Annotated in this window: 54 protein-coding genes (2 of these 54 running past the window's edge); 27 read left to right on the top strand and 27 right to left on the bottom strand. The window is 62.8% G+C overall.

Annotation, left to right across the window (positions count from 1 at the left end):
• From GCT13_RS01635 to mprF, 3 genes are all read right to left on the bottom strand, one after another.
• Positions 1-939: the 5' portion of a xanthine dehydrogenase family protein molybdopterin-binding subunit gene (locus GCT13_RS01635; RefSeq protein WP_152755014.1), read on the bottom strand. 1368 nt of this gene lie to the left of the window's left edge; the window shows 939 of its 2307 coding nt (coding positions 1-939); the start codon lies at positions 937-939; its stop codon lies beyond the left edge, outside the window.
• Between the two features lie 676 nt (positions 940-1615).
• Positions 1616-2893, bottom strand: coding sequence for a virulence factor family protein (locus GCT13_RS01630; RefSeq protein ID WP_152755013.1), 1278 nt, complete (start codon positions 2891-2893; stop codon positions 1616-1618).
• The gene (gene mprF, locus GCT13_RS01625; protein WP_152755012.1) at positions 2890-5481 is read right to left on the bottom strand and encodes a bifunctional lysylphosphatidylglycerol flippase/synthetase MprF; all 2592 of its coding nucleotides are present in this window, start codon (positions 5479-5481) and stop codon (positions 2890-2892) included. The genes GCT13_RS01630 and mprF overlap by 4 nt, the downstream gene beginning before the upstream one ends.
• A gap of 211 nt (positions 5482-5692) precedes the next feature.
• Between mprF and GCT13_RS01620 the strand changes: the two genes are divergently transcribed.
• Positions 5693-5998 carry a hypothetical protein gene (locus GCT13_RS01620; RefSeq protein WP_152755011.1) on the top strand — a complete coding sequence of 102 codons (306 nt, stop codon included), beginning with the start codon at positions 5693-5695 and terminating at the stop codon, positions 5996-5998.
• 170 nt (positions 5999-6168) lie between these two features.
• Complete coding sequence (locus tag GCT13_RS01615) at positions 6169-7833, top strand: tetratricopeptide repeat protein (protein ID WP_152755010.1); 1665 nt, start codon at positions 6169-6171, stop codon at positions 7831-7833.
• Positions 7834-7945: 112 nt separating this feature from the next.
• Here the strand turns inward: GCT13_RS01615 and GCT13_RS01610 are convergent, their stop codons facing one another.
• The 6 genes from GCT13_RS01610 to norR all read right to left on the bottom strand — a co-directional run bounded on the left by GCT13_RS01610 (position 7946) and on the right by norR (position 15203).
• On the bottom strand, positions 7946-9505 hold the full coding sequence (locus GCT13_RS01610) for a DHA2 family efflux MFS transporter permease subunit (RefSeq protein WP_152755009.1): 1560 nt from the start codon (positions 9503-9505) through the stop codon (positions 7946-7948).
• Positions 9506-9610: 105 nt separating this feature from the next.
• Entirely contained in the window at positions 9611-10936 is a 1326-nt protein-coding gene (locus GCT13_RS01605; RefSeq protein WP_152755008.1) for an HlyD family secretion protein, read from the bottom strand.
• Positions 10937-10970: 34 nt separating this feature from the next.
• On the bottom strand, positions 10971-12458 hold the full coding sequence (locus GCT13_RS01600) for an efflux transporter outer membrane subunit (RefSeq protein ID WP_152755007.1): 1488 nt from the start codon (positions 12456-12458) through the stop codon (positions 10971-10973).
• 36 nt (positions 12459-12494) lie between these two features.
• Positions 12495-12932, bottom strand: coding sequence for a MarR family winged helix-turn-helix transcriptional regulator (locus GCT13_RS01595; RefSeq protein ID WP_152755006.1), 438 nt, complete (start codon positions 12930-12932; stop codon positions 12495-12497).
• Positions 12933-13084: 152 nt separating this feature from the next.
• Entirely contained in the window at positions 13085-13522 is a 438-nt protein-coding gene (locus tag GCT13_RS01590) for a MarR family winged helix-turn-helix transcriptional regulator (protein WP_321574139.1), read from the bottom strand.
• An 82-nt stretch (positions 13523-13604) separates the two neighbouring features.
• Positions 13605-15203 carry a nitric oxide reductase transcriptional regulator NorR gene (gene norR, locus GCT13_RS01585; RefSeq protein ID WP_152755004.1) on the bottom strand — a complete coding sequence of 533 codons (1599 nt, stop codon included), beginning with the start codon at positions 15201-15203 and terminating at the stop codon, positions 13605-13607.
• Positions 15204-15334: 131 nt separating this feature from the next.
• On the opposite strand from norR, the gene hmpA reads away from it, so the two are divergent.
• On the top strand, positions 15335-16516 hold the full coding sequence (gene hmpA, locus GCT13_RS01580) for an NO-inducible flavohemoprotein (RefSeq protein WP_152755003.1): 1182 nt from the start codon (positions 15335-15337) through the stop codon (positions 16514-16516).
• Between the two features lie 127 nt (positions 16517-16643).
• Here the strand turns inward: hmpA and catC are convergent, their stop codons facing one another.
• The 3 genes from catC to GCT13_RS01565 all read right to left on the bottom strand — a co-directional run bounded on the left by catC (position 16644) and on the right by GCT13_RS01565 (position 19134).
• The gene (gene catC / locus GCT13_RS01575; protein WP_152755002.1) at positions 16644-16934 is read right to left on the bottom strand and encodes a muconolactone Delta-isomerase; all 291 of its coding nucleotides are present in this window, start codon (positions 16932-16934) and stop codon (positions 16644-16646) included.
• Between the two features lie 79 nt (positions 16935-17013).
• Positions 17014-17916 (bottom strand): catechol 1,2-dioxygenase, encoded by a 903-nt coding sequence (gene catA, locus GCT13_RS01570; RefSeq protein ID WP_152755001.1) that lies wholly within the window; start codon positions 17914-17916, stop codon positions 17014-17016.
• A 60-nt stretch (positions 17917-17976) separates the two neighbouring features.
• A complete protein-coding gene (locus tag GCT13_RS01565; RefSeq protein WP_152755000.1) occupies positions 17977-19134 on the bottom strand; it encodes a muconate/chloromuconate family cycloisomerase in 1158 nt (385 codons plus the stop codon).
• Between the two features lie 90 nt (positions 19135-19224).
• On the opposite strand from GCT13_RS01565, the gene GCT13_RS01560 reads away from it, so the two are divergent.
• Positions 19225-20118 carry a LysR family transcriptional regulator gene (locus tag GCT13_RS01560; protein ID WP_152754999.1) on the top strand — a complete coding sequence of 298 codons (894 nt, stop codon included), beginning with the start codon at positions 19225-19227 and terminating at the stop codon, positions 20116-20118.
• Between the two features lie 5 nt (positions 20119-20123).
• Here GCT13_RS01560 and GCT13_RS01555 read toward each other — a convergent pair whose 3' ends face one another.
• Both GCT13_RS01555 and GCT13_RS01550 read right to left on the bottom strand, forming a co-directional pair.
• Positions 20124-20618: a hypothetical protein gene (locus GCT13_RS01555; protein WP_321574138.1), complete on the bottom strand. Its 495-nt coding sequence runs from the start codon at positions 20616-20618 to the stop codon at positions 20124-20126.
• A gap of 179 nt (positions 20619-20797) precedes the next feature.
• Positions 20798-22027, bottom strand: a complete 1230-nt coding sequence (locus tag GCT13_RS01550) for a YbfB/YjiJ family MFS transporter (protein ID WP_152754998.1) — start codon at positions 22025-22027, stop codon at positions 20798-20800.
• A 387-nt stretch (positions 22028-22414) separates the two neighbouring features.
• On the opposite strand from GCT13_RS01550, the gene GCT13_RS01545 reads away from it, so the two are divergent.
• The 3 genes from GCT13_RS01545 to GCT13_RS01535 all read left to right on the top strand — a co-directional run bounded on the left by GCT13_RS01545 (position 22415) and on the right by GCT13_RS01535 (position 24838).
• A complete protein-coding gene (locus GCT13_RS01545) occupies positions 22415-22846 on the top strand; it encodes a cupin domain-containing protein (protein WP_152754997.1) in 432 nt (143 codons plus the stop codon).
• Positions 22847-23259: 413 nt separating this feature from the next.
• Entirely contained in the window at positions 23260-23745 is a 486-nt protein-coding gene (locus tag GCT13_RS01540) for a DUF3331 domain-containing protein (protein WP_321574137.1), read from the top strand.
• Positions 23746-24166: 421 nt separating this feature from the next.
• Positions 24167-24838, top strand: a complete 672-nt coding sequence (locus GCT13_RS01535; protein ID WP_152754996.1) for an FMN-dependent NADH-azoreductase — start codon at positions 24167-24169, stop codon at positions 24836-24838.
• A gap of 106 nt (positions 24839-24944) precedes the next feature.
• Here GCT13_RS01535 and GCT13_RS01530 read toward each other — a convergent pair whose 3' ends face one another.
• From GCT13_RS01530 to GCT13_RS01520, 3 genes are all read right to left on the bottom strand, one after another.
• Positions 24945-25502 (bottom strand): RrF2 family transcriptional regulator, encoded by a 558-nt coding sequence (locus tag GCT13_RS01530; RefSeq protein ID WP_152754995.1) that lies wholly within the window; start codon positions 25500-25502, stop codon positions 24945-24947.
• A 115-nt stretch (positions 25503-25617) separates the two neighbouring features.
• Positions 25618-26544, bottom strand: coding sequence for a LysR family transcriptional regulator (locus GCT13_RS01525; protein ID WP_152754994.1), 927 nt, complete (start codon positions 26542-26544; stop codon positions 25618-25620).
• 253 nt (positions 26545-26797) lie between these two features.
• On the bottom strand, positions 26798-28267 hold the full coding sequence (locus GCT13_RS01520; RefSeq protein ID WP_152754993.1) for an NCS1 family nucleobase:cation symporter-1: 1470 nt from the start codon (positions 28265-28267) through the stop codon (positions 26798-26800).
• A gap of 496 nt (positions 28268-28763) precedes the next feature.
• On the opposite strand from GCT13_RS01520, the gene GCT13_RS01515 reads away from it, so the two are divergent.
• Positions 28764-29237: an Lrp/AsnC family transcriptional regulator gene (locus GCT13_RS01515; protein WP_152754992.1), complete on the top strand. Its 474-nt coding sequence runs from the start codon at positions 28764-28766 to the stop codon at positions 29235-29237.
• Between the two features lie 4 nt (positions 29238-29241).
• On the opposite strand, the gene GCT13_RS01510 is transcribed toward GCT13_RS01515, so the two are convergent.
• From GCT13_RS01510 to GCT13_RS01495, 4 genes are all read right to left on the bottom strand, one after another.
• Entirely contained in the window at positions 29242-30585 is a 1344-nt protein-coding gene (locus GCT13_RS01510) for an MFS transporter (RefSeq protein WP_152755072.1), read from the bottom strand.
• A gap of 152 nt (positions 30586-30737) precedes the next feature.
• The gene (locus GCT13_RS01505; protein ID WP_321574136.1) at positions 30738-30989 is read right to left on the bottom strand and encodes a DUF2783 domain-containing protein; all 252 of its coding nucleotides are present in this window, start codon (positions 30987-30989) and stop codon (positions 30738-30740) included.
• Positions 30990-31019: 30 nt separating this feature from the next.
• On the bottom strand, positions 31020-32726 hold the full coding sequence (locus tag GCT13_RS01500) for an FAD-dependent oxidoreductase (RefSeq protein WP_152754990.1): 1707 nt from the start codon (positions 32724-32726) through the stop codon (positions 31020-31022).
• A gap of 61 nt (positions 32727-32787) precedes the next feature.
• Positions 32788-33747: an MBL fold metallo-hydrolase gene (locus GCT13_RS01495; RefSeq protein ID WP_152754989.1), complete on the bottom strand. Its 960-nt coding sequence runs from the start codon at positions 33745-33747 to the stop codon at positions 32788-32790.
• Between the two features lie 263 nt (positions 33748-34010).
• Between GCT13_RS01495 and GCT13_RS01490 the strand changes: the two genes are divergently transcribed.
• Positions 34011-34859 carry an IclR family transcriptional regulator gene (locus tag GCT13_RS01490; protein ID WP_152754988.1) on the top strand — a complete coding sequence of 283 codons (849 nt, stop codon included), beginning with the start codon at positions 34011-34013 and terminating at the stop codon, positions 34857-34859.
• A gap of 2 nt (positions 34860-34861) precedes the next feature.
• Positions 34862-35704, top strand: a complete 843-nt coding sequence (locus tag GCT13_RS01485) for an IclR family transcriptional regulator (protein WP_152754987.1) — start codon at positions 34862-34864, stop codon at positions 35702-35704.
• 21 nt (positions 35705-35725) lie between these two features.
• Here GCT13_RS01485 and GCT13_RS01480 read toward each other — a convergent pair whose 3' ends face one another.
• The 3 genes from GCT13_RS01480 to GCT13_RS01470 all read right to left on the bottom strand — a co-directional run bounded on the left by GCT13_RS01480 (position 35726) and on the right by GCT13_RS01470 (position 38633).
• Positions 35726-36598 carry a MurR/RpiR family transcriptional regulator gene (locus tag GCT13_RS01480; RefSeq protein ID WP_321574135.1) on the bottom strand — a complete coding sequence of 291 codons (873 nt, stop codon included), beginning with the start codon at positions 36596-36598 and terminating at the stop codon, positions 35726-35728.
• A gap of 63 nt (positions 36599-36661) precedes the next feature.
• Positions 36662-37771, bottom strand: coding sequence for an ABC transporter ATP-binding protein (locus tag GCT13_RS01475; RefSeq protein WP_152754986.1), 1110 nt, complete (start codon positions 37769-37771; stop codon positions 36662-36664).
• 88 nt (positions 37772-37859) lie between these two features.
• Positions 37860-38633 (bottom strand): SDR family oxidoreductase, encoded by a 774-nt coding sequence (locus GCT13_RS01470; protein ID WP_152754985.1) that lies wholly within the window; start codon positions 38631-38633, stop codon positions 37860-37862.
• 297 nt (positions 38634-38930) lie between these two features.
• Between GCT13_RS01470 and GCT13_RS01465 the strand changes: the two genes are divergently transcribed.
• From GCT13_RS01465 to GCT13_RS01455, 3 genes are all read left to right on the top strand, one after another.
• A complete protein-coding gene (locus GCT13_RS01465) occupies positions 38931-40163 on the top strand; it encodes an ABC transporter substrate-binding protein (RefSeq protein WP_152754984.1) in 1233 nt (410 codons plus the stop codon).
• A gap of 199 nt (positions 40164-40362) precedes the next feature.
• Positions 40363-41253 carry a carbohydrate ABC transporter permease gene (locus GCT13_RS01460; protein WP_152754983.1) on the top strand — a complete coding sequence of 297 codons (891 nt, stop codon included), beginning with the start codon at positions 40363-40365 and terminating at the stop codon, positions 41251-41253.
• Positions 41250-42095, top strand: a complete 846-nt coding sequence (locus tag GCT13_RS01455) for a carbohydrate ABC transporter permease (protein WP_087732933.1) — start codon at positions 41250-41252, stop codon at positions 42093-42095. The genes GCT13_RS01460 and GCT13_RS01455 overlap by 4 nt, the downstream gene beginning before the upstream one ends.
• A gap of 139 nt (positions 42096-42234) precedes the next feature.
• Here the strand turns inward: GCT13_RS01455 and GCT13_RS01450 are convergent, their stop codons facing one another.
• On the bottom strand, positions 42235-43290 hold the full coding sequence (locus GCT13_RS01450; RefSeq protein WP_227746691.1) for an NHL repeat-containing protein: 1056 nt from the start codon (positions 43288-43290) through the stop codon (positions 42235-42237).
• A 591-nt stretch (positions 43291-43881) separates the two neighbouring features.
• On the opposite strand from GCT13_RS01450, the gene GCT13_RS01445 reads away from it, so the two are divergent.
• The 4 genes from GCT13_RS01445 to GCT13_RS01430 all read left to right on the top strand — a co-directional run bounded on the left by GCT13_RS01445 (position 43882) and on the right by GCT13_RS01430 (position 46251).
• Positions 43882-44202 (top strand): hypothetical protein, encoded by a 321-nt coding sequence (locus GCT13_RS01445; RefSeq protein WP_152754982.1) that lies wholly within the window; start codon positions 43882-43884, stop codon positions 44200-44202.
• A gap of 314 nt (positions 44203-44516) precedes the next feature.
• A complete protein-coding gene (locus GCT13_RS01440) occupies positions 44517-44801 on the top strand; it encodes a hypothetical protein (protein WP_152754981.1) in 285 nt (94 codons plus the stop codon).
• 164 nt (positions 44802-44965) lie between these two features.
• A complete protein-coding gene (locus GCT13_RS01435; RefSeq protein WP_152754980.1) occupies positions 44966-45403 on the top strand; it encodes a carboxymuconolactone decarboxylase family protein in 438 nt (145 codons plus the stop codon).
• Between the two features lie 137 nt (positions 45404-45540).
• On the top strand, positions 45541-46251 hold the full coding sequence (locus GCT13_RS01430) for a dienelactone hydrolase family protein (RefSeq protein WP_152754979.1): 711 nt from the start codon (positions 45541-45543) through the stop codon (positions 46249-46251).
• A gap of 132 nt (positions 46252-46383) precedes the next feature.
• On the opposite strand, the gene GCT13_RS01425 is transcribed toward GCT13_RS01430, so the two are convergent.
• On the bottom strand, positions 46384-46815 hold the full coding sequence (locus GCT13_RS01425) for a hypothetical protein (RefSeq protein WP_152754978.1): 432 nt from the start codon (positions 46813-46815) through the stop codon (positions 46384-46386).
• Between the two features lie 384 nt (positions 46816-47199).
• On the opposite strand from GCT13_RS01425, the gene GCT13_RS01420 reads away from it, so the two are divergent.
• Positions 47200-47895 (top strand): NADPH-dependent F420 reductase, encoded by a 696-nt coding sequence (locus GCT13_RS01420; protein WP_152754977.1) that lies wholly within the window; start codon positions 47200-47202, stop codon positions 47893-47895.
• A 95-nt stretch (positions 47896-47990) separates the two neighbouring features.
• Here GCT13_RS01420 and GCT13_RS01415 read toward each other — a convergent pair whose 3' ends face one another.
• Entirely contained in the window at positions 47991-48722 is a 732-nt protein-coding gene (locus GCT13_RS01415) for a FadR/GntR family transcriptional regulator (protein WP_152754976.1), read from the bottom strand.
• Here GCT13_RS01415 and GCT13_RS48115 point away from each other — a divergent pair.
• From GCT13_RS48115 to GCT13_RS01375, 9 genes are all read left to right on the top strand, one after another.
• Positions 48721-48870, top strand: coding sequence for a hypothetical protein (locus tag GCT13_RS48115; RefSeq protein ID WP_193727555.1), 150 nt, complete (start codon positions 48721-48723; stop codon positions 48868-48870). The two genes, GCT13_RS01415 and GCT13_RS48115, sit on opposite strands and share 2 nt — an antisense overlap.
• A complete protein-coding gene (locus GCT13_RS01410) occupies positions 48857-50386 on the top strand; it encodes a UxaA family hydrolase (protein ID WP_152754975.1) in 1530 nt (509 codons plus the stop codon). Before GCT13_RS48115 ends, GCT13_RS01410 begins: the two co-directional genes overlap by 14 nt.
• Positions 50387-50544: 158 nt before the next feature.
• Positions 50545-52917 carry a bifunctional salicylyl-CoA 5-hydroxylase/oxidoreductase gene (locus GCT13_RS01405; protein ID WP_152754974.1) on the top strand — a complete coding sequence of 791 codons (2373 nt, stop codon included), beginning with the start codon at positions 50545-50547 and terminating at the stop codon, positions 52915-52917.
• Positions 52917-53696: an SDR family NAD(P)-dependent oxidoreductase gene (locus tag GCT13_RS01400; RefSeq protein ID WP_152754973.1), complete on the top strand. Its 780-nt coding sequence runs from the start codon at positions 52917-52919 to the stop codon at positions 53694-53696. Before GCT13_RS01405 ends, GCT13_RS01400 begins: the two co-directional genes overlap by 1 nt.
• Positions 53693-54250, top strand: a complete 558-nt coding sequence (locus tag GCT13_RS01395) for a MarR family winged helix-turn-helix transcriptional regulator (RefSeq protein WP_152754972.1) — start codon at positions 53693-53695, stop codon at positions 54248-54250. The genes GCT13_RS01400 and GCT13_RS01395 overlap by 4 nt, the downstream gene beginning before the upstream one ends.
• Positions 54251-54289: 39 nt before the next feature.
• A complete protein-coding gene (locus GCT13_RS01390) occupies positions 54290-55141 on the top strand; it encodes an enoyl-CoA hydratase family protein (RefSeq protein WP_152754971.1) in 852 nt (283 codons plus the stop codon).
• Positions 55142-55143: 2 nt separating this feature from the next.
• Complete coding sequence (locus GCT13_RS01385) at positions 55144-56343, top strand: acyl-CoA dehydrogenase family protein (RefSeq protein ID WP_152754970.1); 1200 nt, start codon at positions 55144-55146, stop codon at positions 56341-56343.
• Positions 56340-56783: an acyl-CoA thioesterase gene (locus GCT13_RS01380; RefSeq protein WP_152754969.1), complete on the top strand. Its 444-nt coding sequence runs from the start codon at positions 56340-56342 to the stop codon at positions 56781-56783. The genes GCT13_RS01385 and GCT13_RS01380 overlap by 4 nt, the downstream gene beginning before the upstream one ends.
• A protein-coding gene (locus GCT13_RS01375) for a RidA family protein (protein ID WP_152754968.1) crosses the window boundary here: on the top strand, positions 56780-56988 show its 5' portion. It continues 190 nt past the right edge of the window; only the first 209 of its 399 coding nucleotides appear in the window; the start codon lies at positions 56780-56782; its stop codon lies off the right edge, out of view. Before GCT13_RS01380 ends, GCT13_RS01375 begins: the two co-directional genes overlap by 4 nt.

Below are 56988 nucleotides of genomic sequence, written 5' to 3'. Positions count from 1 at the left end.
CACGTCGAGCGCATTCATCGCGACAAACATGTTGTCCGCGATCACCGCGACGCCGCCCGTGCCACCGTTGTACGCATCGACGGCGAATACGCGCTGCACGCCCGGCAGTGCCGCCGCCACCGAGCCGTCGAACTTGCGCACCGTTCCGCCGGGTGTCGGGCACATCGCAATGCTCGCGTACAGCAGGCCATCCGGCAGGACATCGATGCCAAAGCGCGCGGTGCCGTCCATCTTCGAAGGCGCTTCGATGCGCGTGAGCGGCTTGCCGATCAGCTTGAAGGTATCCGGGTCTTTCAGCACGGGCTTGCGCGGCAGCGGCTGGCGCGCGGCTTCGGCGGCGAGTTGCCCGAACGATGCGCTGCGCCCCGAGCCGTGCAAAACCTTGCCCCTTTCGACGCGGCATTCCGACGCCTTCACGCTCCAGATTTCGGCGGCCGCGCCAATCAGCATCGCACGCGCGCACGCGCCCGCCTCGCGCATCGGTTGCCAGAGATCGTTGATGGTCGACGAGCCGCCCGTCATCGACGTGCCGAAATCGCGCGTGAGCTTGCGCGCGAGCCACACCGTGAGTTCCTTGATGACGCCGTCTTCGTCGGGGCGAAACGGCAGATCGCCGACGACGCTTTCGACGTTGTTATAGATCCCGTCGACGGGCGCATGGGCCACGCGGATGTCCCGCCAGTCCGCATCGAGTTCCTCGGCCACCAGCATCGCGAGCCCCGTGTGCACGCCCTGTCCCATCTCGGCCCGGCACATCATCACGGTGACGGTGTCGTCGTTGGCGATCTTCACGTAGCCGTTGAGCGCCGATTCGCCCGGCCGCACAGGCAAGGGCGCCGATGCGACGATCCGCTGACGCGGCGGCAGCGCCGACCATCCGACGATCAGCGCGCCAACTGCGCCCGCACCGCCCAGCAGGAAGGTTCGACGCTTCAGCATGGTATCTCTCAGAGGAATACAGCACGGACACCAGTAAAACGCACCAGTCGCGGCTCAACTGAAAGCCTCGGATTCACCTGCCGACGATGCGCCGCTGCATACTTCTATTTCCTGTTCGAAAAGCGCCAATTCAAATCCGGTCAAAGTTCATATTAGTGCGCATTCGCCGAATTGCGGCGCACTCGATGAAAAAGCCGATAGAGCCTGAAAAGATTGCGACAGTGCGGAAAAACCCGCATTGCCCGACCGTGCAAGGCGAACGCAATGCGCAAAACGCACGCGTGCGTGATCGCCGTGAATAAGCGCTTAAATCAAGCCGCATCAGGGCTTTAGCATAGACACGGCACCATGCTGCAACGCAATCCAATCCAGTGGCATATCGCTTGCGTCGATCTCTGCCAGGCGCTGTGTCACGACGACCGCCAGGTCTCGGCAGTCGCACAGGGAGAAACGAGATGCCTTATCTGATCGGTTGGTTGCTAGGTGTGCCGCTTATCGTCCTCGTGATTCTGTATTTGATTTTTCACTAAAGACGCACAGCTGATGCGGCCATTGCAGCCGCAACAATAATCGAAGATGCGGGAGACACCCGCGCGTTCCATCGCAAGCGCGGCGACTGTCGTTCATCCACTGTCGCCGCGCTGCATCCGCTATAAAGGCCGAAACAAGCGCGATTTCAAACGCCGCCAGCCTGCTTTTTCAGCGCGCCGAGAATACGTTTTTCGAGCACCGCGTAGTCATGCCCGAAGTGATGATCGCCCGATGTGCGGATCACTTCGATACCCGTCTTCGTGAGCGTCGGGCACAGCGTATCTTCTTCGTGCTCGCCGTAGAAGCACTGCACGATCCGCGGCGGCAAACGCTCGAGCTCGGGCTTCACTTTCAGCGCCTTGTCGCTGGCGGGCATGCCGAGCCAGCCCGTCACGCGAATCTGGAAGTCCGCAGCGGGCGCGAAGCCGAGCAGCGAAATCAGCGCCACTTTCGCGCGCATCGCATCGGGCAAGCGGTTGTACGCGAACGGCATCACGTCTGCGCCGAACGAATAGCCGATCAGCGCGACGTGGTCCGCGTGCCAGCGCGTCGTGTAGGTTTGCAGCACGCGCGCGAGGTCGTGGCTCGTCTGTTGCGGCGAGTGCTCGGACCAGAAGTAACGCAGGCTGTCCCAGCCGATCACGGATACGCCATCTTTCTGCAGCTCTTCGGCAATCGTCTTGTCGAGATCGCGCCAGCCGCCGTCGCCTGAAATCACGATCGCCATCAGGCCGTTCGGATGCGCGGCAGGCAGTTCGATCAACGGCAGATCGGAGACGTCCTCTTCCTTCATCGGCGCGACGCGCAGATGCGGCGTCGTCAGCTCGACGATCCGCTGCGTACCGGCGGAAGCATTAGCGTCCGTTTCGACGAAGCCGGGCAAGCCGGGGCCGTGCGTGATGGTCGGGTCCGGCGGGCAGGGGTTGAAACGCTTGTCGAGACTACTCTGCGGCGCGACCGATACGGCGCCCGCCACCGTGTTCTCCGCCGCCTGCTTCAGCACCGCCATCGCGAGCGTCGCGCCCTGGCCCGAGCCCGCGAGGATCGGCATGAAATAGCGGTTCGACTGCACCTGGCGTTCGAGCTGGTGACTAACGGCTTCCGCATCGCCGACGATCTGATGGCAGGTCTCTTTCTTCGCAGCGAGATTCGCCGCGTACTTTTTCGTATCGACGCCGACCACCATTGCACCGTCCTTCGCGAGCGCGTCGGCGGCCTGCTGATCCGCAGCACTCCAGCCGCTTTCGCGCGAGAACAGCACGACGAAGCCGTGTACTTCGCCTGCGGGCTTCGTCACCGTGACCTGACCATAAAGGCCGCCGGATACGGTTTCATATGCGTGCGCCGACGGTACGATGCCCGCGAGCGAGCACAGCGAAACGCTCGCCAATGCGGCGAGCCGGTAAAACTTTTGCTTGATCATGAACGCCGGCCCCCTGCCAGCAATGACAGATCCGCGAGCGTGAAGAACACGCCGACAGACCCCGATGCAGCGAGATAGCGCGGCTCCCATTGAGGCTGGAATTTGCTCTTGAAAGCGCGCAGTCCGCGGAAGTTATAGAAGCGGCCGCCGAAGCGCCACACGATGCCCGCGAGCCGGTGCCAGCGCGACGCGAGCGGCGTCGGCGACATGCCGGAGAACGGCGCCATGCCGAGGCTCAGCGAACGGAAGCCCGCGTGCTTAAGATGCAGCGCGAGCTGGGTGAACAGGTACTCCATTGCGTACGGCGACGCTTGCGGCACGTGGCGCATCACGCCGACGGTCGCTTCCGTGTTCAGGTCCGTCGTCATGAACGTGACGAACGCGACGGGCTCGCCGTTCTGACGTACGAGCATCACCGATTGCGCAGCCAGATAGTCCTCCGTGAATGCAGCAACGGAGAAGCTCTTTTCGCGCGCATCGCGGCTGTCGAGCCAGACGTCGGAAATCGCGCGCAGCGTCTCGATCGATTCGGGCACACGCGCCGGCTCGATTACTTCGACCGTAAAGCCGTCGCGCTCGCCGCGCTTCAACGCATAGCGAAGATGCGCGCGATGCGAGCCCTTCAGGTCGAATTCGTCGAGCACGACATGCGCTTCCTCGCCGAGCTTCATCAGCGTGAGACCCGCGTCGAGATAGAGCGGCAGCGCGTTCGCGCGCACCTGATAGAACGCCGCGCGCCCGCCATGCGCATGCGCGAGCGCGACGAACTCGCCGATCAGCTCGGCCCACTCGTCGCGCGGGCCGACGGGATCGTGCAGCGCAGCCCACGTGCGACCGTACTTCGCGTACATCAGAAAGGCTTGGCGCGACTCGGAGAACAGGAAGCTCTTGTCGCCCATCAGCGCGAGACCGGCGTCGCTTCGTTCCTGAGCGCGAAAGATGCGGGCCGCGTCCTCGAGATCCTGCTTCGCCGGCTTCACGAAGCGGCCCGCTGCAGGACGCAGCAATTGCCAGAACGAGAACGTCGCGGCGAACAGGCTGGCCGCGAGCGTCGCGCGCAGCGCGCGCGGCGCGCGATCGTCGAAAGCGAATTGCCACCACAGGTCGCGCGTATAAGGCACGTCTCGGAACGCGAACAGCATCACCCACACCGCGAGCATCAGCACCATCATCACCGACACGAGCCAGGCCGCCGTGAACGGCTCGGCAAACAGCGACGAGCGGCGGTTGAAACGCGAGCGCGTCGCGAGCAGCAAGACAATCAGCGTGGACAGCACGCCCGCTTCGACGAACGCGAGACCCTTCGTCAGCGACAGCGCGAGACTCAGGACAACGAGGCCGAGCGTGAGCCACCAAGCCGCATCGAGACGCCGCGACAGACCGCGCGCGACGAACAGCAACGCCACGCCGACGAGGCTGCACAGCAACTGCGAGCCTTCGAGCACCCACAGCGGAAGAAAGTCGCGCAGGATCGCGATGCGATGCCAGAACGCGGGCGTCGCGCTTGAGATCACCAGCATGCCGCCGACAACGAATGTCACGAGGCTCAGAAACAGCGGCGCAAGCTGCGATACGGCGGCCGCGTGATGCAGCGGCAGATGCTTCTTCAGCGCGCGTCCTTCGAAGCCGGCCAGCAGTCCCGCCGACACGATCAGCGGCAAGCCGAAATAGATCGCGCGATAGGCGAGCAGCGCGGCAACCATATAGTGCGTCTGCACGCTGCTGCCGAGCGCGAACACCATCGCCGCCTCGAACACGCCGACGCCGCCCGGCGTATGGCCGATCAGGCCGAGCAGCATCGCGGCCGCGTAGATCGTGATGAACGACACGAAGCTCACGTCCGTGTCCGGCAACAGCGCCCACAACGCGAGACCGGCAGCGACCACGTCGAGTGCGGCGAGCAGGACCTGCGCGACGAAGTCGCGGCGCGACGGCACATCGAACGCGAGCCAGCGCCAGCGCGTGCGGATTTGCCGCGTGTTCTTGCCGCACGCGAGCGTGACGAGCCCGAGCAGCGTCAGCAGCGCCGCGCCGCCCCACGCGAGCGCGCCCGTCGGGCTGTGGAGCATCGGCGCGAGCGTCGATGCGTCGCACAGCATGCCGAGCGCCGTCATCAGGACGAGCGCGAGCGCAAGCGAAACGCTCGTGAAGACCGTCATGTGGCCGATCTGTGCGGGCGTCACGTCGGCGACGGCGTAGACGCGCGCGCGCACCGCGCCGCCCGTCAGCGCGCCGAAGCCGGTCACGTTGCCGAGCGCCGAGCCCGCCGTCGCGCCGATCCAGAGCGCCGCGCGCGGCACCGTCTTGCCGACGTAGCGCAGCCCGACGGCATCGCGGCCCGCGAGAGCGATATAGCTGAGCACGGTCGCGCCGAGCGCGGCCGACCACTCGCCCGCCGTCAGATGACGCAGGTGGCGGATCACCGAGCGATAGTCGACGGCCTGCGACAGATGCTGGAACACGATCAGGAGCAGCACGCAGACGCCCAGCGACAGTACGGGCGACAGCAGCCGCCGGCTGCCGGACGCAGCGCATGCTCGTTGAAGCAGCGCGGCCGCGCGGCTCGAAAAACGGGGTTGGTCAGACATGGATGAATTCGGGTGTTGCCTGGATGCGCAGCAATGGTCTCGTTGCGTCCGCATCGAATAAGGTTGGATTTCGGAGCGAGCCGGGGGCTATGGCCGACCTGACTTCGCCTTTTTCAACTCTTTACAAACGGACAACGGCAATTTGCCCAAAAGGTTGACACCGGGACGAACCCGGAGACGATTTTTTGCGGTTTTCGCTTAAGAAACCCTGATGTGGCCGGCAATCGGCCTGACATTGAGGCGGATCTTCCCGACGTCAATTTGTCCCGGCCGGGCGCAGCTCATGACGCGCGCGGCCGCACGCCGACCCGCATGGCGGCTTGCTCTCCGGCCAGCGCGAGAGCACCGGATGTACCGGCTGGAACAAATTCCGGCGATGGCGGTTTTCGTGTTCAGGCTGATCGAGCCCGCGCGCACGATACCAGATTTGTCCTTACGTTTACCCTTATTCGACATTGCACGCGCTTTCATCGTCATACGAATGTCGAAAGAAACCGGGGCGGCAACCGTCAAATGAATGCCGTGTGATGCCTGCGATCCGACTTCCGCCCGAGGTCCGTTGCCCGCCTCCCAACACTCCTGCGCCTTAGCTCCCGGCTGGCCCTGTTTCTTCCAGCGTCAGACGAATTGGCATGTTCAATGCCTTGTGACAGGTGCGCCAATCGCAGCGCAATGCAAGGAGACCCCATGAAATCTCTCGACAATCCGCTCGCCGCGTTGATCTGGGCGATACGGTTTCTGTGCCGCCACGTGCTGTATCTCGGCATCGTGATTCCGCTCGTCCTCGTCGCGGCGTTCTACCTCGGACCGCGGATCATCGCGCTGTGCGGCGTATGGTTCGATCCGATGACACTCGTCGAGCCGATCGCGGTCTCCGACGATTTCAAGCGCCGGGGCTACACCGATCAGACCTTGCAGCATGTGCTCGTCGATACGCTCAGCGATCTGCGCAAGGAAGCCGAATCCGTCACGCCCGCAAACGATACCGAGCACGTGCTGTCCGAGTTCAAGCTGCCCGACATCACGGTGCCCGGCACCGATCTGTCGATCCGGCCGCTGATCGAATTCGCGCGCACGCTGCTCAAGCGTGACTCGTCGGTGTACGGCACGGTCGTCGGAACGCCGTCGTCGTTCGCGATGATGCTCACGCTGCGCGATCCCGACGGACGCACCGTCGCGCTCGGCAACGGCGTGTCGTCGGGAGCAGCCGCGCACGCCGATGCATCGAGCGAATCGCAGGCGCTCACGCATGCGCTGCGGCAAGCCGCGATGACGATCCTTCAGCATCAAAGCCCGCTGCTGTACGCGTCGTATCTGACGCAGATGGAGCAGAAGCGCTGCTTGAACGGCAACGCGGGTGGCGCGGGCGACGCGCCCTGCCAGTTCGACGACATGCGCGAGCGCTTCGAACAGCTTGCGGCGGGCTCGGGACGCGATGCGTCGGGCGCGTCGAAAGAGGATGCCGCGTGGGCGCTGCTCGCGCTGTCGAAGCTCGACGCCTACGCGCGCGACTACGAAGGCTCGGTCCGGCACGCGCGCCGCATCGTCGACATGAGCGGCGAGCTGCATGCGTGGAAGAAGGTGCGTCCGTGGGCGTACTACAACTGGGGCGTCGCGCTCGCCGACATGGGCTGCTACCAGCACGCCGCCGAGGTGCTCAGGCGCGCCGTGCAACTGCACAAGGACTACGCCCCCGCGCACAACGCACTCGCGCGCGCGTGGCTCGGGCTCGCGCAGATGCCGGCGCTCGCGGGCGTCTCGATGCAGCCGGGCACCGACTATCGCGCCGCCGCCGTCAACGAACTGCGAGTCGCGATTGCAAAGAATCCCGGCTATCAGGAAGCGTATGTGAATCTCGGCGACGCGCTGCGTCTGCCGTCGATGAAGACCGGCCTCGTCTCGCCCGCCGCGATGGACGAAGCGCGCGACGCGTATCGCACGGCCGTCGCGCTGAACATCGACGACGCCGGGCGCGCGTACGAGCGGCTCGAAGCGCTGCACGACAGCGCGTTCATGAAGGTCGCGGCGCGTATCACGCGCAGCCGCGCGCAATGCTCGACGGGAATGGCGCGCTCGCTGCTCGAATCGTGGGGATGCAGCGATGCACAGATCGCAGCGGGCGCGGGCAACGACTCGGCGGACATGCAGCCCGTCGCGATGCGACCCGAAGCGCGCGCGAGAGCGTGCAACAAACCCGAGCTAATGCTGCCGACGGACGCGCCGACGAACAGCGTCAACACACGCGGCACCGGCATCATCGAAGTGAAGAACATCGACGCGACACCGACGCCGCATGACGCAACGCCCGCTGTCGATCCCGTTCGCAAGGCCGTCGCGCAGCAGCGAGGCTGAGCGCTTCACCGTCGCTTCCGCCGACGCGCTCAGCGCTCCAGCGAAAAGCCCCGCTCCATTGACGGGACCGTGCTTCACACGCGCGCTCGCGATCGGCTCAATCGGTTCACGCTCAATGCGCGCCTGCCGCCGCCGCGCCGCCAGCGCCGCCCTTGGCAGGCCGCGTCAGCCAGATCAGCGGAATGATCACGATGAAGATCATCGACGACAACCAGAAGATGTCGTTCAGCCCGAGCATCGCGGCCTGCGCATTCATCGACTGCTCGAAGAACGCGACAGCCTGATTCATGCTGCCGCCGAGCGTCGAGTGCACGTTCGCGATCGCGTTCGTGTACGCGGGGTTGTTCACGCTCGACTGCTCCGCGAGTTGTGCATGGTGCAGGATGGTCCGGTTGTTCCAGCCCGTCGTGATCAGCGACGTGCCCACGCCGCCCGCGAACACGCGCACAAAGTTCGACAGACCGGCTGCGGCCGGAATCTTGTCGGCGGGCAGGCCCGACAGGATGATCGCCGTCAGCGGCACGAAGAAGAGCGCCATCGGAATGCCTTGCAGCAGAGTCGGCAGGATCAGCGTCCACGGGTCGACGCCCGTCGTGTACTGCGAACGCATGAAGAACACGCCTGCGAAGCCGATGAAAGCGAGCGTTGCGAGCACGCGCGCATCGGACTTCGGCATGATCTTCGCCATCACGGGCGCGAGCAGCACGGCGAAGATGCCGAGCGGCGCGGTCACGAGACCGGCATCCACGGAACGATAGCCGAGATAGCCCTGAATCCATTGCGGCAGGATCACGAGGTTCGAGAAGAACACCGCATACGCGACCGAGATCGCAATCGTGCCGCCGCGGAAATTGCGCACGGCGAACAGGCGAATATCGACGATCGGGTTCTTCTCCGTGAACTCCCAGATCAGGAAGAACAGGAAGCTGACGGCCGCAATAACTGCGAGCGTGCAGATCACGGGCGAGTTGAACCAGTCGAGGTCTTTGCCCTTGTCGAGCATGATCTGCAGCGACGCGACCCAGGCGATCAGCGACAACAAGCCGACTTTGTCGATGGGCAGCTTGCGTGCCGGCGATTCGCGGTCGCGATAGATGATCCACGTTACGGCGGCAGCGAACAGGCCCACGGGAATGTTGATATAGAAGATCCACGACCAGCTGTAGCTGTCGGTGATCCATCCGCCGAGCGCCGGACCTGCAATCGGGCCGACGGTCGCCGTCATTGCCCACAGCGACAGCGCCGTCGAGCTTCTTTCTTTCGGATATGAGCCGAGCAGAATCGCCTGCGATAGCGGAATCAACGGACCAGCGACCGCGCCCTGCAACACGCGCGCGGCGAGCAGCACGATCAGGTTCGGCGCGACGCCGCACAGCCACGACGAGAACACGAACAGCAGGATCGCGGCGACGAACAGCTTGATCTGGCCGACGCGCTGCGTGAGCCAGCCCGTCAGCGGAATCGCGACGGCATTGGCCGCCGAGAACAGCGTGATGACCCACGTGCCTTCGTCGACGGACACGCCGAGATTGCCGGAGATGGTTGGAATCGCGACGTTCGCAATCGACGAGTCGAGCACGTTCATGAACGTCGCAAGCGCGACGGCGATCGTCGCGAGGACCAGCTTTCCGCCTGTGAGCGGTGGCGGTGAAAGTTGCGTCGAGGGATTCATGTCAGTTCAAGTTCAAAATTTTCTACCGGTCAGCGGGTTTTATCTGACGGATCAGATAATTGGGCGAACCGGGACATGGATATGAGCCGCGTCCCGGCGTGCGAATTAGCCGGCGCGCTGGGCCGAGCCGCCCCGCTTGTCGCCCTTCTCGCCCGCGTCGCGCTTCGCAAGCGGCCGCGACGATGCGGCGCTGGCCATCGCGCCCTCACGCATCGGCACGCTGTTCTGCGCGATGATCTTCTCGATCTCCGCATCGGCTTGCGCGCCGTATCCGTCGAACACATCCGTGTGATACGTCGTGTTCATGGCCGTGCCGAGTTGCGCACCGGCGTCGTCGCGCGTGTCGACATCGACTTCCATCGAAAGGCCGATACGCAGCGGATGCGCTTCGAGTTCCTTCTGGTCGAGCTGGATACGCGCGGGCAAGCGTTGCACGACCTTGATCCAGTTGCCCGTCGCGTTCTGCGCGGGCAGCGTCGCGAACGCGCTGCCCGTGCCCGCCGAGAAGCCGACCACGCGGCCGTGATACTGGACCTTGCCGCCATACACGTCCGCCGTCAGCGTCACGGGCTGACCGATGCGCATGTTGCGCAACTGGCTTTCCTTGTAGTTCGCATCGACCCACACGCCGTCGAGCGGCACGATCGCCATCAGCGGCGTGCCCGGCGATACGCGCTGGCCGACCTGCACCGAGCGCTTCGCGACATAGCCGGTGACGGGCGCGGGCAGCGTGTTGCGCGCATACGCGAGGTACGCGTCGCGCACTTTCGATGCGGCGGCCTGCACGTTCGGGTGCTGCTCGATCGTCGTGCGGTCGGTCAACGCGCGGTTCGCTTCCGCCTGTTGACGCGCGGCATCGAGCGCGGCCTGCGCGGCCGTTACGGTGTCGCGCGCGTGCGCGATGTCTTCCGCCGACACGGCGCCCGTATCGGCGACTGCCTGGCGGCGGCGCAGATCGTCCTGTGCGCGCGCCAGATCGGATTGCTTCTGCGCGACGTTGGCCGCATAGAAATCGTTGTTCACGTACAGGCTGCTCACTTGCCGCACGGTCTGTCCGAGCGTCGCTTCGGCGTTGCCGAGCGCGACCTTCGCATCGGCGTTGTCGAGCTTCACGACAGAGTCGCCCGCTTTCACGACCTGCGTATCGTCTGCGTTCACGGCGACGACGGTGCCCGTCACTTGCGGCGTCAACTGCACGAGGTTGCCGCTGACGTACGCGTCGTCAGTGGTTTCGTGATAGCGGGCATACGTCATGTAGTACGCGCCATACGCCGCCGCCGACACGACGACGGCCACGCCGAGCAGCGCGAGCAGAAGCTTGCGCTTGCGCGTGTTGGGCTCGTTCGCGGCAGCATCCTGCTTCGCGGGCGCCGCGGCCGTGGCTTGCGTTTCTTGCGTCGCTTGACGCTCCGTGGTGTTGAGTTCGCTCATTTCTATTCTCCAGGCGGATTCGGTGAGTTGCCGCTCAGCGCGCGGCGACGGAAGGCGTGTTGGGATCGGACGCATTCGACGCATCGACGAAGCCGCCGCCAAGCGCAGAGGCCAGCGCAATCTGCTGATCGCGGCGGTCCATGCGCAGGTTCGCGACGGCCTGATCGGCGGAAAGCGCGTTCACGTCGGCATTCAGGACCGTCAGCTGGTTCGTGAGACCGGCCTTGTACTGCACCAGCGCGAGCTTGTCGGCCTGGCGCGCGGCATCCTGCGCGTTCTGCGCATCGACGAGCTGCCCATCCGTCGAGCGCACGTCGGCGAGCTGCGTCGCGACTTCGCTCAATGCGCTGACGAGCGTCTGGTTGTAGGTCGCAACGGCATAATCGAAATCGGCGTAACGGCCCTTCAGTTGAGCGCGCAATTCGCCCGCATCGAAGATGGGCAGATGGATAGCCGGACCCACCGACGCCGTGCGGCTCGCTGCAGTCAGAAAGCGGCCGAAGCCGAACGCGTCGAGACCGATCGCGGCGCTCAGGTTGATGTCGGGATAGAACTCGGCCTTCGCTTCCTTCACGTCGTGCGTCATCGCATCGACGCGCCAGCGCGCGGCCACGATATCGGGGCGGCGGCTCACGAGATCGGCGGGCAGGTTGTCGGGCAGACGCACTTCGTCGCCAATGCCGAGCGTCGGACGCGCGATCTGCAAGCCACGGTCCGGCCCCGCGCCGAGCAGCGCGGCGATCTGATAGCGCGTCGTGAGAATCCGACCGTCGAGCGCCTTCAGCGTCGCGCGGCTCGTCGCGAGATTGGCCTGCGCGGTCTTGCGCTCGACTTCCGTATCCAGCCCCGTCGCGATGCGGCCCGCCGTGATGCGGTCGATCTGCTCGCGCTGCGTGATCTCCTGTTGCGCGATGTCGCGCAGCACATACAGGCGCGCGAGCTGGTTATACGTGCGGGCGATCGACGTCGTCAGCGTCAGCTTGACGAGTTCCGCGTCGGCCTGGCTGGCCTGGAGTTGCGAGACAGCCGACTTCAACGCTTCGCGGTTCTTGCCCCACAGATCGAGATCGTATGAAGCGCTCAGCAGGCCCTTGTTTTCGGTCTGCCACGAACCGCCGTACGGAGGCGGCACGAGCGCCGTGCTGGAAAACTGCTGGCGCGTGAGCGAGTAGCTTGCGTCGACGCGCGGCATCGTGCCCGCTTTCGCCGTTTCGCTAAAGGCCGAAGCAGCCGCGACGCGGGCGCGCGCCTGGTCGAGCGTCGGGCTGCCCTTCAGCGCTTCGTCGATCAGCGCCTTCAGTTGCGCATCGCCGAACTGATCGGCCCAATCAGCGGCGGGCCAATGGCCCTGCTCGGCGGGAATGCTCTGCTGCGTCGCGTACTGCTGCGGCTCGGCCGTCTTCGCGTCGCTGTGGATGCCCACGTAGTTCACGCACGCCGACAGCACCGCCGCGAACATCACCGACACACCCACTTTCAGCGCCCGCGACGCGCGTTGTCCGGCATTTGACTGATTGCTCATTTTCTGACCTATCAGATAATTGGATAAAAAAATCATTCAATCGACGAGGAATTTGCGAAGCAGACGGCGCAGTTCATCGAATTCCGCTGCAGTGAAGCGCTCGAGCCGCGCATTCAGCACATCCGGCGCGATCTCGGCGATACGCAGCGCGACTTCGCGGCCCGCATCCGTCAGTTCGAGATTCACGACGCGCCGGTCGTCGCTGCTGCGCGAGCGCGTGAGCATGCGGAGCGCTTCGAGCTTGTCGAGCATGCGCGTCATCAGACCCGTGTCGATGCCGAGGTGCCGCGACAGCATCGCCGGTGTCGTATCGACGCCGCGCATCAGCGACAACAAAATGCCGACATGATGCGCCCTGATGTTCAGGTCCTTCACCGCTGCATCCATCTGTGTCATCACGACGTTGCGCGCCTTGCTGATCGCGCAAATGACGTCTTGCGTCAAATGGAAATCGTCTTTCGGATCGTGCAACATATCTGACTCCGTGCTATTTGCAACAACAATAATTGACATGTCAGATACAGTCAACGGTGTACGCGTGAAACTCATTGTTCCATCAGATGCGACAGTCCTTGTCTTTCAGTTGGATAATGCGGGCGCGGGCCGAACGGCCGCGCAGAGCGTGTTCAGTCGCCCAGGAATTTGCGCAGCAAGCGGCGCAGTTCGGTGAGTTCAGCCTTTGTGAAGTCCTTGAGGCGCGCGTTGAGCACGTCAGGCGCGATTTCGGGAATCTGATCGGCGACGGCGATGCCGTCTTTCGTCAGCGAAAGATTGACGACGCGACGGTCCTCCTGATCGCGCGAGCGCACCAGCAGCCCTCTCGCTTCGAGCTTGTCGAGCATGCGGGTCATCAGCCCCGTGTCGATGCCGAGCATTTTCGACAGCTCGAATGGCGTCGACGCGAGTTTCTGTCTGAGCATCAGCATGATGCCCATTTGCTGGCCGGAGATGTCGAGTTCCTTGAGCGCCGCGTCCATCTCGGTGACGATCAGGTTGCGCGCCTTCACGAGCTGGAAGCCGACGCTCTCCCTCACCTTGAAATTGTCTTTGGTGTAATGACGCACGCGAGGCCTCCTGGAACAAACGCGATCTGACTGACTTATCAGATACTACCAAATCAGGTCTCGTGCGCCGCTTGAAACATGCTCACTTCAATCCGAGACGCTTCGCGAGCCGGTTCAGGTTCGCGCGATCCATGCCGAGCGTGCGTGCGACGGCGGCCCAGTTGTGGTTGTTGCGATCGAGCGCCTCGCTGACGAGCGTGCGCTCGTAAGCCGTGACGGCGCTGCGGAAATCGGTGGCGCTCGCTTCGGCCGTATCCGTCGAAGACGAATGCAATGCAGGCGCGGCCAGATCGCCGCCCGGATTCGCCGACATGCCGAGGTCCGCAGCCGTCAGCGTCAGAATGCGTGGCCGCTCGCGATGGCGCGACAGCGCCTTGAACGCGCTGCGCCCGATCATGTGCTCCAGTTCGCGCACGTTGCCCGGCCAGTTGTACGCAAGCAGCGCGGCCTGCGCGTCGTGGGCGAGCCGGATGCTGAGCAGCCCGAGCCGCGCGCGGTTCTCTTCGAGGAAGAAGCCCGCGAGCAGCAGCACATCGCGTCCGCGTTCGCGCAGCGGCGGCACGCGCAACGGATAGACGCTCAGCCGGTGATACAGGTCCGCGCGAAAACGTCCGGCGCGCACTTCTTCGGCGAGGTCGCGATTCGTCGCGGCGATAAGCCGCACGTCCACCTTGTGCTCGCTGTCCGAGCCGATGCGCTGCAACTGCCCGTTCTGCAGCACGCGCAGCAGCTTCGCCTGCACGCCGAGCGGCAGCTCGCCGACTTCGTCGAGAAAGAGCGTGCCGCCGTCGGCCAGCTCGAACTTGCCGCTGCGATCCGACGACGCGCCCGAGAACGCGCCGCGCACGTGCCCGAACAGTTCGCTTTCGACGAGCGTATCGGGCAACGCCGCGCAGTTGAGACTGATCATCGGCTTGTTCGCGCGCGGCGAGCCGCTGTGAATCGCGTTCGCGACGAGTTCCTTGCCGACGCCCGTTTCACCCGTCACAAGTACCGTCAGCTCGCTGTTCGCGACGACGCGGATTTCGTTGACGAGTTGCTGATGCGCCGCGCTGCTGCCGATCAGTTCACGGCTGCTCTGCCCGCTCGCCTGTCGATACGCCTCGGCGCGCTGACGTTCATCTTCCGTGTTGCGCTCGAGCGTGTGGATGCGCTCCGCGACGCTCACCGTGGCCGCCGCGAGACTCAGAAACGCCTGCAGCGCGTGCATGTCGATGCTGTCGAAGCGCTCCGGGTCGAGCGCATCGAGCGTCAGCAGGCCCCACGGCCTGCCGCCGATGAACAGCGGACAGCCAAGGCAATCATGCACTTCGAGATGGCCGCTCACGCCCTGTACCAAGCCATCGTAGGGATCGGGCAAAGCGGAATCGGCGGGAAAGCGCGTCGGCCCGCGAGTCGAGAGCAGCGCTTCGAAACGTGGATGATCGCCGACGCGAAAGCGCCTGCCGAGCGTATCGCCGCTCAGGCCATCGATCGCGAGCGGAACGAGGGTGTCTTCGTCGAGACGCAAAAGGGCCGCAGCATCGCCGGGAAAAAGCGTGCGCAGCGTCGTCAGCAGCCGGCGATAGCGCTCGCGTTCCGGCAAGTCTCGCGTCAGATCCTCGACGAGCGGCAGCAGCGCATCGAGCACTTCAGATGCAGTCAGTTTGACTTCGTACGAAGTCTGTTTAACCCTTGTCATATCCACAGATGATTTTTCTAACCCCTTGATTTTACGACGCTCGCGAGCTGGCCCGATACCTGCTTTAGGTGATTACCCGAGACCCGCCGCATTGGTGGGCGCCGATCACCCCAACCGCGAGGAACAAACTCATGCTGTCAGCCGAACAACGCGCAATCATCAAGGCAACCGTGCCCCTGCTCGAAAGCGGTGGTGAAGCGCTCACCACGCACTTCTACAAAGTCATGCTGTCGGAGTACCCGAGCGTGCGCCCGCTGTTCAACCAGGCTCACCAGCAATCGGGCGACCAGCCGCGTGCGCTGGCGAATGCGGTGCTGATGTATGCGCGTCATATCGATCAACTCGAACAACTCGGCGGACTGGTTTCGCAAATCGTCAACAAGCACGTCGCGCTGAACATCCTTCCCGAGCATTATCCGATCGTCGGCGGATGTCTGCTGCGCGCGATCCGCGAAGTGCTCGGCGCGGAGATCGCAACGGATGCCGTGATCGAAGCATGGGCTGCGGCCTATCAGCAATTGGCCGACCTGCTGATCGGACTCGAAGAGAACGTGTATGTCGAAAAGGAAACGGCCAATGGCGGCTGGCGCGGCACGCGTGAGTTCGTGGTGGCGCGCAAGGTCAAGGAGAGCGATGAGATCACGTCGTTCTATCTGCGCCCGGCCGACGGCGGCGATGTGCTCGAATTCCGTCCGGGTCAGTACATCGGACTGCGCCTGGTCGTCGAAGGTGAAGAAATCCGCCGCAATTATTCGCTGTCGGCTGCGGCAAATGGCCACGAATATCGGATCAGCGTGAAGCGCGAGCCGAACGGCAAGGGCTCGAACTTCCTGCACGACTCCGTGCACGAAGGCTCGACGCTGGACCTGTACGCGCCGTCGGGCGATTTCACGCTGGATAACAGCAACAAGCCGCTCGTGCTGATCAGCGGCGGTGTCGGCATCACGCCGACGCTCGCGATGCTCAACGCCGCGCTGCAAACGTCGCGTCCGATTCACTTCATCCACGCAGCGCGTCACGGCGGCGTGCATGCGTTCCGCGATGTCATCGACGCACTCGCGGATCGTCATCCGCAACTCAAGCGCTTCTACGTGTATGAAAAGCCGCGTGCCGACGATGAGGCGCATCACGCGGAGGGCTTGCTCGATGAAGCGCGTCTGATCGAATGGATGCCCGCGACGCGCGACGTCGATGTGTATTTCCTCGGACCGAAGCCTTTCATGAAGGCCGTGAAGCGGCATCTGAAAGCGATCGGCGTGCCCGAGAAGCAGAGCCGTTACGAATTCTTCGGGCCTGCTGCCGCGCTCGACTGATCAAACTGGTTTTTGTTGTAGTGGTTGTTGTCTGGTAGGGCTACCCTAGTAGTACTTTGGAAGAGACGCGTGCCTGGTCTCTTCCTTTTTTGTTTTTACGGCCCTGGCGAAAACAAAAACAAAGCCGTTAGCGATCGTCTTCGTGAATCGACGACGGATGCCGGCATATCGCATCGACTTCGATTTCCATATACGGATAGAGCGGCAGCTGTATGAGCAGATCATTCAGCTGCGCGGGACTTTCCACGTCGAACACGCTGTAGTTCGCATACAGTCCGGCGATACGCCACAAGTGTCTCCAGATTCCTTCTTTCTGCAGCCGGTGCGCCATGGCCTTTTCATTGGCCTTCAATTCGTTCGCGCGCTCCACAGGCATATCGGGCGGCAGCTTAACGACCATCTTCACGTGAAATAGCATTCGGGTACTCCGCTTGTTTCGAGTGACTTTCGGATGATTGCGCGACATTCGCTACACGCCGCGTTTTCAATGCGCGCGATCAGGCGCGAGCACGCTCCACTTCGCTCGTCGGCACGTCGTTGCGTTCCTTGACGAGATTGAAGTCGAAGTCTATCAGCGCGAACTGGCCGTCGATACCATACGGCTTGCCCGTCGCGCCCTCTTCCTTTTTCAGCGCGGGCACGAGGCCTTCGCGCGTGGCGAACGCGAAGTCGTCCCAAAGATACGGATCGCCTTCGATATTGATCTGCGTCGTCAGCTTGCGATAGCCCGGCGCCGACACGAAGAAGTGAATGTGCGCGGGACGATGACCGTGACGGCCGAGCAGATCGAGCAGCTGCTGCGTCTTGCCTTCAGGCGGCACGCTATAGCCGATGGGAACCACGCTGCGGAAGCTGTAGTTGCCGTTTTCATCGGTGCGGATCGAGCGGCGCAGGTTGTATTCGGGCTGCGACTTGTCGAAGTGCGAGTAGTTGCCGAGATGGTTCGCATGCCACACTTCAACCAGCGCGCCGCGCAGCGGCTGACCGTCTTCGGCGAGCACACGGCCACGCATCACCAGCGTTTCGCCCGGCTCGTTGCCGTTGTCCAGACGCGCATGGCCCGTCGATTCCGGCGCGCCAGCCACATACAGCGGACCTTCGATCGTGCGCGGCGTGCCACCCGCGATACCTGCATTCTTTTCCGCTTCGTCGAGACGGACGTCCAGGAAGTGCTCGAAGCCAAGACCCGCCGCCAGCAGGCCGAGCTCACCGCTTTGCCCCGCTTCGCCGAGGTAATTCAGCGCCGACCAGAATTCGTTCGGCGTCACATCGAGTTCATCGATCGTGATGAACAGATCGCGAATGATGCGGTTGACCACCTGCTTCGTACGGGCGTTGCCTTCGTGCGTGGCGCTCTCGTTGATCGTGTTCAACAGGGCGTCGATGGCTTTGATTTCCATGGGGATGTCTCCTTTAGTCCAATCACTGACGACGATGCTTAACGGGCCGTGTCAGCACCGTCATAGCTTCACTACACGCGCGCCGCGCTTCGCATCGCGGCGCAATCTCTCGATCTTGTCGAGGTCGAGTTGAATGCCGAGGCCCGGGCCTTGCGGCAACTTCAACGCGAAGTTCTCGTAGCGCAGCGGCTCGACGAGAATTTCTTCGGTGAGAAGCAGCGGCCCGAAAAGTTCGGTACCCCACTTCAATTCGCGGAAGGTACTGAACAGTTGCGCAGAAGCGATCGTGCCGAGCGCGCCTTCCAGCATCGTGCCGCCATACAGGTCGACACCCGATGCGAGCGCAATTGCGGCCACGCTCGCCGCGCCCGTCAGGCCGCCCGACTGCGCGATCTTCACGGCGAATACATCGGCAGCGTGAGTGCTCGCGAGATCGAATGCATCGACGGGGCCGTGCAATGCTTCGTCGGCCATGATGGGCACCTTCGACAGATGCGTGAGACGCTTGAGGCCGCGTCGATCTTCGGCGGCAATTGGCTGCTCGATCAGATCGCAGCCTGTATCCGCGAGCCGCTCGATGGCCCACATCGCTTCGGCCTGGCTCCACGCCTGATTCACATCGACCCGCACTTGTGCACGGTCGCCCACGGCGGCCTTGATCGCGGCAACATGCGCGACGTCGTCAGCGGGCACACGCGTGCCGATCTTCAGCTTGAACACACGATGGCGCTTCATTTCCAGCATCTGATGCGCTTCGTCGATATCGCGGCCCGTGTCGCCGCTCGCAAGCGTCCACGCGACTTCGACGGAATCCGTCACGCGGCCGCCGAACAGTTCCGACAGCGGCACGCCGAAGCGTCGAGCTTGCGCGTCGAACAGCGCCGTTTCGATCGCGCACTTTGCAAAGCGATTGCCTTGAAAGCTCTCGCGTAGCTTCGTCATGATCTGGCCGGGGCGCGCCGCATCCATGCCTTTGAGCATCGGCGCGAAGTAGGTGTCGATATTGGTCTTGATGCTCTCGGGGCTTTCCTCGCCATAAGCGAGACCGCCGATCGTCGTCGCCTCGCCCCAGCCCGCTATACCATCCGCGCATTGAATCCGGATCAGCACAAGGACCTGGCAATTCATCGTAGCAACGGACAGGCGATGCGGCCGGATCGTGGGAACATCGACGAGAATGGTGTCTACGGCTTGTATCTGTATGGGGCTTGGTATCATACGGCTCTCCTGCTGTTGGTCCCATACTAGGGGTGCCAGCGGAATCCGTCCAAGACCGATTGAGTCTATTTCCATACCTTCAGGGCATAGATGGAACTGCGCCAACTTCGCTATTTCGTCGCGGTCGCGGAAGAAAGGAACTTCACGCGCGCCGCCGAACGGCTGAACATGACGCAGCCGCCCCTCTCGCGGCAGATCCAGCAGATCGAAGACAGCGTGGGCCTTGCGCTCTTCGAACGGGGCGCGCGCCCGCTCAAGCTAACGGAAGCCGGACGTGTCTTTTACGCGCAGGCCAAGCGCCTGCTCGAAGAGAGCGACGAGTTGCTGCCTCTCACGCGACGCCTCGCGCAACTCGCCGAGCGCATCGTCATCGGCTTCGTGCCGTCGACGCTGTACGGCCCGTTGCCCGACGTGATCCGCGCATTCAGGGAAGCGGCGCCGCTCATCCAGATTTCGCTGATCGAGATGTTCACGATCGAGCAACTGAGCGCGCTAAAAGGTGGACGCATCGATGTCGGCTTTGGTCGGCTGCGTTTCGACGAACCGCAGTTGGCGCGTGAGGTGCTCGTCGAAGAGACGCTGATCGCCGCATTGCCCGCCGGCCATGCGCTCGCGGAAAACGGGACGTTGACGCTCGATGCGCTTGCGAAAGAAACGCTGATCATCTATCCGTCCACGCCACGGCCCAGTTATGCGGACCAGCAGCTCTCCGCCTTCCGCGATCATGCCGTCGAACCCGCGGCCGTCCATGAAGTACGCGAGTTGCAGACGGCGCTCGGCCTTGTCGCCGCGCAGGTCGGCGTGTGCCTTGTGCCGGAAAGCGTCAGAGGTTTGCGCGCACGAGGCGTGACGTATCGTTCGCTCGACGACGCGCAGGTGTCGTCGCCGATTATCATGAGCCGCCGTCTGCAGGATCAAAGTCCCACGACCGATCTGTTCTGCTCGATCGCACGCGATCTGTTCAGGCGACCGCTAACCGTCTAGTACATTTAGCGTTGCTCGAGGGTATCGGAAGAAGACTCGCTGACGACATTCCATGCGACGACTGCCATGCCGCGAGAGCGCGATGCACGCGAAAGGCCCAACGCGAGCAAAGCACCCGCCTTGAGCAGACATTCGATCAGCGACTGCGAGAACACCCACACCGACTCGTTCAGTTCGACAGGCAGTCCGGGTACGATTGCGACGAGGCTCAGTCCGCACAGAAAAGAAAATAGCCACTGCGCGCGCCTGACGCCACGCACAGCCGCAACGCCTATTACGGCCCAGAGAATCTTTGCGATCGCGAGCGCTGCGATGCCCAGGTGGCCCAACGAAGGGTCGAGTTCGGCAGGCGTCTCGATCAGCGACCAGCCGCAGACGCCGAGAACGAAAAGAGTCGGCGTGAATGTCAAGCGTGTGCGGCTGCGGTGCGTGCGCGCTTGCGGCAGAGCGTCGGCGTCGTCGAGGACGCTCCCGAGTGAACGATCTGCCCCGGCCTTCACGATCGAACGCCTCCTGTCGATGTCATCCCTGCACGAACCATACGAGACTGAATGATCGAATTGTCGTATGTCAAAAGCAGGAGCGGTAGTTAATCTTTGTTAAGTCAAAGCACTCCATCTTTTATAGACGATTCGGCCGGCGGCGTTTTCAAGAACCAAAGTGCCGCTCGTGAAAACCACTATGTGATGCTCCCGTTTTGTTCAGACTCTCGCGCGAGCCACGGCGCCACGCAGTCCGCGACGACAACGAACGTCAGCGCCACCGCGCCGATTGCAAACAGCAAACGATGATTGCCGCCACTCGCGTTGAAGATTGCCGAATATGCGTAGCCAGCGATCGCCTGAAACGCTGCAAAGGTCGTCGTCGCGCGGCTCCACACGACGTGCTGCTTGCCGTGGTCATGCACGACTTCGTGGATGCGCGCGAGCATCGTCGGCACGATACCGGGCGGATAGCTGCCGATCAGCAGCGTCAGCGCGCCGACCAGCACCCTGTTGCTCGACATCGCAAGCGCCGCAACCGCCACGACTTGCAGCAGCGACAGCACGCGGATAGCGAAACGTCCGCCCAGGCGGTCTGCGACCAAACCATATACAGGCGCGCCGAAGATCGCGCCCACGCCATAGAGAATCCAGTACGACGCACCGATGTGCGCGCCCGCGTCGAACCCCTGCGCGATGAAGTCGACGAGAAAGACCATCGTGGGAACGAGGCCGAGCGCCATCAATGCGTACTCGACGTAAAGCGCGCGGACCGCCGAAGGCTCGCGCGTCTTCACAGTGTGAGACGCCGATGAAACGTGCAACGCGTGCGTTGCAGACGGCCATCCATGCCATGTTGCCAATGTCAGCGCGGCGGACACGGCGGCAATGCCGATCCACGTATTCTGCAAGCCGAGGTTGAGCAGCAGAGGAACGATCGTGCCCGAAGCCGCGATGCCGACGCCGAGGCCGAGAAAGATCGCTCCGCTTGCAAGCCCCTTGCGAGCCGCGGGCACGTGCGGCAGCACGGTTGCGGCGACCAGCACCATGATCGTTCCGCCCGCCACGCCCGACATCAATCTCCAGAAGAAGAACCACGCCACCGATACCGGAAACGCACACGCAAGAAACGCCGCCGTAACGAGCAACATCATCGCTCTCAATGCCGACGTGTTCGTCACGCGATGCGCAAGAGGGCGTCCGAGCAGCGCGCCGATCAGGTAGCCCGCGAGATTGGCCGCGCCGAGGTACACGACATCCGATGCCGCGAACCAGCGCGCTTGGATCAGCGGCGGAATAAGCGGCGTATAGGCAAAGCGAGCGAGTCCGATACCGACGAGACTCGCGCTGAAACCCGCAAAGATATGTCGCCATACGGCGATACGGCCCGCGCCGGCCGTCGACGAGAGGGATGCATCTGTAGACATGGTGAAGAGTTCCGCTTGAAGCCGCGCGCTGCGTGGCGGTTTTTCAGGGAGCGGAACGAGCCGCTCGTTATGTTTGACTCTAATGTCAATGATGACGATTCTAGACATGCTTGACAAACATCGCAAGCGGAATGTGACGTTGGCATCCACACGTCGAACCGTCGATCGATTGCGATGAGCAGGGACCAACATCTCGCTATATGGGAAAGCGGGCGCGTTACGGATCTTTCATACGTTCACGGTGGCACGCGGGACGTTGCTTGCACAGTTCCAGCAAAGCGTTTACTCTCTGAACTACGATTTACTTAGTCGCAGTTATAAACGCACGTTCGTATCCGACTTCCATCGTCGCAACCATCAGAAATGCTTTGTATCGGAGAGTAGAAAATGAATTTCGTCGAGACCGTTCTCGCATCCACTGCCGCAGCGTGTATCGCGTTCGGTGCATCGCACGCCGCCCATGCGCATGGCATCGACGGTTCGCACGAGCACATCAGCCCGGCGTTCCAGACCGCCATTGCAAACGTGCCGGGCAAGACCATGACGGCCGTCGTCGTCGACTACAAACCGGGTGGCGTTTCGCCGCCGCATCGCCATGGGCAGGCGTTCGTGGTTGGCTATGTGCTGCAGGGCGAAATTCGCAGCAAGGTCGACGACGGCGAAGCGCGCGTGTATCACGCGGGTGAAAGCTGGACGGAAACACCCGGCGCTCACCATCTGATCAGCGAAAACGCCAGCAAGACCAAGCCTGCGAAGCTGCTCGCCATCTTTGTCGCGGACGACAACGATAAGGATCTCGTGATGTGGGACAAGAAGTAAGCCGAGTGCATATTTGACGCTTATCCAATCAGAGCGACGGAAAGCAAGGCACGCGCGCAAACTTCAAGCATTTGGTTGCCCGTCGGTAGTGGCTATCGGCCACTGGATCGTTGCGCGCCTTTATCCAGCGTGCGATGCACGCGCTCATCGTCTTTGCGACGCGCGTCGACCAACCCCTTACCAGGCGATATTGCCCCTTGATCGGCGAAGCTTAGCTTGCCGTATTGCGGTCCGAACGTCCAATATAGAGTCTGGCGCGTCGATGCCTGAAATCGATGTTGAGCATCGCTGCGCCATGCAGGCATGTCAAACAAATTGCCTTGCGAGCCACACCGTACAACAACGTTGACGTCAGCAGCAGCACCTCGGCCGCGCGATCGCGAGCCGCCAGCCAAACTCTGTGACGGAGGTGAATGATGACTCGTCCGGTCGAAGAAGATATTGTTCGACGCGCATTGGTGGGCGTTTTGATGCCCACACCCTCGACGCTCGAATCAACCAGAAAAGCGCAATACGGTCCAAAGAAGAAATTCCGCATGACCAAACGGCCGCCGCCCGAAGCACTGGAACCTGTCGAAGTGGAACCGCCGCCGGCGCATATTTCAATTCTCGAACTTCTGTCGTCGAAAACGCTTAGCGTGTGCTGGAGCGACCCGCGCTCGGGCCATTACGCGGATCAGGTATGGCGGATCGGCCTCGCGCGCAAGGACGCCTTCTGCGTGCTCACCGGCAGGCCAATTCGACGCGGTGATCCCGTGTTCCGTCCGCGTGCATGCGAAACGTATTTCCCCGCAAACCGCAATCGAATGATTCTGGCGTCGGAAGTGCCCGGGCTATGCGAGGGGCATCGTACTCGATTAGTCTCGACCGTCGATTCGTCCGCGCGTAAATGTATATAAGGAAGTGGAGAAACCTTAGATATTTGTGTGTCGTTGCCATACGCTCGACTTCTTTCCTGTTCAACGGCGGCCAAATGGCCGCTGTTTTCTTTGGCACGTACGATGCATTCCGCGAAACACTGTTTCCCGTTTTCATCATCGATGTTCTAGCCGTCTACCTCGATAACCGCGTAAGCCTCACTGCATAAGGCCTCTCGCTTCTTCACACGAATTCCGGATGCACGACGCCGGGAATCTCCATCCGCATCCTCTCCGTTGCATTGAATTCACAAACCCACTATTCTCGCAACTACGATATCGCTAGTCGCAGTAACAGAGACGTGACGCAAACGAAGGTCCCGTCGCACGCGAATGACGCAGCCGTCTTCTGCCGCCAAAGTGCGGCGCCGGTTTTCAAAAACGTTGCAACTGGAGAGCAAACATGAAGATTTTTCACGTCGATTCGAGCGCTAAGCGCGAGCGGTCCAATTCCCGCGCACTGTCGCGCCAGTTCATCGACAACTTGCGCAGCGAAGGCGTGGAGGTCGAAGTCGATTACCTCGATGTCACTGTCGATACGCCGGCGCACGTCACCGAGGCATTTGCAATTGCGACGTATCGCGACGAACAGGAGCGCACCGATGAAATGCGCGCGACGCTCGCTGCTTCCGACGCGCTCTGCAAGCGCCTCTTCGAGGCCGATGCTTTCGTCTTTGCGATGCCGATGTACAACTGGTCGATGCCGTCCGCGTTCAAGGCGTTCATCGACAACATCACGCGTGCCGGCATCACCTACAAGACGACGGACGATGGGCGCATCGTCGGCCAGTTGAATCGTCAGAAAGTACTGTTTATCACCACGCGTGGCGCGGATTTGCGCCCCGGCAACGTGTTCTCGTCGATGGATGCGTTGACGCCGGCGCTCAAGGCAGCGTTCGGCTTCATCGGTGTCGACGACCCGACCTTCGTCGATGCGCAGCCGCTGCAGTTCTCCGATCAGGAAGCACGCATTGACGCGTTGAAGCGCGCGCATGCGGACCTCGCAGCCGTAGCGACCGATTGGGCGACATGGGAGCGGGAACGCACCGGCAGTGAGCAACTCGAGACAGCGTAAATCATCAGCCGCAAGTATGCGGCCCTTTCGATGCGCAAACAAAAAGGCCGCAGCGTCAATGCTGCGGCCTTTCGCGTCGAACTCGCGGGGAATATGACCCGGCGATCTATCGTTCCGCGTCGTGTGCCCGAAGACGATCGCCGCGCTCCCGGCGCCGGCCAGTCGCACGCCCTTCGAGCCACTTCACGACTTGCGGCCCGAACGTGCGTGGCGCTTTCGCCGATGTACGCGTCGCCAGTTCCGAAAGCGATTGCGATGCCAGCGCCTCGCGCATGCGCTTCTCGGCGTTTTGCATCACAGCGTGGATCGAGCAGACGCCGCTCGACGCCCATGTCGGCGCGGTCTCGCCGAATACCGCGCAGCGCGTGCGCACTTCGCGGCATTCGAACAGTGGCTTGTCGCCGTCGATGGCCGTCACGACATCGAGTACCGAAATCTGGTTCGCCGGACGCGCCAATGCAAAGCCGCCCTTCGCGCCCTCTGTTGCAATGACGAGCCCCGCCTTATGCAGCTTCGTGAACAGCTTCGCGACGTAATCGGCGGGTACGCCTTGCAGTTCCGCGAGATCGCGCACGCTCGCTTCCGTTACGCCCCCTGGCGCCTGTTCGGTCAGGTAAAGCAGGCAGTGCAACCCGTATTCGACGCCCGCGCTGATATGAGACATGTCCACTCCGACTAAATCAATCGCAGTTAGGCTACCTGCTTTTGAATACGGGTGCAACCCGGCAACGCTGCATGCCTGCCGGATTCAGGTCTGAACAATGGAAACGTCTCTCGTGCTAGAGAGGACGCGTGCTGTCTAGTGGGTGCAGTTCGAGCGCATCGTCGACGGCAAGCTCGTGCGCAATGAAGTCGATCAGCGTGCCGACGCGCCGGCTCGGCACGGCGCCCACATAGACCGCGAACAGATCGACGCGTTCGCCGATGAACGAGTCCAGCGCGGTTTCGAGCCGGCCGGACATCAGTTCGTGATAGATGTCCCAACGGTTCTTGAGGACCACGCCATAGCCGTTGACAGCCCATTCGCGCAACACGCTGCCATCGCTCGCGACGCGGTTTCCCGATACTTTCACCGACACCTTCTTGCCGTCGATGATGAACGGCCAGTCCGACAGCGGTCCATCGGGCCGCGCGAATATCAGGCAATTGTGCGAAGAAAGTTGCGACGGGTGCATCGGTTTGCCTTGCGCCGTCCAGTACGACGGCGCCGCACAGACGACGAGCGGGCCCGTCAGCAGCAGCCGCGCCTTGAGCCGCGAATCGATCAGGGGTCCGTTGCGCAACGCAAGGTCCAGACGCTGATCGACGAGATCGACCACGCCGTCCGTCAACAGCAGCGACACCTGCACTTGCGGATGCAGGCCCATGAACTTGTCGAGCAATGGCACGACGCGGGTCCGGCCGAAGTCGTTGCTGGCCGTGAGACGGATCGGTCCGTTCAACGGGCCGTCGTCGCGCAGGCTCAGTATTGCGGCATCCCAGTCGGCGAGCACGCGGCGCGCATCGTCGAGAAAACGTTGACCTTCGTGCGTGAATGACAGTCGCCGGGTCGTGCGCGTAATGAGTCGCGCACCGACTTCTTCTTCCAGCTTTTGCAGCGCAAGCGTGACTGTCGAAGTCGAGATCGTGCTCTTTCGCGCGGCCGCGGAAAAACTCCCGGCTTCGGCGATTTCGACAAACAGCCTTAACGCGTCCAGCCGGTCCATCTTCGTGTCCGTTCGAAAGAGTCGTAGCAGTATGGGTTATTGCTTCGGCGGCTCTTGCTATATACGCGCGCGCATATGGCGACGGTGGCACGCCATGGGCGCGCGCCACGAATCGACATCTGAGTATCGAATAATTCGATCGGTGTCTAAAGACAAACTAGCGCCGAAATCGGTCCATTAAGGCTTTTCCCGAGCCCATATTATTTCGCCTCGGAGAACTTTAGCGAGGACGAACGCGTGCCCGGTCATTCTTTCAGGTTCTCCGCGCGAACCGCATCATCGCCACGTACAGCACCGCGCCCGCAACCGCACCGATCAGCCAGCCGAAATTGTTTTCGGGCAGCACGTGCAGTAACTGTGTGCACAACTCCCAACCCACGGAGATGCATCCCGACAGGACGAGCGCCGCAACACCCACCTTGTTCCAGCCTCCGTCGTAGTAGAAACGGCCCGTCGGCGCCATCGTATAGAGTTCGGCCGTTTGCACCTGCTGCTTCTTGATCAGGTAGAAGTCGGCCATCATTACGCCATACAGCGGTGCGAGCACGGAGCCGAACACGCTGACGAAAATCGTAATAGCCTTTGGACTGTCGACAAAAATCCATGGACAAACGAGCACGGCAAGAATGGACGCGATCAGACCGCCGCGCTTGAAATCGACATGCTTCGGGAAGAGGTTGGCGAGATCATAGGCAGGCGAAACAAAATTGGCGACGATATTGATGCCCATTGTCGCCACGATAAACGTCAGGCTGCCGATCACCACGGCCACCTTGTTCTGGATGTGCGCGACGATCGCGACAGGGTCCATGATCATCGAACCGAATACGCTCGCGCTACCCGACGTGACGATGACGGTAATGATCGCAAAGACGATGAAGTTGACGGGCAGGCCAAGGAAATTGCCGACTTTCATCTGCTGCTCGCTTCTTGCGAAACGCGAGAAGTCGCCGAAATTGAGCAGCAACGCGGCGAAATAACTGACCACGAGAAGTATGGCATTACCCATGCCCGCAAACTGTTCCGTGCCCGTCAGCGTTTTGCCGCCAAGAGTCAGGCTCAAGCTGCCAAGCCCCGCTTGCGAAAGAATCCACGCCATCAGCGCGAACATCACGACGTATACCGCTGGCCCGCAAAAATCGATGAACTTGCGGATCGTCTCCATCCCGCGTTGAAAAATAAAGAGCTGGAATATCCACATGAAAAGAAAGCTCACCCAGCCCAGGCCATCGAGTTTCAGAAAACTCACTTCACGCAATGCCGCCGAAGCAGGAATGAACAAAAGCAGCAGTGTCGCAACTGCTTTGGACGCGAAGTACGTTTGCACGCCATACCAGACGATGCCGACCACGCCGCGAATCATCGCCGCGAGATTTGCACCCATCACGCCCATGCTCACCCGCGCCATCACCGGGAACGGAATGCCGTGCATATAGCTCGGTTTGCCGACCCAGTTCATCAGCATGTAGACGACAAGAATGCCGACCGTCAGCGCGATCAGCACCTGCCAGCCGGAAATGCCGAGCAAAAAGAGGCTCGCCGCGAACGTATAGCCGCCGACGCTGTGCACGTCGGACATCCACATCGCAAAGATGCTATAGCCCGTCCACGTGCGACGATCGTGCGGAACGGGCGCGAGGTCGCGGTTGTGCAGGCGCGAATCGGCCTGCCCCGCCAAATCGCTGGAATCGTGCGGCGCATCGAAAAGAGGTGACGTAGACATGGCTCCCCCTGCTGGTTGAAGCATGGCCGTCTGCCGAAGACCGCCATGACTTGACGATGCGACGTGGCGCGCACGCGTGATTCAACGCCGGGCCCGACTGGAATCACGTCCGCGATGACAGGTATTGTTTCTGCAATATAGGTTGATTGTTTTAGTAATAAAAGCGCCTGTCGATACGACAAAAAACAGGCGTACGAATAGAAGCGGGGAAGAGACGCGCAAGAACCGCGCAGAGGATGAATGCTTCCGTGACCGATGAACGCGCCGCACGGCGTGGGTTTCGCCGCTGACCATCCCTGCCGGCGCCATCTTGCGAATGACGCGGCACCCGTTGACGGAGGGTCATCCGCCTGTCGTTGCGGGCAAGGAAGCATGGTGAAGAATATACCGGCGATGCCCGTGGATAGGCTTCCTGTCTCAGGCGAAAGACGGGCCATGGGCGGAATATCGTTCCGGTAGAATAGAAATTCTCCGAGTATTCTTCCAAACGCACATCATGCAAGCCCGCACCCGCCCGCTGGACAACCAGGACCGCGCGATCATGCGCGCGCTGCAGAAGAACGCTCGCCTGTCGAATGCCGAGCTGGCCGAGCTCGTCGGCATGTCGACTACTGCGTGCTGGAACCGCACGCGTCAACTCGAAGCCGACGGTTATATCCGCGGCTACGTCGCGTTGCTGGACCAGCAGAAGCTGGGTTTCGCGGATGTCGTGCTGATCGAGGTCACGCTCGACCGGCACGACGATGACGCGCTGGCCCGCTTCGGCGCCGAACTCGCGACGCTGCCCGAAGTGCTCGAGGCGTATCTCGTGTCGGGCGAATACGACTATCTGATCAAGGTGGCCGTCGATGGCACGGCGGGCTATGAACGCTTCCTGCGCGAAAAGCTCTACAAGATCTCCGGCATTCGACACAGCCGATCGATGTTCGCGCTGCGTTGCATGAAGAGCATTCCATCGGTGCAGGTCTAGGAAATCAGGCAGATGCCTGGTCCGCGCTGCGCTGTGCAGGCACGCCGCGCAGCAATGCGATGCCGCTCATGAAGAGCAGTGCGGTCAGCAGATAGAGCGCGTCGTCCATGCTGCCCGTTTGCGTCTTGATGATCCCGATTACCCACGGGCTCACGATGCCGCTCGTAATGCCGATGCTGCTGATCAGCGCGATGCCCGCGGCCGCCGCCTTGCCGGACAGATAACCGGACGGCACGGTCCAGAAGATCGGCAGCGCGGCGAAGATCAGCACGGCCGCAATCGACAGAATGCCGAGCATCGCGGCAAAGCTGCTCAGATGCAGTGTGAGCAACGAGAGCGCAATGCCGCCTCCCATCGTGCAAAAGGCGAAATGCCTGCGGCGCTCGCCGTGACGGTCCGAATGACGCGCAATCAGAATCAGCCCGACAGCGCCGATTGCGTTGGGAATCACCGTGTACAGGCTGATCCACAGCACGTCATGCACGCCGAAATCGCGAATCATCAACGGCATCCAGAAGTTGAGCGTCAACGATGCGCACGTCAGCGAGAAATAGATGAACGCGAACAAATAGACGCGCGGATTGCGCAGTGCGTCGATGAACGAGCGTGAAGAATGCGAACTCGCGGGACGATGCTCGGCGTCGCGTTGCGCGATCAGATGATCCTTCTCCTGCTGCGTGAGCCACGCGGCCTTTTGCGGCCCGTCCACGAGCCAGAACGCAGCGAGCAATCCGAGCACGACAGCGGGCGCGCCTTCGATCGCGAACATCCATTGCCAGCCGAACAGGCCCATGACGCCCGCCATGTCGCGCATGATCCAGCCCGAGACGAGTCCGCCGAGCACGCCGGCCACTGCGACGCCCGCGAAGAAGATCGACAGGATCACGGCGCGCCGTCGCGCGGGATACCAGTACGTCAGATACAGCACGATGCCCGGAAAGAAGCCCGCTTCGAACACGCCGAGCATGAACCGCAGCAGATAGAAATGCGACGGTCGCGACACGAACATCATGCACACCGACGCCGCGCCCCACAGCAGCATGATCCGCGTGAACGTGCGGCGCGCGCCGAAGCGGGCCAACAGCAGATTGCTCGGCACTTCGCACGCCACGTAGCCGATATAGAAGACGGCCGCGCCGAGTCCATACATCGCATCGCTGAAGCCGAGATCATGCTTCATCTGCAATTGCGCGAAGCCGATGTTGATGCGATCGAGAAACGAAATGACATAGCAGAGAAACAGAAACGGCACGATGCGCAACGTGACCTTGCGATAAAGCGCCGTGTCGTCGTGCTGCGCGGCGGCGGAACCACCAGGCTCATAGGCATGCGGAACGGAGTGGCTCATGGACTGACTCATCAGGATCTCCAGACAATACGGGTCCAACGGACCCAGCGGGTCCGGCGTCTGTTGCGCCGTGTTGTGAGGTTGTGAAGGTGTGAGGCTGTGGGAAAAGCGGCGGCTCGCGTGTGCTTACGCTACGAGCCGCATCAAAAAGATCAGGCCGCGACGCGCGGCGCGTCCGCTGCATGCCCGGCAGCAGCCGGAAGATTCGTTCCGTCGACGCCTTCGCGCGCATATCGAATCGCTTCCATCAGCGTCGCGTAGTCGCCGATATGATTCGCCAGCAGCAGGATCAGCTGCGCGTTGGCCGCCTGGCTTTGTGCTTCATCGAAGTCGCGATGCATGTCGATCAGCGCTTCGTAGAAGTCGTCGGGTTGTGTCAGATTGAGTTGCGTGATGAGTGCCACCGTTGTCTCCTGTTGCTCCGTACGCTGCATTTACGCAATACCTTCCACGCACAAAGTCCGCTTGAGCGCGGCTTCGACGCGCGCCGCATCGAGCGTGCGCCAGCGCGCGCACACATGCTGGTCCGGACGGATCAGATAGAACGTTCCGGGCGTCGCGTCGTAACGCGAGAACGCAAGACGTTCGGCATCTTCAAGCACGACGGCGCCCTTCGGATCGCGTACCGCATCGCCCTCGCCATCACGCGCGACGATGACCAGCTTCAACGGAATCGGTCCATCGTGCAGCGCGTTCAGCGCACGTTGCGTCGCGGCGTCGATGCCGTCCTTGCCGCAGAACAGCACGCCCGTGAACACCTCGCCCAATTGCGCGAGCAGCCAGGCGGGCCCGCCATTCAGCAAGACCGGCGCGTCCGCGCACGAAGTCCCCGGCACCATCTTGTCTTCGAAGCTGTCGCAATCGGCCGTGTTGAGCGTCGAATCGCGCAGCACCGCAGGCACCGAAAGACGTCCGCTGTTTGCGAGCGCACGCGCGAACGGATGCTTACGCGCGAGCTTCAGCACGGCGTCGCGGAACGTGCGGCTGACGGGCGACTTCGGTGTGATGAAATCGGTGGAACGCGTCGAGTTGCGAATGTTCTCGTCGGCTGCATATTCGCGTTCGCTCGCGTACGTATCGAGCAATGTATCCGGCGCGCGGCCGTCCAGCACCATCGCGAGCTTCCAAGCGATGTTCTCCGCGTCCTGGAAACCGCTGTTCGCGCCGCGCGCGCCGAACGGCGACACGAGATGCGCGGCATCGCCGACAAACACCACGTTGCCATGCCGGAAGCGCTCCATGCGCAGGCACGAGAACGTGTAGACGCTGACCCATTCCAGTTCGAACTTCACATCCGGGCCGAGCAGCGCGCGCACACGCGGCAGCACGCGCTCGGGCGTTTTCTCGAGAACGGGGTCCGCGTCCCAGCCGAGCTGAAAGTCGATGCGCCACACGTTGTCGGGCTGATGATGCAGCAGCACCGACTGATTCGGATGGAACGGCGGATCGAACCAGAACCAGCGCTCGCTCGGAAACTCCGCTTCCATCTTCACGTCGGCGATCAGGAAACGGTCCTTGAACACACGGCCTTTGCTGTCGAGGCCCATCATGTTGCGGATCGGGCTGCGCGAACCGTCGGCGGCAATCACATAGCGGCCGCACAACGGATATTCGCCATCGGGCGTCTCGACGGTCAGCGTGACGAACGCATCGGCGGAACCCGGCTCGCCGTGCTGCTGCAAGCCGACCACCTTGTTCTTCCAGCGGATGTCGATATTCGGCAGCGACTGCGCACGTTCGAGCAGAAAGCCTTCGACGTAGTACTGCTGCAAGTTGATGAACGCGGGACGATGATGCCCCGCCTCCGGCAGCAGATTGAACGTGTACAGCAGTTCGTCCTGCAGGAACACCTTGCCGACGTTCCAGCTGATGCCCTTGTCGACCATCCGGTCGCCGCAGCCAAGGCGATCGAAGATGTCGAGCGAGCGCTTCGAAAAGCAGATCGCACGCGAACCTGTCGAAAGCGAACAGTCATCGTCGACGAGCACGACGGGCACGCCGTGCTGCGCGAGATCGATTGCCGTCGCGAGACCGACGGGCCCCGCGCCGACCACGATCACGGGATGCTTCGCCGCGCCGTTGTCCTGCTCGGCGCAGCGCCGGTATTCGAACGACAAGGTCTGGTAGTCGATGCTGCTCATTCTGCTGTCTCCATCCGTCTGCTTTGTGCTTCGTCCATGCCGCCACGCATCACGCCTGGAATCACGCCTGGAGCGCGTCCCACATGTCCTTGTCGCGCTGCGCGGTCCAGATGCGCGGATGCGTGATGCCGCTCGCCTCGTCATACGCGCGCGACACGTCGAACGGCAGGCAGTGCTCGTAGATGAAGACCTGGCCGAACTTCGGGTCCATCGCCTTGCGCGTGTGCGCCATTGCGGCCTTCAGATCGAGCTTTTCGGCGACGGCCTCGCGGCCGCTTTGCAGGAGCGTCGTGACGAAGTCCTTCGTATAGTCGAGGCCCTTGTTCACGTCTTCAGGCGTGGTGAGCGCGGGGCCGCGGCCCGGCACCAGCTTCTCGGCGTTCAGCGAGCGCAGCGCTTCGAGCGTCGCGGGCCACTGTTCGAGTTGCGCGTCGCCGCAATAGCACGCGGCCTCGTATTCGACGAGATCGCCTGAGAACAGCACCTTTTGCGAAGGCAGCCACACGACGGTATCGCCCTTCGTATGACCCGCGCCCAGATGCGCGATGCGCACTTCGAGCTTGCCGAGGAACAGCGTGATTTCCTTCTCGAACACGAGCGTCGGCCACGTGAGGCCCGGCACCGTTTCGACGCCCGCAAAGAGGCGCGGAAAGCGCTCGATCTCCGACTTCATGTCGGCCTCGCCGCGCTCGACGATCATTTCATACGTGCCGCGGCTCGCGATGATCTGCTGCGCGCCTTCGTTGAAATACGCCGACGCGCCAAGCACGCGCACCGCGTGGTAGTGCGACAGCACGACGTATTTGATCGGCTTGTCGGTGACGCTGCGGATCTTCGCGATCAGGTCTTGCGCCATCGCGGGCGTCGCGGTCGTATCGACGATCAGCACGCCGTCGTCGCCGACGATCACGCCCGAGTTCGGGTCGCCTTCCGCCGTGTACGCGTACGCGTTGTCGGACAGCTGCGTCCACGTGATCTTCTTCTCTTCGAGGTCGGCTTGCGATGCGAATGCCTTGGCCATGCTCGTCTCCGTCAATTGATGGTGCGACGGGCGAGACGGCGTGCGCCATGCGAACGGCCGGCGCACTGCAGGATGACTGTCTCGCCCCATTGGGTTGGAATTGCCCGGCGGCTGTTGCTGTCGCGTCGGGTTGATTCCATCTTAGACGTTGCCGATTATTTGTCAATAGCTAAACGTATCGCTATATGCTAATTTCGTGTTTACCCTGAACGCTCACTGGATCGGCGCGATCGGCGGCGGCCGAAGGCGCGCGTTCGTTTAACATGGACCTTTTTTCGGCGCGGACGAACGGCGTGAGCGGCATGAGCAAGGCAGCCAAGGCAGCAACAGACAGCGAAACGGGCGCGGGCAAGCAGCAGCGCGGCATCCAGAGCGTCGAAGTCGGCGGACGGCTACTGCATGCGCTCGCGACGGCGCGTGCGCCGCTCGCGCTCTCCGACCTCGCATCGGCCGCCGACATCGCGCCCGGCCAGGCGCACGCGTATCTCGTGAGCCTTACGCGGCTCGGCCTCATCAAGCGCGACGACCTCTCGGGACGCTACGAGCCGGGGCCGCTTTCATTGCGGCTCGGCCTGATGCGGCTCGCGAACCAGCCTGCGTTTCGCGCCGCCGTGCCGCGCGTCGCCGCGCTCGCCGAGGAGATCGGCTTCAGCGTCGCGATCTGCACGGCCGGTCCGCAAGGGCCGACCATCGTCCGCTACGAGCATGCGGGCTTTCCGTTGCATGTGAACCTGCATTTGGGCACGGTGATGTCGTTGCCGGCCACATCGACGGGACGCGTGTTCTGCGCATTCCTCGCGCCCGCTCAACTGCAGACGATGTGGGCGAACCAGTCGGGCAACACGGCCGACATCGTCGCGCCCGCCGAACGCAAAGCATTCGACGCGACGCTTGCCGCTATCCGCGAGCGCGGCATCGAACGCGGCATCGACGCGCCGAGCCCCGGCATCAGCAGTCTTGCCGTGCCCGTGCTCGATGCCGCTGGCGAGCTATGCGTCGCGCTGACGGTGATCGGCCCGAGCGGCGCAATCGACGTGAACTGGACAGGGCCGATCGCGCGGGCGCTGCAAAACGCGGCGCGCGAGATCGGCGCGGATATCGTGGCGCATTGAACATGAACGAAGCCCTCAAGACCTCGTCATCCGAAACCGCCGACGCAAAACAGCAGCGCGGCATCCAGTCGCTCGACAGCACGGGCGAGCTGCTCACGGCTCTCGTCGCGGCTGGCAAGCCGTTGTCGTTGCGCGATCTGGCGGCGGCAGCGGGCATGCCGGCCGCGAAGGCCTTTCCGCATCTGGTGAGCTTGCAGAAGATCGGCTTGCTCGGGCGCGATGCATTAGGCTGTTTCGAAGCGGGGCCGCTTGCGCTCGAACTGGGTCTCATCGGATTGCAGCGCCTGTCGCCGACGCGCGAAGCGGAGCCCGAAATCGTCGACCTCGCGGTGACGACAGGCATGAGCGTCGCGATGGCCGTGCTCGGTCCGCTGGGACCGACCGTCGTGCGGCTCGAAGAATCGGCGCGGCCGTTGCATGTGAGCCTGCGCGTGGGCACCGTGATGTCGCTCGTCAACACGGCGATCGGCCGCGTGTTCGCCGCCCATGTCGCCGACGATGTGCGGCATGGTCTGCTCGCGCAGGATCATCTGCGTCTCGCGGGTGCGCAGCGCGCGGAGATTTTCGCGTCGACCGATGCGCGCGCGGCAAAGCTCGCGCCACCGTATGCCGAGCGTCTCGCGCAGATCCGCGAGCATGGCATCGACACCGCGCTCAACAAGCCGATCCCCGGCATCAACACGCTGGCCGCGCCCGTGTTCGATCACACAGGCAGCATCGTGCTCGTGATCGCGCTGATGGGCACGGCGGGGAGCTTCGACAGTGATACGCAGGGCGGCGCCGCGCAAACATTGCTTGCAGCGACGCAACGTCTGTCGCGGCGGTTCGGCTACGTGCATCGCTAAAGATCGATGACGAACGCCTGACTAACGCGGCTCATCCTCGGCGGCCTCGTCTGCTTCGTGCGCCAGCCGCGCTTTCGCGTGACGCATCTTCTCCAGCGTGTGCGGTTCGAGGCGCAACGCGACACCGATCGCAAGCGCATCCATCACGCACAGATGCACGAGCCGCGACACGCCCGGCGTATTCGGATCGATGGGACTCGGCACACGCAGCAGCAACGGAATATCGACCATCCACGCGAGCCGCGAGCCTACGTTGGTCAATGCAATCGTCGTCGCGCCGCGCTCCTTCGCGATCTGCATGCTCTCGTTCACTTCGACGCTGCGCCCCGAATGCGAAATCGCGAACGCGACGTCCCCGGGTTCGAGCAGGCCTGCGTACAGGCGCTGCAAATGCCCATCCGTAAAAGCGCTCGCGGCGATGTCGAGCCGCAGGAAACGCAACGCCGCGTCCTGCGCGACGAGTCCCGAACCCGAGCCGACGCCGAAGAAATACACGCGGCGCGCACTCGCCAGCGCGGCCATCGCGGCATTCACCGCGACGGGGTCGATCGCGCTGCGCGCCTGCATGATGCCTTCGACGGCCGCTTCGCCGACCTTTTGAATCAGCGCCTGCGTATCGTCGTCGCGCGCGACGGCCTGCGACGCATACGGCATTCCGCCCGCGACGCTTTGCGCGAGCTGCATCTTGAAGTCGCGCAGGCCGTGCGCGCCGACGGCACGGCAAAAGCGCGTGACGGAAGGCTCGGAGACATCCGCGCGCTGCGCAAGCTCGGTGATGCTCGCGCGCATCGCGAAGTCGACATCCGACAGCACCATGTCGGCGACCTTGCGCTCGGCGGGCCGCAGCGATTCGAGCGCGCTGCGGATATGAGGAATCAGGTTCGGTGCGGACACCTGTGCGTTCCTTTGGATTGAAAGTGAATCAACGGCATGTCGCCGCGTCGCCGTACCGTGCCATCAGCCAAGTCTGCGTCCGCTCTCCGTATCGAACAGGTGCATGTGCTGCCCGGGAAAGCGCACTGTCACGCGCTGGCCCGGCTCGATCGACGCGCGCTGGCGCATCGTCACGCACCACGACGCGCCGCCGATCTTGCCGTACAGATGCGTTTCCGCGCCCGTCGGCTCGATCACTTCGACGTCCATCGGAATCCCCTCGTCCGATGCTTCGATATGTTCGGGCCGCACGCCGAGCGTGACCTTCGCGCCGGGCTTCGCGATCGCGCCGCTCACACCGTTCACGCCGTTCACGCCGTTCGCGCCGTTCGCGCCGTGCAGCGGAATCTGCGCGCCGTCGCCGAGTTGCAATGCGACGCCGTTCGCCGTGCTCACCACTTCGCCCGCCGCGAAGTTCATCGAAGGCGAGCCGAGAAAGCTCGCGACGAACAGATTCGCCGGCCGGTCGTACAGTTCCAGCGGACGCCCGATCTGCTCGATGCGCCCCGCGTTCATCACGACGATGCGATCGGCCATCGTCATCGCCTCGATCTGGTCGTGCGTGACGTAGATCACCGTGTTCTTCAGCCGCTGATGCAGCGCCTTGATCTCCGTGCGCATCTGCACGCGCAGCTTCGCGTCGAGGTTCGACAGCGGCTCGTCGAACAGGAACAGCGACGGCTCGCGCACCACCGCGCGCCCCATCGCGACGCGCTGACGCTGGCCGCCCGACAGCGCGCGCGGCAAGCGGTCGAGGTAGCCGCTGAGGTTCAGCATCTTCGCGGCCGCCTCGATGCGCGGCTTGAAGCTCGTCGACGCTTCCTTGCGGATGCGCGGACCGAACGCGATGTTGTCGTATACGGACAGATGCGGATAGAGCGCGTAGCTCTGGAACACCATCGAGATATTGCGCTGCTGCGGCGGCAAGCCGTTCGCGCGCGTGCCGCCGATCGTCAGTTCGCCGCCGCTGATTTCCTCGAGTCCCGCGACCATTCGCATCAACGTGCTCTTGCCGCAACCCGACGGGCCGACCAGCACGACGAACTCGCCGTCGTCGATATGCAGGTCGATGCCGTGCACGACCTGCGTGTCGCCGTAACGCTTGTAGATGCCGCTCAGTTGCACTGCTGCCATGCTGTCCTCATCGTCGTCGTGCGCGGCGTTGCATGTCGCCGCGTTGCGGTTATGCGGTCACGTTGCCTGTTCGAAGGCATTAAAAGCGTTATAGCGATTCGAGCGTCAGCTCCTCGGCCATCAGACGATTGCCCGCCATCAGGCCGCCATCGACGGGCAGCGCGACGCCAGTGATCACGCGCGCCATCGGCGACGCGAGAAAAAGCACGGCATCGGCGATGTCGTCGGGCGTCGCGAAGTCGCGCAGCGGATACCACTTCTTCAGGTTCTCGAAGACCTGCGGGTTCTTGTCGACGCGCGCCTGCCAGGCCTTCGTCTTCACGGTGCCCGGACACACGATGTTCGCGCGAATGCCGTACCGGCCGAGTTCGATCGCGAGCGACTTCGTGTAGCTGATGAGCCCCGCCTTCGCCGCGCTGTACGCGGGATGACCGAGCGCCGCCATGCCGTTCACCGAGCCGATCAGCACGATCGACCCGCGCTGCCGTTCGATCATCGACGCGCGCACCGCTTCGACCGTGTGATACGTGCCGTTCAGGTTCAGATGCACGTCGCGTTGCCAGCTCGCCGCGTCCGTCTTCGCGAGCGTCAGCCCGTCCGCTGCGCCCGCGTTCGCGACGAGCACGTCGACGGGGCCGCGCACGGCCACCGCTTGCGCGACGCGCTCGCGCACCGCGTCGGCATTGCCGAGATCGACGGCGACGGGCGTCACATTGTCGGCGCCCAGGCTTGAAGCAAGCTCGTTCAGCGCGGCGGCGTCGATGTCGAGCGCGAGCACCGTCGCGCCGTCTTCAACGAAACGCCGGCACAACACGCTGCCGATTCCACCGCACGCTCCCGTCACCAGCACGACACGCTTCATGTCCGTCCTCTCCGCGTTCGCGAACGGCCCGCGCTCGACGCGCAAGACCGTCTCTCGCCGTGTAAATTTCCTACATAGTGCACATTTTCAGGGTTCGCGAATGATGTGTTCGCTACATACATCGCCAAACCCGCACCGCACAAAAAGCCCATCTTTTACGGCATCTTATGCAAAAAACCGGACAACAAAAAATATCGTCAGCCCTACGTGACAACATTTTTTTTCGTGTGTAGGATTTTTTCAAACAATCAACCCAAGCAGCCGGCTACGGCGGCGGATCACCCCAGGAGAGACGAAATGTCGTTGCATGCACGTGCTTCCCTTACGCTCGGCAAAGTCGCCGCAGCGCTCGCGTTTGCGGGTCTTGCCCTATCGGCGCACGCCGATACGGTGCGTGTGACGGTCGCGCACTACAGCGACGCGACGGCCCCGTACTTCGAGAAAATGGCCCGCCAGTTCGAGAAGGCCAACCCCGGCACCACGATCAAGATCGAGGACGTGAACTGGGACACGCTGCAACAGAAGCTGCAAACGGACATCTCGGGCAACGCCAACGCCGACCTCGCGATCGTCGGCACGCGCTGGCTGCTTGATTTCGTGAAGGACGACGTGGCCGAGCCGCTCGACGGCTACATGGACGCGAACTTCAAGGGCCGCTTCATCAGCCCGTTTCTCGCCCCCGGCCAGATCAACGGCAAGACGTACGGCCTGCCGATCGCCGCTTCGGCGCGCGCGCTCTACTACAACAAGGATCTGCTCGCGAGCGTCGGCTATCCGAATGGCCCGAAGACGTGGAATGACGTGATCGATGCGTCGAAGAAGCTGAAGGCGAAGGGCGTCGCCGGTTTCGGCCTGCAGGGCAAGGAAATCGAAACCGACGTGTACTACTACTATGCGCTGTGGACCAACGGCGGCGACGTACTGAACAAGCAAGGCAAGGCCGGCTTCGATTCACCCGCCGGCATCAAGGCAGCGACGCTGTACAAGTCGATGATCGACCAGGGGCTGACGCAGCCGGGCGTGACGGGCTACAGCCGCGAAGACGTGCAGAACCTGTTCAAGCAGGGCCGCGTCGCGATGGTGATCTCCGCGCCGTTCCTCGCGAAGCAGATCAAGAAGGAAGCGCCGAATCTGAAATACGGCATCGACCCGGTTCCCGTCGGCACGAACGGCGCGACGTATGCCGTCACCGATTCGATCGTGATGTTCAAGAACTCGAAGGTGAAGAAGGACGCGTGGAAGTTCCTCGACTATCTGTTCACGAAGGAACCGCGCGTCGAGTTCACGAGCACGGAAGGCTTCCTGCCGACGACGAAGGCGGAAGCCACCGACCCCGCGTTCAACGATGCCGACACGAAGGCGTTCATCGCCTTGTTGCCGCAAGCGCGTTTCGCGCCGACGGTAACGGGCTGGGAAGACACGGCGAAGGCCGTGACGAACGCGATGCAGGCCGTCTATCTCGGCAAGGCGAAGCCCGACGATGCGCTGAAACAGGCGGCAAACCAGGCGAACCAGGCGCTCGGCCATTGAGGCGCGCTTGAGCCGTCGTTGAAGATTCGCTGTTAGCGAAGTACGGAAGCCGCATCGGCTCGACGTCGATGCGGCTTCAAGTTCGATGAGCGCGCGCTGCGCTTTGTTCATGCGAAGCGTGCGCCGTATTGCATCCGGCCCATCCCGTCCCGAGGGCTTCATGAGTTCCAACGCCCAAGCAACTGTCGATCGAGCGCGCATGAGCCGTTCCATCGCGCCGCGCGCCGCCGCGCCCTGGTGGCTGATCGCGCCGAGCCTGATCCTCGCGCTGTTCATCATCAGCTATCCGATCTTCAACATCGTGTACCAGTCGCTGCACGATGTGTCGCGCTTCGGTGCGATTCGCGATTTCACCGGCCTGAAGAACTTCTATACCGTCTTCGCCGATCCCGTGTTTCTCGATTCGCTGCGCCGGACGATCGTCTGGACGGCTTGCGTGGTCGGCGGCACGGTCATCATTTCCGTGCCGGTCGCGCTGCTGCTGAATCAGGACTTTCACGGCCGCGGCATCGCGCGCACGATCGTCATGCTGCCGTGGTCCGTCTCGCTGACGATGACAGCCGTCGTCTGGCGCTGGGCCTTCAACGACGACTACGGCATGGTCAACGTGACGTTGCAGCGTCTCGGGCTGATCGGCGGCCCGATTCACTGGCTCGCGACGCCCGAGCTCGCGTTCCCGGTCGAGATCGCCGTCGGCATCCTCGTGTCGATTCCGTTCACCGTGACGATCCTGCTCGGCGGTCTTTCTTCCGTGCCCGGCGATATCTACGAAGCCGCGCGCATCGACGGCGCAAGCGCGTGGCAGCAGTTCCGCCAGTTGACGCTACCGTTGCTGCGGCCGTTCGTGAACATGGCGATCCTGCTCAACGTGATCTACGTGTTCAACTCGTTTCCGATCATCTGGGTGATGACGCAAGGCGGTCCCGACAACGGCACGCACATTCTCGTCACGTACCTGTACGAACTCGGCTTCCGGCTCGGGCGGCCCGGACAGGCGGCCGCCGTGTCGCTGATCATGCTCGTCATGCTGTTCGTGTTCTCGGTGCTGTATCTGCGCATTCAGCCGTCGAAGGAAGGAGAGCCCGCATGAACGCGAAGATGAAGCGCACTGTATGGTGCTGGCTCGCGCTGTCGCCGCTCGTCGTGATCGTGCTGTTTCCGTTTGCCGTGATGCTGTTCACCGCGTTGAAGCCGGCGCAGGAAGTGTTCATCTATCCGGCGCGCTGGTTCCCGGTGCATTGGCAATGGCAGAACTTCGTCGATATGTGGACGGCCGCGAACTTCGGCGTCGCGTTGCGCAACAGTTGCGTGATCAGCCTGCTGTCGACGGCGCTCGCGCTGGCCGTCAGCCTGCCCGCCGCGTACGCGCTCGCGCGCTTTCCGTTTCGCGGGCGCGGACTCTATCGACAGTTTCTGCTCGTCACGCAGATGCTCTCGCCGATTCTGCTGGTGGTCGGCCTGTTCCGTCTCGCCGCGATGATTCCGTATGGCGACGGCAATCTCGTCGACTCGAAGATCGGCGTGATCGTCTCGTATGCAGCGTTCAATATCGCATTCGCCGTGTGGATGCTGTCGTCGTATTTCCAGACCGTGCCGCGCGATCTCGAAGAGTCGGCGTGGCTCGAAGGATGCAGCCGCTCGCGCGCGGTGTTCAAGGTGTTCCTGCCGCTTGCCGTGCCCGCGATCGTCGTGACGGCGATCTTCACGTTCATCAATGCATGGAACGAGTTTGCCGTCGTCTATACGCTGATCCGCTCGCCGGAAAACAAGACACTCACCGTGCAAGTCACCGATATGGTGGCGGGCAAGTACGTCGTCGAATGGCATCTGGTGATGGCCGCGACGCTGTGCGCGACGTTGCCTGTGTCCGTCGTGTTCGCGTGGCTGCAGCGTTATCTCGTGAAGGGGCTCGCGCTCGGCGCGGTGAAGTAACGCGTTTTCGATTCGTCGCGCGAGGGTCGTCGCGGGTCGGACTGTGTTTTGTGGTTCGAATGGCCATTGTGCGGACGAAGCTGCCGCCGTTGTGCTGCGTCAGCCAGAGGCGCTTCGCCCGGTTCGTGTGCGCGTTGCGCTATCGTCCTCTGTATGTCAGCGTCGCCGGATCGCTGTGCCTGAAAATCAAGAACCACGGAGAAACGAGCGGCCCGCCCGCGCTATTTGCCGCGACGATGACGTCACAATGCTTCGTCTTCGTGTCGCATCGACGAAGCTGCCCCGTCGTCTCGGCCGCGTTGCCCGAGATGGGAATGAACAGCTTTCCATCCGGCCCAAAGAGAATCGCCTGTGCAAAGGCTCTCGGCGCGCCTGGCTCCGACAGCGGCAGCGAATCGCGAAGCCGCCCCGTTCTTCCATCGAGCTTCAGAATCCTGTCCACATCGCTCGCGTTGCTGGCGTCCCGGAAGCTCGTAATCCACAGATCGCCGTTGTCGTCGAATACCAGTCCCTCGGGACGGTGAAAATCGGGCACGGTGTTGCTGGACGCGAACACGTCGATGAACTTCTTCGACTGCGGATCGAAGCGCAGCACATACGCGATGAGCGCGTCGGCAGGGTCCGGCGATACAGGACAGCCTCTCGCGGCGACATACAACAGCCCATCGGGACCGAACACCACGCCGCGCGGATAGAAAGCGGGCTTGAAGTCGCGCCGGTCGAGATTGCCGAGGAACGCGCCTGCATCGTTGTATTCGTTCACGCTGCCTTCGTTGGCACAGTCGTCGCCCCGAATGCCGAGGTCAGCGACGTAAAAGCGGTCGCCCGGATCGCCGCGAACGATGCCCTGCGGAGCAAAGGCCGCACCCCGGTCGGTCGAGGAAACGAGCTTGCCGAGAAACATGCCCGTGTTGCTGTCGAAGCGCAAAACCTCGCCAGCCACCGAGCCGAAGTTCTGGTTGACCACGATCAGTTGCCCATCGGTGAAGATCATGCCCATCGGGCCATTCAAGCCTGCTGTTCCCGACTGCACGAATGTTCCTCGTGACGCGCCCGTCGTTGCGTCGAATCGTTTGACGGTGTTGTCGCCGATATCGCCGACGAAAATGTCATCCGCTCTGGCAACCTGACCGGCCAGCAGTGTGCCAATCACGAGAGCCGCGCCGATCAGAATCGAACGTCGTGCTTTCGTCATGGCCGAGGAGCATCTTGTGCGCTGACCGTAGCGCGAAAATGAGGGAGTACCTGTATTCATCGCCTGCCTCCATGGGGTTATGCATCGTTGGTGTTGCCCTGTGTGTCCTTGCATGGACAAGCCGCGTGTTCACGACTCATGCGCACGACTCACGCGGACCGTGCCCGTTACGATGTCGTGCGCATCTACCCGCCCGCCGATGAGGCGGCCTTGCTCGAGCCGCGAGTCGCACGCGGCCTTCACTCAGCTGGTCTTGATTGGGGTTTTGTGGCCGAAAGGCCGAGGTGGCGACGAAACTCGAAGGACGACACGCGAGTATCTGGAGCGAAAGCTGTTGTTCATGGCAGCTCCTTTCGAAGAATCGCCCACAGGCAAAGCGGGCCCTCCGCGCACCTGGACGGATCGATTGACATGCACGCCGGGAAAATGGGAGCCGGCAAAACAGGACGGTCTTTCTTTTAATGATCGTTGCCCGCCCGGCAACCGGTTGGCGCCGGATAGGAGTTACACGTGTATTGAATAACGACAACGGCTTTGGCCAGCGAGAGTGAGTCGTTCGAGTCTGTCCAAGCCGTGCGGTCGGAATAGCGCTTGTCGTGCCAGAACAGTCAAACCCTTGAGCGGCAAGGCAACAAAAGGGCAGCAAAAGTCCGCGAGCTTTCACGCAGAAAGAATGCGGCAAGAACCATTTCAATCGCGATACGCGGCGCCTTCAAAGTACCTTCTCTATTCGCCAGCATTTCGCTGGCACTGGCCATTGAGAGGCTGAAACGCTTATCCGTGCTGGGCGCGAGTGCGCTGTCGTCGAACGTTGCATTCGTGAACAGCGATTATCGGCGCACGGGCGCGGTTGGCTGTCGCGTTTGGCTGTCGCGCGCGCCGGAACGCAAGTTTGGGTCAACGCGCGCCTGATGCATTCCTGAAACCCTCAGCCCGATCCGATCGTGCAACGCGTGCCGGCTTTCGAAACAATCGCTGCGGCCGTTGTCAAAGCGGCTACGTGCAGCGAGGCGTCGTTCGAAGCGCTATCGGGTTGGATGTCATGGGCATGCAAAACTCACGGACGACAATCCGCCGAACAATGTTCACCACATTGACACATACGACTCGCTAACATGAGGCGTGACGCGGCCGGCAAAGCGATGCCATGTCGGTCTGCTTCACGGCTCACAGGCTCACAGGCTCACAGGCTCATAGACTCATAGGCTCACAAACGGGAGATCGATTTGACCGAGCGCCACCTTGCATTGCGTGCCGTTGCGAATCCTAAAGACCCATTCGAAAACCTGTTCATCGACTTGGGCGAACACTCGGCCGACAAGGCGCTCCTCGCCCTGACTGATGCAATGCATGCGCAACAGCGGGACATGAATGCGTATGAGTGGATTCTGAGCGCACTCCCCGGCGCAACGTTGAAGCCCGCATTCGCAATCGGCACGGTCGGCGAGCTGTATCGGTCGTTCACGAGGCCGGCCGAGTTCGCGCGCTTGAACCGTCTTCACAGGTCGTAGCGAATCATTTCAGCATCGTCCGTCGCCGCGCGGAAACGGCTGCCCCACGCTTCCAAAGTGGTTACCTCAAATTCGTTCGAATTGGCCATTTCGCATGGCCAATTCAACGCCTAATCTTCGTCTTGTCGCGCAAGCAAACGCGCTCCATCACTGAGGAAACCATCATGGAACAACGTCTCGACTTCTACAAAGCGAACCCGCATGCGATCAAAGCGATGCTTGCCGTCGAAGAACGCATCGGCAAGAGCGACCTCGAAAAATCGCTGGCTGATCTGGTGCGCCTGCGCGCTTCGCAGATCAACGGCTGCGCGTTCTGTGTCGACATGCATACCACCGACGCGCGCAAGGGCGGCGAAACCGACCGTCGTCTCGCGACGGTCGTCGTGTGGCGCGAAACGCCGTTCTTCACGGCCCGCGAGCGCGCGGCGCTCGAATGGACGGAAGCTCTCACGCTGGTGTCCGAGACCCATGTGCCGGACGCGGTGTGGGAAGCGGTGAAGCCGCATTTCAGCGAAGCGGAACTGGTCGACCTGACGCTGCTTATTTCGGCGATCAACGCATGGAACCGCTTTGCGATTTCGTTCCGGAAGTTGCCGTCGTAAGCGCGCTCCAGGCAGCGCATCGAGGTTGAAGAGCAAGCGGGCGATGCCCGCTTTTTTCGTGTGTCGGCAGTCTGCGTCGCCGGATCAACGGCGCTATGCTATGGCGTCCAGTCAACATCAACAGGAAGACAGACGTCATGACAACGACAACGGGAACCATGATTACTTTTCGCCGGCCCGACGGCCAGGAACTGCAAGGCTATCTCGCGACGCCCGACAAACCCGACGGCGCGCCCGCCGTGGTCGTCATTCAGGAATGGTGGGGCTTGAACGATCAGATTCGCGGCGTCGCGAATCGCCTCGCGCAATCGGGCTACGTCGCGCTGGTGCCCGATCTGTATCGCGGCAAATCAACGGTCGAAGAGGAAGAGGCGCATCACTTGATGGATGGGCTCGACTTCGGCGATGCCGCGTCGCAGGACATTCCCGGCGCGATCCAATACCTGAAAGAGCGCGCGGGCCGCGTCGGCGTGATGGGCTATTGCATGGGCGGCGCGCTGACGCTTCTCTCACTGTGCCAGAGCGCCGATGTGTCGGCGGGCGTCGTCTTCTACGGCTACCCTCCGCTGGATTACATCGACGCTTCGAAGATCAAGGCGCCCGTCCTCGGCCATTGGGCAACGCAAGACGCGGCCTTTCCGATCGCAAACGTGGATACGCTGGAGTCGAAGCTGCGCGCCGCAAAAGTCGACGTGCAGTTCCATCGCTATCTCGCGCATCACGCGTTCACCAACGAAACGGCGGTCGGCAGCGGACGCATCGCCATCACGCAGTACGACCCTGTGTGGTCGCAACTGGCCTGGGACAGAACGCTGACCTTCTTCGGCCGCACGCTGTGGGCGAAGTAAGCGCGAGCGATTCACGCGGTTGATATCGGGCGCGAGCTTTTGCGGAACTCAGCGCCCGGCGTGGTTTCACGCAGCGTGTCGCCCGTTACGGAGCGACTTTGGCGCTGCGCCGAACCACGCTGTGTTCACCGATCAGTCGTAGTGACGATGCTTGTGATGGCGCTTGCCGTGGTAGCCGTGGTCGTCCGCATACGAGTTCGAACGCGAGATGTTGCCGCCGAGCGCCGCGCCCGCGCCGCCGCCCAGGGCCGCGCCGACGAGACCGCCTCCGCGTCCGCCCATCGCGTTGCCTGCCGCGGTGCCGGCCCCGCCGCCCAGCGCGCCGCCGACGATGGCGCCCGTGCGCTCGCGGCGGTTCGACGTGACGGCACCGCCAGCGCCGCCGCCGACCGCACCGCCGATCACGGCACCCGTGCTGCCGCCGACTGCGCCGCCCAACGCCGCGCCGGCCACACCGCCGAGCGCGCCGCCAAGCGCATTGTTCATATCGCCGGCCAGCGCCGGCACCGACGTTGCAGCCGTAAGCGCTGCAATCGCGACCATCTGAATAATTCGGTTCGACATAGAAGGGTCAGTTGTTTTTAAGACGGCGCGAGTATAACTGGACATCTGAAAGGCCTTAGTAACGCCGGATGCCGTTCCCGGTAAGAGGTGTAACAAAATTCGCTTCGCAGATTTGCGTGCCGCCAGAAGCAAGGCGGGAGCGGCTTCGGGCGCATTATTTCGTGTTCGGCATGACACTTTTCACCGGCGCGGCGTTGTGTGACAGCGACGTGGGCTTGCACTATTTGATCGACTCCGCTAGCGCTCGAAACGAACGGCGATTGATCGCCGCCCGATCGGCATGGAGGATGCTCCGCACGGTATGACGAAACGGGCGCCGCTCCGGACGATCCGATACACGTGTCCGGTCACGCGCCGCTACACCCACTTGATCTGGAGGGTTCGATGAATATCAGCATCATCGGTGCAGGCAACATCGGCAAGGTGCTCGCGCGCCGCCTTGTCGAAAAAGGGCACGCGGTACGCATCGCCAATTCGCGCGGCGGCGCTTCGCTGCAAGCCGTCGCGCAGCAAACGGGCGCAACGGCGAGCAACGTGCCGGACATGATCGCGGACGCCGACGTGATCGTCGTGACGATCCCGCTCGCCAAGGTCCCGCAGCTGCCGAAGGGGCTCTTCGACAACGCGAAGCCGTCGGCTGTCGTGATCGATACGTGCAACTACTATCCGCGTCAGCGCGACGGCAGGATCGACGGCATCGAGGCAGGCACGAACGAGAGCCGTTGGGTCGAAGAACAGATCGGGCATCCCGTGGTCAAGGTGTTCAACAACATCTACGCCGCGCATCTCGAAGGCATGGGCAAGCCGTCGGGTGCGCCGGGACGCATCGCGTTGCCCGTCTCCGGCGACGATCCGAAGGCGAAGCAGATCGTCTTCGGACTCGTCAACGACATCGGCTTCGATGCCGTCGACACGGGCACGATCGCCGATTCATGGCGTCAGCAGCCGGGCTCGCCCGTCTATACGGCCGACCTCGACGCGCAAGGCGTGAAGGACGCGCTGGCACGCGCATCGAAGGAACGCACTGCGGACTGGAAAGGGACGTCCGCCAGTCCGGGCACCTTCGATCATCCCGCGTGATCGAACGGAAGTTGCACGACTATCGCGCGATCGCGACTCTTCGTGATCGCACGGAAGCTGCCGCCTGCTACATGACTCGCGCCATGTAGCGACGGCTATTGAGCGAAGCCGAAGCCGGGCTCGAACTGCTTCCCGACGAAGGCGATATGCGCGTACATCGCTCGTTGCGCGGCATCGGGATCGCGGTCCCGCACCGCGAAGAAGATCGATTCGTGCTGGTTGAGCCGCATCGCCGATTGCCTGAACGCGTTCGCATTGTTGAGCGTCGCATCGAACGTATTCGCGGCGATGTGCTCGCGAAGCATCGTGATGACGCTCGCGTAGAACTGGTCGAGCATCCGGTTGTGCGAGGCGGCCGTCAGCGCCGTATGAAACTCGCCGTCGACGATCGCTTCCGCGTCCACGTCGTGTGCTTCGACCGCGTTGCGCATCTTCACGAGAATGGCCTGAAGCCTGTCGAGTTCTTCCGCTGTCGACCGTTGCGCGGCAAAGCGCGCGGCCGCGCATTCGAAGACCAGCCGGAATTCGAGCGTCTCGGCCCGCAACGGCGGATTCTCGGCAACCAGTTGCAGCCACGGCGCGCTCAGACGCGCAGGCTGTCTCTGCACGACATACGCGCCGCTACCCGGCTTCGTTTCGAGCATTCCGCGCGTGACGAGCCGCTGGATGGCCTCGCGCACCGTCGAGCGCGACACGCCCAGCGATTGGGCCAGCGTGCGCTCCGCAGGAAGGCGCGCCGAGGTTTCCCACTTGCCTTCGAGCAGCTTCTCTTCGAGCTGCCGGACGGTCCTGTCGACCGCGCTGGACGAAAGTGTGTGGAATCCCATGCCGGTGCTTCCCGAGATTGGTCTGACCGATTTGCGTCGCCTGGTGGACGAAATCACTATTCGCCACATCGAGCATGCGGACATCTCGATACCGCAGCCGATGCTCACAAGCTCCACAATCAGGAGGAAAAAACATGGCGGATTCTAACTCACTGGTCATCACGCTGCATGCCGACGACGACGTCGCCATCGCGCGCGGCGCGATCGCGGCGGGCACTGTGCTGCACGAACTGAGCGGCCTCGTCGTCACCGACGACATTCCCGCTGCGCACAAGGTTGCCGTGCGCGCGATCGGGACGGGCGACGCCGTGCGACGCTATGGTCAGATCATCGGCTTTGCGACGCAGCCGATCGAACCTGGCGCGCATGTCCATACGCAAAACGTGTCGATGGGCGACTTCGCGCGCGACTACGCATACGGCACGAACGTCAAGGCCGTGCCACAAGCGCCGCAAGCACTGACGTTCCAGGGCATTCGCCGCGCCGATGGCCGCGTGGCGACGCGCAATTACATCGGCGTGATCAGCACCGTCAATTGCTCGGCGACGGTGACGAAGCTCGTCACGCAGCATTTCTCCGCGCCCGGCGCACTCGACGCATGGCCGAACGTCGACGGCATCGTGCCCCTCACGCACAGCTTCGGCTGCTGCATCGACCACAACGGCGAAGGCATCCAGCAATTGCGCCGCACGATCGGCGGTTATGTGCGGCATCCGAATTTCGCCGGCGTGGTCGTGATCGGCCTCGGCTGCGAGGCGAACCAGATGGGCGCGATGTTCGTCGCTGAGGGCGTCGAGACGGGCGAGACCGTCGTGCCCCTCGTCATTCAGGAACAGGGCGGCACGCAGAAGACCGTCGACGCCGCCATTGCGGCCGTCGAAAAGCTGTTGCCCGTTGCGAACCGCGCAGTGCGCGAGCCGCTGCCCGTGTCGCATCTGAACATCGCGCTGCAATGCGGCGGCTCGGATGGCTACTCGGGCATCACGGCGAACCCGGCGCTCGGCGCCGCCGTCGATCTGCTCGTGCAGCACGGCGGCACGGCGATTCTCAGCGAGACGCCCGAGATCTACGGCGCGGAACACCTGCTCACGCGACGCGCGATCACGCCGAAGGTCGGTGAGAAGATCGTCGAGCGCATCCACTGGTGGGAGAGCTACGCGGAGCGCGAAAAAGGCAGCATCGACAACAATCCGACGCCGGGCAACAAGGCGGGCGGCCTGACGACGATCCTCGAGAAATCGCTGGGCGCCGTTGCGAAGAGCGGCTCGACCCCGCTGATGGACGTCTATCGCTACGCGGAACCCGTGACGGCCAAAGGCCTCGTGTTCATGGACGCGCCCGGCTATGACCCGATGGGCGCGACGGGACAGATCGCGAGCGGCGCGAATCTCGTGCTGTTCACGACGGGCCGCGGTTCGTGCTTCGGCGCGAAGCCCGCGCCTTCCATCAAGCTCGCGACGAACACGAAGATGTATGCGCGCATGATCGACGACATGGACATCAACTGCGGCGACATCATGGACGGCGACACGACCGTCGAGCAGAAAGGCCGCGAGATCTTCGACATGATCATCGCGGTGGCGTCGGGTGCGAAGAGCAAGAGCGAGGCGCTCGGCGTGGGCAACGAGGAATTCGTGCCCTGGATGATCGGCGCGCAGATGTAAGGCGTGCGGGCGCGGCTGTGAGGCCGCGCCCGCTCGACAGCGAAGATCAGTATCTGACCGTGGACCGTACGATGCTTTGCTCCCACTGCGCCATTTTACTTGACATCTAAACTATCAAAACCTAAAGTAAAGACGAGCACTCCAGTTGGGGAACCAGCATGCGTATCGTCTGTATTGGCGGCGGGCCGGCCGGGCTGTATTTCGGGTTGTTGATGAAGCGGCGCCATCCGGCGCACGAAGTGATCGTCGTCGAGCGCAACCGCCCGTACGACACGTTCGGCTGGGGCGTCGTGTTTTCGGACCAGACGCTCGGCAATCTGCGCGCCGCCGACGCGAAAAGCGCCGACATGATCCTTGACGCGTTCAATCACTGGGACGACATCGAGATCAACTTTCGCGGCGCGAAGGTGCGCTCGTCGGGGCACGGCTTTTGCGGCATCGGCCGCAAGCGTCTGTTGAACATCCTGCAAGAGCGTTGCGAAGAACTCGGCGTGAAGCTGGTCTTCGAAACGCAGGTCGTCAACGACGACGATTACGACGCCGACCTCATCATCGCGAGCGACGGCCTGAATAGCGCGATTCGCCAGAAGTACGCATCGACGTATCAGCCCGACATCGACATGCGCAACTGCCGCTTCGTGTGGCTCGGCACGAAAAAGCTCTTCGACGCCTTCACGTTCGCGTTCGAAAAGACCGAATGGGGCTGGTTCCAGGCCCACGCGTACCGCTTCGACGATCAGACCTCGACGTTCATCGTCGAAACGCCCGAGCGCGTGTGGCGCGCCGCCGGTCTCGACGAAATGAGCAAGGAAGACAGCATCGCGTTCTGCGAGCGGCTGTTCGCGAAGTATCTCGACGGCCATCCGCTGATGTCTAACGCGAGCCATCTGCGCGGCTCGTCGCAATGGATCCGCTTTCCGCGCGTCGTCAATCGCGAATGGGTGCACTGGAAAACACGCGCCGACAACAAGCATGTGCCCGTCGTGCTGATGGGCGACGCCGCGCATACCGCGCACTTCTCGATCGGCTCCGGCACCAAGCTCGCGCTCGAAGATGCGATCGAACTCGCCAACAGCATCGACGCGCATCCGCACGATCTCGCCGCAGCGCTCGCGCACTACACGCAAGTGCGCAGCGTCGACGTGCTGCGCATCCAGAATGCGGCGCGCAATTCGACGGAATGGTTCGAGCACGTCGAGCGTTACGCGTCGTTCGAGCCGGAGCAATTCGCGTATTCGCTGCTGACGCGCTCGCAGCGCATCTCGCACGAGAACCTGCGCGAACGCGATGCCGCTTATCTCTCGTCATTCGAAGACTGGCTCGCCGTGCGCGCGGGCATCGAACGCGATCAGCAAAAGCACTCCATTCCGCCGATGTTCACGCCGTTCAAGCTGCGCGGCGTGACGCTGAAGAATCGCGTCGTCGTCTCGCCGATGGCGCAGTATTCGGCCGTCGACGGCGTGGCGGGCGACTATCACCTGATGCATCTCGGCGCGCGTGCAATGGGCGGCGCCGCGCTCGTGATGACGGAAATGACCTGCGTGTCGCCCGACGCGCGCATCACGCCCGGATGTCCCGGCATGTACGCGCCCGAGCATCTCGCCGCGTGGCGCCGCATCGTGCAGTTCGTCCACGCGCAAACCGACGCGAAGATCGGCATGCAGCTCGGCCATGCGGGTGCGAAGGCTTCGACGCGCGTGAGCTGGGAAGGCATCGATCTGCCTTTGCCCGACGGCAACTGGCCGCTGGTGTCGGCGTCGCAGCAGCAGTATCTGCGCGGCGTGAGCCAATGGTCGCGTGAAGCGACGCATGACGAGCTGCGCGAAATCGAAGCGCAATTCGTCCGCGCGACGCGCATGGCCGCTGAGGCGGGTTTCGACTGGCTCGAACTGCACTGCGCGCACGGCTACTTTCTGTCGAGCTTTCTCTCGCCGCTCACCAACCATCGCACCGACGAATACGGCGGCTCGCTCGCGAACCGTCTGCGTTATCCGTTGCAGGTGTTCGCCGCGATGCGCGAGGTGTGGCCGCAGGACAAGCCGATGTCGGTGCGCATCTCCGCGCATGACTGGGTCGACGGCGGCACGACGCCCGACGATGCCGTCGAGATCGCGCGCGCCTTCAAGGCTGCAGGCGCCGACATGATCGACGTGTCGTCGGGCCAGGTCAGCAAGGAAGAAAAGCCCGTGTTCGGCCGCATGTTCCAGACGCCGTTCGCCGATCGCATCCGCAACGAGGCGGGCATCGCGACGATCGCAGTCGGCGCGATCTCCGAAGCGGATCACGTGAACAGCATCATCGCCGCGGGCCGCGCGGATCTGTGCGCGATCGCGCGCCCGCATCTCGCGAATCCTTCGTGGACCTTGAATGAAGCCGCGAAGATCGGCTACTTCGACGTGAACTGGCCGAAGCAATACACGGCGGCCAAATCGCAGCTCGAACGCAATTACGAACGCGAACGCGCGCAGGCCGCAGAAAATGCGCGTCTGTCGCCGCTCGAACGCGCGCAACGCGCGGAAGGAACGGTTTGATGAACACCACGCTTGCAGGCAAGCATGCCGTCGTGACGGGTGGCGGCAGCGGCATCGGCGCGGCAACGGCCGATGCGCTCGTTCGCGCCGGCGCGCGCGTCACGTTGATGGGCCGCGATGCAGGACGTCTCGCGGCGCAACAGGAAACGTTGCGCCGGCATGGCGAGGTCGCCGCATGCATCAGCGTCGACGTGCGCGATGAAAGTGCTGTAAACAAGGCATTTTCCGAAGCCGCGTCGAACGCAGGACCGATCGACGTGCTCGTCAACAACGCGGGCCAGGCCCAGGCCGCGCCCTTCGCGAACACGGACATGGCACTCTGGCAACGCATGCTCGACGTCAACCTGACGGGCGTGTTTCTCTGCACGCGCGCCGTGTTGCCGTCGATGTTCGAACGCGGCTACGGACGCATCGTCAATGTCGCGAGCACGGCGGGACAAATCGGTTACGCGTATGTCGCCGCTTATTGCGCGGCGAAACATGGCGTGATCGGACTCACGCGTTCGCTTGCGCTCGAAGTCGCGACGAAGGGCATCACAGTCAACGCCGTGTGCCCCGGCTATACGGAAACGGAGCTGTTGCGCGCATCGCTCGACCAGATCACCGCGAAGACTTCGCGCAGCGAACAGGAAGCGCGCGACATCCTCGTGCGTCACAACCCGCAGCGCCGCTTCGTCGAACCCGGCGAAGTCGCGAACGCGGTGATGTGGCTGTGCATGCCGGGCTCCGAATCCATCACAGGTCAATCGATTTCCGTTTCAGGCGGAGAAGTCACATGAGTCAAGCTGCAAAGAAAAAGGCCGGCGACGCGGCCGAAACGAAGCCCACGCGCAAAGGCGTCGCGAAGCCGGCTGAAAACGTCGTGGACATGGAAATGAGCACAGGCGCCGATAGCCACATGGGCCTGCGTCTGTGGCTGCGCATGCTGACGACGACGAACCTCGTGCAAGCGGAGTTGCGCAAGCGCCTGCGCAACGAGTTCGATACGACGCTGCCGCGCTTCGATCTGATGGCGCAGCTCGAGCGTCATCCGGAAGGGCTGAAGATGACGGAACTGTCGCGCCGTCTGATGGTGACGGGCGGCAACATCACGGGCATTACCGATCAGCTGGAAAAAGAAGGGCTCGTCGCGCGCGACACCGATCCGAACGACCGTCGCTCGACCAGCGTGCGCCTCACGCCGGACGGCCGCGCGCTGTTCGACAAAATGGCCGTCGCGCACGAGCAATGGGTCGTCGAAATGTTCGGCGGCCTCGATCTGGACGAGAAATCGCGCACGCATCAAAAGCTCGGCAAGCTCAAGCAGCATCTGCTGAACACGATCAAGAGCTAAGGCGCGAAATCTTCAGACAACCGAATGCAGGAGACAACGATGACCCGATCCGCTGCCGACGCCCTACTGGCCGGCAATCGCACGACACTCGCCACGTATGACGCCAAGCACTTCGGCTGGTCCGTCAACGCGGGCGTCGCAACCGTCACGCTCAACCGTCCCGAGCGCAAGAACCCGCTGACGTTCGAATCGTACGCTGAGTTGCGCGATCTTTTTCGGCAGCTCGCCTACGCGACGGATGTGAAGACCGTCGTGATCCACGGCGCGGACGAGAACTTCTGTTCGGGCGGCGACGTGCACGAGATCATCGGCCCGCTGATCGACTTGCCGATGCCCGAGCTGCTGCTGTTCACGCGCATGACGGGCGATCTCGTGAAAGCGATGCGGCATTGCCCGCAACCGATCATCGCAGCCATCGATGGCGTCTGCGCGGGCGCGGGCGCGATCCTCGCGATGGCATCCGACATGCGGCTCTCCACTGCGCGCAGCAAGCTCGCGTTCCTGTTTTCGCGCGTGGGTCTCGCGGGCTGCGACATGGGCGCCTGTTCGATCCTGCCGCGCATCATCGGTCAGGGACGTGCCGCCGAACTGCTATACACGGGTCGCTCCGCAAGCGGCGAGGAAGGTTACGCATGGGGCTTCTACAACCGCCTGTGCGCGCCGGAAGCGCTGCTCGACGAAGCATTGAAGCTCGCCGCCGATCTCGTCGCGGGCCCGACGTTCGCGCACGGCATCACGAAGAAGATGCTGCATCAGGAATGGAGCATGAGCATCGATGAGGCGATCGAATCCGAAGCGCAGGCACAAGCCATCTGCATGACGACGCGCGATTTCGAGCGCGCGTATCGCGCGTTCGCGGCGAAGTCGCGCCCGGTATTCGAAGGAGACTGACCTTGAATCCCAACGATCCGCACGGCGCATTGGCCTGGCCATTCTTCGAAGCGCGTCATCGCGAACTGGCAGAACGGATAGAAACATGGGCCACGCACCATCTCGCGCATGTGCAGCATGAAGACACCGACGCATCGTGCCGTCAGCTCGTGCGTGCATTGGGTGAAGCGGGCTGGCTGAAGTACGGCGTCGGCGGCACGCAATACGGCGGGCACGGCGATACGATCGACACGCGCGCCGTGTGTCTGCTGCGCGAAACGCTAGCGAAGCACGATGGACTCGCCGACTTCGCGCTCGCGATGCAAGGCCTCGGTTCCGGCGCGATCACGCTCGCGGGCACGCACGAGCAGAAGACGCGCTATCTGCCGCGCGTCGCAAAGGGCGAAGCGACTGCCGCGTTCGCGTTGTCCGAGCCCGAAGCGGGATCGGACGTCGCCGCGATGTCGTTGCAAGCGCGCGCAGAGGGCGATGTCTACGTTCTCGACGGCGACAAGACCTGGATCTCGAACGGCGGCATCGCGGACTTTTATGTGGTGTTCGCGAGAACGGGCGAAGCACCCGGCGCGCGCGGCATCAGCGCGTTTATCGTCGACGCGAACACGCCGGGCCTGGAGATCGCCGAACGCATCGACGTGATCGCGCCGCATCCGCTCGCGCGCCTTCATTTCGCCAGCGCGCGCGTGCCGCGCAGCCAGATGCTCGGCGCGCCCGGCGAAGGCTTCAAGATCGCGATGCGCACGCTCGATATCTTTCGCACGTCGGTTGCCGCCGCATCGTTGGGCTTTGCGCGTCGCGCGATGCAGGAAGGACTCGCGCGCGCCGCGTCGCGCAAGATGTTCGGCCAGACGCTCGGCGACTTTCAACTCACGCAGACGAAGCTCGCGCAGATGGCGTTGACGATCGACAGCAGCGCGCTGCTCGTCTATCGCGCCGCATGGCTGCGCGATCAGGGCGAAAGCGTCACGCGCGAAGCCGCGATGGCGAAGTGGCACGCGAGCGAAGGCGCGCAACAGGTGATCGATGCCGCCGTGCAACTGTGGGGCGGCATGGGCGTGCGAAGCGGCGCAACCGTCGAACGGTTGTATCGCGAGATTCGCGCGCTGCGCATCTATGAGGGTGCGACGGAAGTGCAGCAACTGATCGTCGGCCGCGATCTGCTGAAAGCACATGCAGCGAGCCAGCAACAGGAGCGCCCGTCATGAACGCGTCGTTCGACATGCCCGTGCGCATCCGCTTCGCGCATTGCGACCCTGCGGGCATTGTCTACTTTCCGCAGTATCTGGTGATGACGAACATGCTCGTCGAAGAGTGGTTCAACGAGCGTCTCGCGATCGACTACGCGCACATGATTCAGACGCGCCGCGTCGGCCTGCCGATCGTCAAGCTCGACTGCGAGTTCTCGCGGCCGAGCCGCATGGGCGAAACGATCACGCTGTCGCTCGACGTGACGCGTATCGGGCGCCGCTCGATCGGCCTCGTCATCGTTGCACGCTGCGCGGGCGAAGTGCGCTTTCGCGCAGCACAGGTACTCGTCACGACATCGCTGGAAAGCGGCCAGTCGATCGACATTCCCGATGACATCGCGACCGCGCTCGCAGCGTTCGCACCGCATGCCATTCAATCCGAGGAGCAACGCTCATGAAAAAGAAACCGCTACTGCCTGCGGGTTGGGTGAAGCCGCGCGGCTATGCGAATGGTGTCGCGGCGAGCGGCACGCAGGTGTATATCGCCGGACAGATCGGCTGGGACGCGGAAGCGCGCATGACGAGCGATATCTTCGCCGAACAGGCCGCGCAGGCGCTGCGCAATGTGCTCGCCGTATTGCGCGAAGCGGGCGGCCGGCCCGA

The sequence above is a fragment of the Paraburkholderia franconis genome (genome assembly GCF_009362735.1).
Taxonomy (GTDB): Bacteria; Pseudomonadota; Gammaproteobacteria; order Burkholderiales; family Burkholderiaceae; genus Paraburkholderia; species Paraburkholderia franconis.
Note: the sequence above shows the minus strand (reverse complement) of the source record. Positions and strands in the feature narration are given on the sequence as shown.

Bases quoted from the DNA above. Each gene is read 5' to 3' on its own strand.
- GCT13_RS01630 (WP_152755013.1), bottom strand. From the start codon at position 2,893: ATGATCAAGCAAAAGTTTTACCGGCTCGCCGCATTGGCGAGCGTTTCG.
- mprF (WP_152755012.1), bottom strand. From the start codon at position 5,481: ATGTCTGACCAACCCCGTTTTTCGAGCCGCGCGGCCGCGCTGCTTCAA.
- GCT13_RS01620 (WP_152755011.1), top strand. From the start codon at position 5,693: ATGTGGCCGGCAATCGGCCTGACATTGAGGCGGATCTTCCCGACGTCA.
- GCT13_RS01615 (WP_152755010.1), top strand. From the start codon at position 6,169: ATGAAATCTCTCGACAATCCGCTCGCCGCGTTGATCTGGGCGATACGG.
- GCT13_RS01610 (WP_152755009.1), bottom strand. From the start codon at position 9,505: ATGAATCCCTCGACGCAACTTTCACCGCCACCGCTCACAGGCGGAAAG.
- GCT13_RS01605 (WP_152755008.1), bottom strand. From the start codon at position 10,936: ATGAGCGAACTCAACACCACGGAGCGTCAAGCGACGCAAGAAACGCAA.
- GCT13_RS01600 (WP_152755007.1), bottom strand. From the start codon at position 12,458: ATGAGCAATCAGTCAAATGCCGGACAACGCGCGTCGCGGGCGCTGAAA.
- GCT13_RS01595 (WP_152755006.1), bottom strand. From the start codon at position 12,932: ATGTTGCACGATCCGAAAGACGATTTCCATTTGACGCAAGACGTCATT.
- norR (WP_152755004.1), bottom strand. From the start codon at position 15,203: ATGACAAGGGTTAAACAGACTTCGTACGAAGTCAAACTGACTGCATCT.
- hmpA (WP_152755003.1), top strand. From the start codon at position 15,335: ATGCTGTCAGCCGAACAACGCGCAATCATCAAGGCAACCGTGCCCCTG.
- catC (WP_152755002.1), bottom strand. From the start codon at position 16,934: ATGCTATTTCACGTGAAGATGGTCGTTAAGCTGCCGCCCGATATGCCT.
- catA (WP_152755001.1), bottom strand. From the start codon at position 17,916: ATGGAAATCAAAGCCATCGACGCCCTGTTGAACACGATCAACGAGAGC.
- GCT13_RS01565 (WP_152755000.1), bottom strand. From the start codon at position 19,134: ATGATACCAAGCCCCATACAGATACAAGCCGTAGACACCATTCTCGTC.
- GCT13_RS01560 (WP_152754999.1), top strand. From the start codon at position 19,225: ATGGAACTGCGCCAACTTCGCTATTTCGTCGCGGTCGCGGAAGAAAGG.
- GCT13_RS01550 (WP_152754998.1), bottom strand. From the start codon at position 22,027: ATGTCTACAGATGCATCCCTCTCGTCGACGGCCGGCGCGGGCCGTATC.
- GCT13_RS01545 (WP_152754997.1), top strand. From the start codon at position 22,415: ATGAATTTCGTCGAGACCGTTCTCGCATCCACTGCCGCAGCGTGTATC.
- GCT13_RS01540 (WP_321574137.1), top strand. From the start codon at position 23,260: ATGATGACTCGTCCGGTCGAAGAAGATATTGTTCGACGCGCATTGGTG.
- GCT13_RS01535 (WP_152754996.1), top strand. From the start codon at position 24,167: ATGAAGATTTTTCACGTCGATTCGAGCGCTAAGCGCGAGCGGTCCAAT.
- GCT13_RS01530 (WP_152754995.1), bottom strand. From the start codon at position 25,502: ATGTCTCATATCAGCGCGGGCGTCGAATACGGGTTGCACTGCCTGCTT.
- GCT13_RS01525 (WP_152754994.1), bottom strand. From the start codon at position 26,544: ATGGACCGGCTGGACGCGTTAAGGCTGTTTGTCGAAATCGCCGAAGCC.
- GCT13_RS01520 (WP_152754993.1), bottom strand. From the start codon at position 28,267: ATGTCTACGTCACCTCTTTTCGATGCGCCGCACGATTCCAGCGATTTG.
- GCT13_RS01515 (WP_152754992.1), top strand. From the start codon at position 28,764: ATGCAAGCCCGCACCCGCCCGCTGGACAACCAGGACCGCGCGATCATG.
- GCT13_RS01510 (WP_152755072.1), bottom strand. From the start codon at position 30,585: ATGAGCCACTCCGTTCCGCATGCCTATGAGCCTGGTGGTTCCGCCGCC.
- GCT13_RS01500 (WP_152754990.1), bottom strand. From the start codon at position 32,726: ATGAGCAGCATCGACTACCAGACCTTGTCGTTCGAATACCGGCGCTGC.
- GCT13_RS01495 (WP_152754989.1), bottom strand. From the start codon at position 33,747: ATGGCCAAGGCATTCGCATCGCAAGCCGACCTCGAAGAGAAGAAGATC.
- GCT13_RS01490 (WP_152754988.1), top strand. From the start codon at position 34,011: ATGGACCTTTTTTCGGCGCGGACGAACGGCGTGAGCGGCATGAGCAAG.
- GCT13_RS01485 (WP_152754987.1), top strand. From the start codon at position 34,862: ATGAACGAAGCCCTCAAGACCTCGTCATCCGAAACCGCCGACGCAAAA.
- GCT13_RS01475 (WP_152754986.1), bottom strand. From the start codon at position 37,771: ATGGCAGCAGTGCAACTGAGCGGCATCTACAAGCGTTACGGCGACACG.
- GCT13_RS01470 (WP_152754985.1), bottom strand. From the start codon at position 38,633: ATGAAGCGTGTCGTGCTGGTGACGGGAGCGTGCGGTGGAATCGGCAGC.
- GCT13_RS01465 (WP_152754984.1), top strand. From the start codon at position 38,931: ATGTCGTTGCATGCACGTGCTTCCCTTACGCTCGGCAAAGTCGCCGCA.
- GCT13_RS01460 (WP_152754983.1), top strand. From the start codon at position 40,363: ATGAGCCGTTCCATCGCGCCGCGCGCCGCCGCGCCCTGGTGGCTGATC.
- GCT13_RS01455 (WP_087732933.1), top strand. From the start codon at position 41,250: ATGAACGCGAAGATGAAGCGCACTGTATGGTGCTGGCTCGCGCTGTCG.
- GCT13_RS01450 (WP_227746691.1), bottom strand. From the start codon at position 43,290: ATGACGAAAGCACGACGTTCGATTCTGATCGGCGCGGCTCTCGTGATT.
- GCT13_RS01435 (WP_152754980.1), top strand. From the start codon at position 44,966: ATGGAACAACGTCTCGACTTCTACAAAGCGAACCCGCATGCGATCAAA.
- GCT13_RS01430 (WP_152754979.1), top strand. From the start codon at position 45,541: ATGACAACGACAACGGGAACCATGATTACTTTTCGCCGGCCCGACGGC.
- GCT13_RS01425 (WP_152754978.1), bottom strand. From the start codon at position 46,815: ATGTCGAACCGAATTATTCAGATGGTCGCGATTGCAGCGCTTACGGCT.
- GCT13_RS01420 (WP_152754977.1), top strand. From the start codon at position 47,200: ATGAATATCAGCATCATCGGTGCAGGCAACATCGGCAAGGTGCTCGCG.
- GCT13_RS48115 (WP_193727555.1), top strand. From the start codon at position 48,721: ATGCCGGTGCTTCCCGAGATTGGTCTGACCGATTTGCGTCGCCTGGTG.
- GCT13_RS01415 (WP_152754976.1), bottom strand. From the start codon at position 48,722: ATGGGATTCCACACACTTTCGTCCAGCGCGGTCGACAGGACCGTCCGG.
- GCT13_RS01410 (WP_152754975.1), top strand. From the start codon at position 48,857: ATGGCGGATTCTAACTCACTGGTCATCACGCTGCATGCCGACGACGAC.
- GCT13_RS01405 (WP_152754974.1), top strand. From the start codon at position 50,545: ATGCGTATCGTCTGTATTGGCGGCGGGCCGGCCGGGCTGTATTTCGGG.
- GCT13_RS01400 (WP_152754973.1), top strand. From the start codon at position 52,917: ATGAACACCACGCTTGCAGGCAAGCATGCCGTCGTGACGGGTGGCGGC.
- GCT13_RS01395 (WP_152754972.1), top strand. From the start codon at position 53,693: ATGAGTCAAGCTGCAAAGAAAAAGGCCGGCGACGCGGCCGAAACGAAG.
- GCT13_RS01390 (WP_152754971.1), top strand. From the start codon at position 54,290: ATGACCCGATCCGCTGCCGACGCCCTACTGGCCGGCAATCGCACGACA.
- GCT13_RS01380 (WP_152754969.1), top strand. From the start codon at position 56,340: ATGAACGCGTCGTTCGACATGCCCGTGCGCATCCGCTTCGCGCATTGC.